The organism is Pseudobacter ginsenosidimutans, from assembly GCF_007970185.1.
GTDB classification, from domain to species: Bacteria; Bacteroidota; Bacteroidia; order Chitinophagales; family Chitinophagaceae; genus Pseudobacter; species Pseudobacter ginsenosidimutans.
On sequence record NZ_CP042431.1, the window covers coordinates 4,556,049 to 4,613,719 of the forward strand.

At 48.4% G+C, this 57,671-nt stretch carries 45 protein-coding genes (2 of these 45 cut by a window edge); 30 read left to right on the forward strand and 15 right to left on the reverse strand.

Annotated features, from left to right (window positions below):
• The 6 genes from FSB84_RS17960 to FSB84_RS17985 all read left to right on the forward strand — a co-directional run.
• Nucleotides 1-692, forward strand: partial view of a RagB/SusD family nutrient uptake outer membrane protein gene (locus tag FSB84_RS17960; RefSeq protein WP_130539294.1) — the 3' end only. 745 nt of this gene lie to the left of the window's left edge; only the last 692 of its 1,437 coding nucleotides appear in the window; the start codon falls outside the window, past its left edge; the stop codon is at nucleotides 690-692.
• A 34-nt stretch (nucleotides 693-726) separates the two neighbouring features.
• Nucleotides 727-1,467: a hypothetical protein gene (locus tag FSB84_RS17965; protein ID WP_130539295.1), complete on the forward strand. Its 741-nt coding sequence runs from the start codon at nucleotides 727-729 to the stop codon at nucleotides 1,465-1,467.
• A gap of 33 nt (nucleotides 1,468-1,500) precedes the next feature.
• Entirely contained in the window at nucleotides 1,501-2,424 is a 924-nt protein-coding gene (locus tag FSB84_RS17970) for an ABC transporter ATP-binding protein (RefSeq protein ID WP_225979815.1), read from the forward strand.
• Nucleotides 2,425-2,433: 9 nt separating this feature from the next.
• A complete protein-coding gene (locus tag FSB84_RS17975) occupies nucleotides 2,434-4,779 on the forward strand; it encodes a Gldg family protein (RefSeq protein WP_130539297.1) in 2,346 nt (781 codons plus the stop codon).
• Between the two features lie 7 nt (nucleotides 4,780-4,786).
• Nucleotides 4,787-6,085 (forward strand): MutS-related protein, encoded by a 1,299-nt coding sequence (locus tag FSB84_RS17980; RefSeq protein ID WP_130539298.1) that lies wholly within the window; start codon nucleotides 4,787-4,789, stop codon nucleotides 6,083-6,085.
• A gap of 110 nt (nucleotides 6,086-6,195) precedes the next feature.
• Nucleotides 6,196-7,512, forward strand: coding sequence for a MutS-related protein (locus FSB84_RS17985; protein WP_130539299.1), 1,317 nt, complete (start codon nucleotides 6,196-6,198; stop codon nucleotides 7,510-7,512).
• Nucleotides 7,513-7,672: 160 nt separating this feature from the next.
• Here FSB84_RS17985 and FSB84_RS17990 read toward each other — a convergent pair whose 3' ends face one another.
• The 3 genes from FSB84_RS17990 to sucC all read right to left on the reverse strand — a co-directional run bounded on the left by FSB84_RS17990 (nucleotide 7,673) and on the right by sucC (nucleotide 9,764).
• Nucleotides 7,673-8,062, reverse strand: coding sequence for a hypothetical protein (locus FSB84_RS17990; RefSeq protein WP_130539300.1), 390 nt, complete (start codon nucleotides 8,060-8,062; stop codon nucleotides 7,673-7,675).
• 16 nt (nucleotides 8,063-8,078) lie between these two features.
• Complete coding sequence (locus FSB84_RS17995) at nucleotides 8,079-8,468, reverse strand: hypothetical protein (protein WP_130539301.1); 390 nt, start codon at nucleotides 8,466-8,468, stop codon at nucleotides 8,079-8,081.
• Nucleotides 8,469-8,552: 84 nt separating this feature from the next.
• Complete coding sequence (gene sucC / locus FSB84_RS18000) at nucleotides 8,553-9,764, reverse strand: ADP-forming succinate--CoA ligase subunit beta (protein ID WP_130539302.1); 1,212 nt, start codon at nucleotides 9,762-9,764, stop codon at nucleotides 8,553-8,555.
• Nucleotides 9,765-9,840: 76 nt separating this feature from the next.
• Here sucC and FSB84_RS18005 point away from each other — a divergent pair, with 76 nt between their 5' ends.
• The 12 genes from FSB84_RS18005 (at nucleotide 9,841) to FSB84_RS18060 (ending at nucleotide 23,519) form a co-directional block, all read left to right on the forward strand.
• Nucleotides 9,841-10,662, forward strand: a complete 822-nt coding sequence (locus FSB84_RS18005) for a purine-nucleoside phosphorylase (RefSeq protein WP_130539303.1) — start codon at nucleotides 9,841-9,843, stop codon at nucleotides 10,660-10,662.
• Between the two features lie 121 nt (nucleotides 10,663-10,783).
• Nucleotides 10,784-12,799 carry a putative porin gene (locus FSB84_RS18010; protein WP_225979816.1) on the forward strand — a complete coding sequence of 672 codons (2,016 nt, stop codon included), beginning with the start codon at nucleotides 10,784-10,786 and terminating at the stop codon, nucleotides 12,797-12,799.
• A 73-nt stretch (nucleotides 12,800-12,872) separates the two neighbouring features.
• The gene (locus tag FSB84_RS18015) at nucleotides 12,873-13,259 is read left to right on the forward strand and encodes an HYC_CC_PP family protein (RefSeq protein ID WP_130539305.1); all 387 of its coding nucleotides are present in this window, start codon (nucleotides 12,873-12,875) and stop codon (nucleotides 13,257-13,259) included.
• A gap of 72 nt (nucleotides 13,260-13,331) precedes the next feature.
• Nucleotides 13,332-13,805: a heavy-metal-associated domain-containing protein gene (locus tag FSB84_RS30805; protein ID WP_192909877.1), complete on the forward strand. Its 474-nt coding sequence runs from the start codon at nucleotides 13,332-13,334 to the stop codon at nucleotides 13,803-13,805.
• Between the two features lie 32 nt (nucleotides 13,806-13,837).
• Nucleotides 13,838-14,383 carry a heavy-metal-associated domain-containing protein gene (locus FSB84_RS18025; RefSeq protein WP_130539306.1) on the forward strand — a complete coding sequence of 182 codons (546 nt, stop codon included), beginning with the start codon at nucleotides 13,838-13,840 and terminating at the stop codon, nucleotides 14,381-14,383.
• Nucleotides 14,384-14,392: 9 nt separating this feature from the next.
• Nucleotides 14,393-15,223 (forward strand): hypothetical protein, encoded by an 831-nt coding sequence (locus tag FSB84_RS18030; RefSeq protein ID WP_130539307.1) that lies wholly within the window; start codon nucleotides 14,393-14,395, stop codon nucleotides 15,221-15,223.
• An 84-nt stretch (nucleotides 15,224-15,307) separates the two neighbouring features.
• Entirely contained in the window at nucleotides 15,308-17,542 is a 2,235-nt protein-coding gene (locus tag FSB84_RS18035; protein ID WP_130539308.1) for a heavy metal translocating P-type ATPase, read from the forward strand.
• Nucleotides 17,543-17,554: 12 nt separating this feature from the next.
• Entirely contained in the window at nucleotides 17,555-18,124 is a 570-nt protein-coding gene (locus FSB84_RS18040; RefSeq protein WP_130539309.1) for a helix-turn-helix domain-containing protein, read from the forward strand.
• Between the two features lie 176 nt (nucleotides 18,125-18,300).
• Nucleotides 18,301-18,522, forward strand: coding sequence for a heavy-metal-associated domain-containing protein (locus tag FSB84_RS18045; protein ID WP_130539310.1), 222 nt, complete (start codon nucleotides 18,301-18,303; stop codon nucleotides 18,520-18,522).
• Between the two features lie 35 nt (nucleotides 18,523-18,557).
• Nucleotides 18,558-19,928, forward strand: coding sequence for a hypothetical protein (locus FSB84_RS18050; protein WP_130539311.1), 1,371 nt, complete (start codon nucleotides 18,558-18,560; stop codon nucleotides 19,926-19,928).
• 625 nt (nucleotides 19,929-20,553) lie between these two features.
• Nucleotides 20,554-22,863: a TonB-dependent receptor gene (locus FSB84_RS18055; RefSeq protein ID WP_130539312.1), complete on the forward strand. Its 2,310-nt coding sequence runs from the start codon at nucleotides 20,554-20,556 to the stop codon at nucleotides 22,861-22,863.
• A 62-nt stretch (nucleotides 22,864-22,925) separates the two neighbouring features.
• Complete coding sequence (locus tag FSB84_RS18060) at nucleotides 22,926-23,519, forward strand: hypothetical protein (protein ID WP_130539313.1); 594 nt, start codon at nucleotides 22,926-22,928, stop codon at nucleotides 23,517-23,519.
• A gap of 51 nt (nucleotides 23,520-23,570) precedes the next feature.
• On the opposite strand, the gene FSB84_RS18065 is transcribed toward FSB84_RS18060, so the two are convergent.
• From FSB84_RS18065 to FSB84_RS18075, 3 genes are all read right to left on the reverse strand, one after another.
• A complete protein-coding gene (locus tag FSB84_RS18065; protein ID WP_130539314.1) occupies nucleotides 23,571-24,764 on the reverse strand; it encodes a hypothetical protein in 1,194 nt (397 codons plus the stop codon).
• A 119-nt stretch (nucleotides 24,765-24,883) separates the two neighbouring features.
• Nucleotides 24,884-25,729 (reverse strand): type 1 glutamine amidotransferase, encoded by an 846-nt coding sequence (locus tag FSB84_RS18070; protein WP_130539315.1) that lies wholly within the window; start codon nucleotides 25,727-25,729, stop codon nucleotides 24,884-24,886.
• A 160-nt stretch (nucleotides 25,730-25,889) separates the two neighbouring features.
• Nucleotides 25,890-26,558, reverse strand: coding sequence for an SGNH/GDSL hydrolase family protein (locus tag FSB84_RS18075; RefSeq protein ID WP_130539316.1), 669 nt, complete (start codon nucleotides 26,556-26,558; stop codon nucleotides 25,890-25,892).
• A 169-nt stretch (nucleotides 26,559-26,727) separates the two neighbouring features.
• Here FSB84_RS18075 and FSB84_RS18080 point away from each other — a divergent pair, with 169 nt between their 5' ends.
• Nucleotides 26,728-28,014: an alkaline phosphatase family protein gene (locus FSB84_RS18080; RefSeq protein ID WP_130539317.1), complete on the forward strand. Its 1,287-nt coding sequence runs from the start codon at nucleotides 26,728-26,730 to the stop codon at nucleotides 28,012-28,014.
• 633 nt (nucleotides 28,015-28,647) lie between these two features.
• Here FSB84_RS18080 and FSB84_RS18085 read toward each other — a convergent pair.
• Nucleotides 28,648-30,276: an amidohydrolase gene (locus FSB84_RS18085; protein ID WP_130539318.1), complete on the reverse strand. Its 1,629-nt coding sequence runs from the start codon at nucleotides 30,274-30,276 to the stop codon at nucleotides 28,648-28,650.
• A 101-nt stretch (nucleotides 30,277-30,377) separates the two neighbouring features.
• On the opposite strand from FSB84_RS18085, the gene FSB84_RS18090 reads away from it, so the two are divergent.
• Nucleotides 30,378-31,403 (forward strand): proline iminopeptidase-family hydrolase, encoded by a 1,026-nt coding sequence (locus FSB84_RS18090; protein ID WP_130539319.1) that lies wholly within the window; start codon nucleotides 30,378-30,380, stop codon nucleotides 31,401-31,403.
• Here FSB84_RS18090 and FSB84_RS18095 read toward each other — a convergent pair.
• Together FSB84_RS18095 and FSB84_RS18100 are read right to left on the reverse strand one after the other, a co-directional pair.
• Complete coding sequence (locus FSB84_RS18095; RefSeq protein WP_130539320.1) at nucleotides 31,389-32,501, reverse strand: carboxylate-amine ligase; 1,113 nt, start codon at nucleotides 32,499-32,501, stop codon at nucleotides 31,389-31,391. The two genes, FSB84_RS18090 and FSB84_RS18095, sit on opposite strands and share 15 nt — an antisense overlap.
• A gap of 4 nt (nucleotides 32,502-32,505) precedes the next feature.
• On the reverse strand, nucleotides 32,506-33,462 hold the full coding sequence (locus tag FSB84_RS18100) for an ATP-grasp domain-containing protein (protein ID WP_130539321.1): 957 nt from the start codon (nucleotides 33,460-33,462) through the stop codon (nucleotides 32,506-32,508).
• A 97-nt stretch (nucleotides 33,463-33,559) separates the two neighbouring features.
• Between FSB84_RS18100 and FSB84_RS18105 the strand changes: the two genes are divergently transcribed.
• Entirely contained in the window at nucleotides 33,560-34,375 is an 816-nt protein-coding gene (locus FSB84_RS18105) for an alpha/beta hydrolase (RefSeq protein ID WP_130539322.1), read from the forward strand.
• Nucleotides 34,376-34,379: 4 nt separating this feature from the next.
• On the opposite strand, the gene FSB84_RS18110 is transcribed toward FSB84_RS18105, so the two are convergent.
• The 5 genes from FSB84_RS18110 to FSB84_RS18130 form a co-directional block, all read right to left on the reverse strand.
• The gene (locus FSB84_RS18110) at nucleotides 34,380-35,567 is read right to left on the reverse strand and encodes a hypothetical protein (protein ID WP_130539323.1); all 1,188 of its coding nucleotides are present in this window, start codon (nucleotides 35,565-35,567) and stop codon (nucleotides 34,380-34,382) included.
• A 156-nt stretch (nucleotides 35,568-35,723) separates the two neighbouring features.
• A complete protein-coding gene (locus FSB84_RS18115; protein WP_130539324.1) occupies nucleotides 35,724-38,900 on the reverse strand; it encodes an efflux RND transporter permease subunit in 3,177 nt (1,058 codons plus the stop codon).
• Between the two features lie 36 nt (nucleotides 38,901-38,936).
• Nucleotides 38,937-40,004, reverse strand: a complete 1,068-nt coding sequence (locus tag FSB84_RS18120) for an efflux RND transporter periplasmic adaptor subunit (protein ID WP_130539325.1) — start codon at nucleotides 40,002-40,004, stop codon at nucleotides 38,937-38,939.
• 6 nt (nucleotides 40,005-40,010) lie between these two features.
• Nucleotides 40,011-41,393: a TolC family protein gene (locus FSB84_RS18125; protein WP_207234182.1), complete on the reverse strand. Its 1,383-nt coding sequence runs from the start codon at nucleotides 41,391-41,393 to the stop codon at nucleotides 40,011-40,013.
• A gap of 60 nt (nucleotides 41,394-41,453) precedes the next feature.
• Nucleotides 41,454-42,095 (reverse strand): TetR/AcrR family transcriptional regulator, encoded by a 642-nt coding sequence (locus FSB84_RS18130; RefSeq protein WP_130539327.1) that lies wholly within the window; start codon nucleotides 42,093-42,095, stop codon nucleotides 41,454-41,456.
• A gap of 279 nt (nucleotides 42,096-42,374) precedes the next feature.
• Here FSB84_RS18130 and FSB84_RS18135 point away from each other — a divergent pair, with 279 nt between their 5' ends.
• From FSB84_RS18135 to FSB84_RS31130, 9 genes are all read left to right on the forward strand, one after another.
• A complete protein-coding gene (locus tag FSB84_RS18135; RefSeq protein ID WP_130539328.1) occupies nucleotides 42,375-42,980 on the forward strand; it encodes a TetR/AcrR family transcriptional regulator in 606 nt (201 codons plus the stop codon).
• Between the two features lie 145 nt (nucleotides 42,981-43,125).
• Nucleotides 43,126-43,701, forward strand: coding sequence for an RNA polymerase sigma-70 factor (locus tag FSB84_RS18140; protein WP_130539329.1), 576 nt, complete (start codon nucleotides 43,126-43,128; stop codon nucleotides 43,699-43,701).
• 90 nt (nucleotides 43,702-43,791) lie between these two features.
• Nucleotides 43,792-44,925 carry a FecR family protein gene (locus tag FSB84_RS18145; RefSeq protein ID WP_130539330.1) on the forward strand — a complete coding sequence of 378 codons (1,134 nt, stop codon included), beginning with the start codon at nucleotides 43,792-43,794 and terminating at the stop codon, nucleotides 44,923-44,925.
• 135 nt (nucleotides 44,926-45,060) lie between these two features.
• Nucleotides 45,061-48,438 (forward strand): SusC/RagA family TonB-linked outer membrane protein, encoded by a 3,378-nt coding sequence (locus tag FSB84_RS18150; RefSeq protein ID WP_158643989.1) that lies wholly within the window; start codon nucleotides 45,061-45,063, stop codon nucleotides 48,436-48,438.
• Between the two features lie 11 nt (nucleotides 48,439-48,449).
• The gene (locus FSB84_RS18155; protein WP_130539332.1) at nucleotides 48,450-49,937 is read left to right on the forward strand and encodes a RagB/SusD family nutrient uptake outer membrane protein; all 1,488 of its coding nucleotides are present in this window, start codon (nucleotides 48,450-48,452) and stop codon (nucleotides 49,935-49,937) included.
• 18 nt (nucleotides 49,938-49,955) lie between these two features.
• Complete coding sequence (locus FSB84_RS18160) at nucleotides 49,956-50,738, forward strand: DUF4397 domain-containing protein (protein WP_130539333.1); 783 nt, start codon at nucleotides 49,956-49,958, stop codon at nucleotides 50,736-50,738.
• A 27-nt stretch (nucleotides 50,739-50,765) separates the two neighbouring features.
• On the forward strand, nucleotides 50,766-51,692 hold the full coding sequence (locus tag FSB84_RS18165; protein ID WP_130539334.1) for an ABC transporter ATP-binding protein: 927 nt from the start codon (nucleotides 50,766-50,768) through the stop codon (nucleotides 51,690-51,692).
• A 103-nt stretch (nucleotides 51,693-51,795) separates the two neighbouring features.
• Nucleotides 51,796-54,114 carry a Gldg family protein gene (locus FSB84_RS18170; protein WP_158643990.1) on the forward strand — a complete coding sequence of 773 codons (2,319 nt, stop codon included), beginning with the start codon at nucleotides 51,796-51,798 and terminating at the stop codon, nucleotides 54,112-54,114.
• 6 nt (nucleotides 54,115-54,120) lie between these two features.
• The gene (locus FSB84_RS31130) at nucleotides 54,121-56,739 is read left to right on the forward strand and encodes a MutS-related protein (protein ID WP_225979817.1); all 2,619 of its coding nucleotides are present in this window, start codon (nucleotides 54,121-54,123) and stop codon (nucleotides 56,737-56,739) included.
• A gap of 57 nt (nucleotides 56,740-56,796) precedes the next feature.
• On the opposite strand, the gene FSB84_RS18180 is transcribed toward FSB84_RS31130, so the two are convergent.
• A protein-coding gene (locus FSB84_RS18180; protein WP_130539336.1) for a TonB-dependent receptor crosses the window boundary here: on the reverse strand, nucleotides 56,797-57,671 show its 3' portion. 2,431 nt of this gene lie beyond the right edge of the window; 875 of the gene's 3,306 nt are visible here — the last part of the coding sequence; the start codon falls outside the window, past its right edge — the gene reads right to left on this strand; the stop codon is at nucleotides 56,797-56,799.

Consider the following 57,671-nt stretch of genomic DNA (forward strand, 5'->3'; position numbering starts at 1 on the left):
TGGCAGCTGCCAGGGCTACAGATGTGATCAACCACACAACGTTGTATAACCTCGAACCGAATATAGAAGATGTGTTCCGCACCACCAGCAAGGAAGCCATCTTCCAGCTGATGCAAACGGAGAAGGACAATGTATTGAGGAATGCAACACCGTTCGGTTATTCCAGCAACAACTATCTGTTGCAACAGGGACTGCTGGATCTTTTTGAAACAGGCGATCTCCGCAAACAATTCTGGATAAGGAACAATAACCTTGTGAACAAGTACACCATCATCAACACCAATGCGGTGGTGGGCGCTCCTGCCAGGGAATACTATATGGCATTGCGCCTCGGTGAATTGTATCTCATCAGGGCTGAAGCCCGCGCCAATGGTGCTGCCGGCGGATTGACCGGTGCAATCGAAGATCTCAATGCTTTGCGCAGAAGGGCGGATATCGATGAGCTGGATGAAACACTCGGTGAAACCGATGTGAAAGCTGCTATCGAAAAAGAAAGACAAACAGAGCTTTTTGCAGAGTGGGGAAGCCGTTGGTTCGATCTCAAACGTACGGGTAAAGCGCTGGAGGTGTTGAATGCCATGCCGCTGAAACAACCCTGGGAAGGAGATCATCAGCTCCTGATGCCTCTTCCGCCGGATGAGATCTCCAGGAACAACAAGATCATCCAAAATCCCGGTTATACATCTCTGTAAGTAAAACAATCGATCATCATTGAACCCGTTTCATATGCATAAATTATTTTCAGGTATCCTGCTCATGCTGACGCTGACAGGATGCATCAAAGAGAATCCTTCCAGGCAGGCAGTTTCACTCACCGTTGTGAATGCAGTGGTGGGCAGCAATACACTTCGTCCCAATTTCACAGGAACAGGCACCATCAGGTATATTGATACATGGCCGATCAGTTATGGCATCTTTAATTTGAGTTCCAACCTGTATTCAAGAGAAGCAGGGATCACTACCCTGGGCTTGTTTCAGATGCCCGATACACTGGCAAAGGATCAGCCACTTTTCAACCTGCAGCTGAACCTGCCGGAAGCATCCATTCATTCGCTTTATCTCACCGGCACCGTTGCCGAACCGGATACCATGCTGATCAGGGATATAGTTCCCGGTTATGCTTCTTCCGATACCAGCATGGGCATTCGTTTCGTGAATCTCAGCAAGGGCAGCGATCCTGTTACTGTGAACCTGCTTGGGCAACCGGACGGATCAGAAGCCGGAGCGCTCGCTTATAAAAAATATACCGGCTTCAAAAAATACCGTGTGAGAAATGGTGTGGGCAAATACGTTTTCGAGTTCCGCAATACGGTAACCGGTAATGTGGATGCCACCTACACTGCCGACTTCATTGATGAGATCAATAACCGCTATGTATACAGGAATTTTACAATTGCCTTCATCGGTAAGCCAGGCGGAACAGGAGCTGAAGCATTTAAAACAATGCTGATCCAGCATGGAAACTAACAGGAATAATTAACCGCTTTTATAACGATTATTATGAGCATACTCAAAATTGAAAACCTCTCCCACAGGTATAGCACAGCCTGGGCGATCCGGGACATCAACCTGGAGATCAACCAGACGGGAGTGATCGGATTGCTTGGCTCCAATGGGGCCGGCAAGTCCACCACCATGAACATCGTTTGTGGTGTAGTGAACCAGACGGAAGGCACTGTAACCATCAACGGTTACGATACCAGGAAACAACCAGAGCTCTCCAAAATGGAGATCGGCTTCCTGCCGCAGACGCCGCCGGTGTATACAGACCTTACCGTGGATGAGTTCCTTACCTATGCAGCGGAGATCCGCCTCATTCCAAAGAACAAGATCAAAGCCGCCGTAGGGGAAGCGATGGAAAAATGCCAGATCTCGCATTTCAGTTCAAGGCTGATCAAGAATCTCTCCGGTGGTTATAAACAGCGTGTGGGCATTGCACAGGCGATCATCCACAAACCCAAACTGGTGATCATGGACGAACCTACCAACGGCCTCGATCCCAACCAGCTGATCGAAGCAAGAAAACTGATCCGGGAGATTGCGCAGGATAGAACAGTCCTGCTCTCTTCGCATATCATGAGCGAGATCCATATGCTTTGCCGGGAAGTGATCATGATCGAGAACGGCCGCATCATCTTCTCCGATTCCATGGATGCTTTCAACAACTATGTACAGCCTGCCAGCATCCTGCTGAAGATGGAGAATGCACCGGATCAGCAGGAGATCCTCCAGATCAAAGGCGCCACCAGGCTGGAATACATCTCAGAAAAGCAATACCGCCTCTTCTTTGACGGCGACCAGGAAATCACTGAAAGGCTCATCAAAGCCAGCGTGGCAAACGACTGGCGCCTCCGCGAGATCTCACTCGAAAAAGGACAGCTGGACGATGTGTTCAGGCAATTATCCTCCCAACCACACTCTTAATTTTTTCCGATGAAACTGATATTAAAAGTTGCGCGGACCGAGCTCCGCAATCTATTCTATTCCCCTGTCGCATGGTTTCTGACCATCGCGTTCATGGCGCAATGCGCACTTTTCTACACCATCATGGTGGAAAAGATGGCCCGCTTCCAGGAATTGTTCGTCAAGAATAATTCTGAATGGATCGGTTTCAATGATTCACTTACACAAACCATCTTCCTGGCCGATCAGGGCATTTTTGTGAATGTATTGCAGAACCTCTTTCTATTTGTTCCCTTGCTCACGATGGGACTGATCAGCAGGGAGATCAATAACGGCACCATCAAACTATTGTATTCTTCTCCATTGAAGATAAGGCATATCGTGTTGGGCAAATATCTCGCAACGATGGCTTACAATGTGTTACTGGTGGGCATTGTGGGTGTTTTTGTGATTCTGGGTATGACCAATATCGAGTATGTGGATTATGGAAGATTGCTCACCAGTCTGCTCGGATTCTTTATGCTGGTTTGTGCTTATACCGCTATCGGTATTTTCATGAGCAGTGTAACTACCTATCAGATCATTTCAGCGATCGCCACTTTCACTATTATCTTTTTCCTTTCTTACATTGGTGAGCTCTGGCAGAAGTATGATTATATCCGCGATATCACGCACTTCCTGTCCATGAAAGGAAGGGCCATCAAATTGTTGAGTGGTCTGATCAGAACAACGGATATCATTTATTTCGCAACCATCATCGTCATGTTCCTCGGCTTTACTCTGTTCCGACTGAAAGGGGCCAGGGAATTTGTTCCAACATACAAAAAGTCGATCCGCTATGTTTCGCTGATCGTTGTTTGTCTGGCAGTGGGCTATATCACATCAAGACCAGGACTGATCGGATATTGGGATACTACCAGGGATAATATCAATACCATCCATCCTAAAACCCAGGCCATCCTTGCCGGATTTGAAAAGAATGAACCGGTGGAGATCACACTGTATGCCAATATGCTTGGAAGGAATTGGATGCAGGGGGGAATGCCTGAAAGAAGAATGGATTATATGTGGAGGCTATGGGAGCCCTATCTCCGCTTCAAACCGGATCTGAAATTCAAGTTTGTTACTTACTATGATATTCCTGACAACGATTCAACTTTGTACAAGGCTTTTCCCGGGAAGACCAAAAAGCAGATTGCTGAAGAGATCGGTAAAGGGATCGGTGGAGATGTAAGTAAGTGTATGCCTCCTGAAGAAGTGCGTAAAATGATTGACCTCACACCGGAAGGCATGCAGCTGGTGTTGCAGGCGAAGTACAAAGGCAGGGCCACTTTTATTCGTACGTATGTGGACGGTGTTACATGGCCTAATGAAACGAATGTGAGTGCTGCCTTTCTCCGTTTGCAGCAGGATACCATGCCGAAAGTATTGTTCACCAGCGGAAACCTGGAACGCAGTATTTTCAAATCCGGCGAAAGAGAATATGCGGGTGGAGTAACCGATATCTCCAAGCGTGCGAGCCTGGTCAATATTGGATTTGACAATGATACCATCAATCTCGATCAGCAGGATATTCCAAAAGGTATTTCATCATTGGTGATTGCTGATCCTAAAACGGCCTTGAGCCCGGTGAAGCAGGACAAGATCCGTAAATACATTGCCGGGGGCGGGAATGTTTTCATTTTGACTGAACCCGGAAAAACTGACCTGGTAAATCCGCTGCTCGCAGAAACCGGTACTGAATTCATGCCGGGAACGATAGTGGAGATCAGTAAGAATGAAGCACCCAATATGGCGCTGCCCTTTGTGACGAAGGATATTGAAAAGATGGCGCCTGACGCAATACAGAAGCTCCGCCTGAAGATCAAGAATGAAAGAAAAACACCCAAAAGAAGACATGTGAAAATGCTTGGTACCACTGCCATCAGGCAATTACCTGGAAGTTCTTTCAGTAAGTATAGTTTCCTGCAGACGAATTCGCAAAACGATATCTGGATTAAGATGGGCCATTTGGTAGCGGATTCTACTGCTCCCGTCTTCTCTCCGCAGGAAGGCGATTTCAGGGATAGTTCATTTTCGCTGATGGGTGGCATTTACAGGAATATCAATGGGAAAGAGCAACGCATCATGTTATCCGGTGATGCTGACTTCTTCAGCAACAGGAGAAGCAATGGAGATGATATGTTGTTGTTCGGTTTCAGCTGGCTGGATAATAACCGCTTTCCCAATTTCGCTGTGCGCCCCAGTCCGATGGACCTGAACATCAAGATCAGTTCTGAAACAGCCAATATGCAGGTTTGGGTATTCCTGTACATCCTTCCGGCAATAGTGTTGCTGCTCGGTATCGTATTACTCGTTCGCCGCAAACGCAAATAATATGCAGATGATCTTACAAACAGACGATCAAACGATAGATGACCTGCGCCTGTTCAGCAAGCGCGATACACCCGGCATCTTCGATATCTATAATACAACGCATACACGTGGCGCAGAAGAGCTGCTCCGCGAAATGTTCCGATCTCCTCTCTCCAACAGGGAGGAGATCAACCGCCGCAGCGCCATCATCGGGCATTTCTGTAAAACAGGAATGAAGTTCCCCTTTGAATCAGCGCTTTTCGATATGGCGGAGAAATACCTTACAGACAGCGCTGATGCCGGAAAAGGCAGCACGCAAAGCATGCTCAGCGAAAAGGAGATCCTGAATGGTGTAACCTCACTGATCAGCCTCATCCAGCAGACGAAACAATTCCTGCATTCGGAAGATGTCCGAAACCTGCAAGCGTTTGCACCTGAGCGTGAGGCCATCGGAAAACTGCTGGATGATCCTGCGCTGGAACCTGTGCTCAGCGAAAAGTCGCAGGGAAAGATCTCCTACGCAGCGGTCACCGCCTTCGATGTATTGCTGCGCGTACGCGAGAGAAGCAAGATCGAAAAGCTGCTGTCGCAGATCTACCTGCTGGATGTATACATCTCTGTAGCGATGGTGGCTGCTAAAAGGAATTTTGTCTTTCCTGTTGCGCTGGATAATAAAAAAGGGGAATTGAAAATTGATGGTTTGTATCATCCCGAGCTGAAGAATCCCATACCCAACGATATAGTCATGGATCAGAGCAGGACACTTGTATTTCTTACCGGCGCCAATATGGCCGGTAAGAGTACATTCCTGCGATCACTGGCTACCGCCGTGTACATTGCCCATATGGGATTCCCTGTGGCTGCAAAACGGATGGAATTCTCGGTTATGGATGGCATTTATACTACCATCAATCTGCCGGATAACCTGGGGATCGGCGCCAGCCATTTCTATGCGGAAGTTTTACGCGTAAAGAAAGTGGCAACAGCCCTGAGCCAGGGGAAATCACTCTTCATCATTTTCGATGAGCTCTTCCGCGGCACCAATGTGAAAGATGCGCATGAAGCCTCTGTTGCCATTGCGCTGGCCTTTGCCGGCAGGATGAACAGCCGTTTCATCATTTCATCACATATTGTGGAGGCTGCCGGTAAGCTGGCAACCAAACCGAATATCGATTTCCTCTTCCTGCCTACGCGTATGAACGGGCATGTTCCCGAATATACCTACACGTTGGAGCATGGAGTTACCAACGACAGGCACGGGATGATCATCATCCGGAATGAGGGTATCCTTGAAACTTTGAAGAACGGCCGCAAGCGCGCTGTGTAAAGACATGGTGAGCAGTTGGTGCGTGCACCCATGCATGTAAAGTTGGTTGCACAGATGGTTACCCGTAGCACGCACCGCTGATTCACAGCACATTCTAAAATAAAACAACAATGAGTTTCAGAATAGACAGGCAGACACTGGATGAATTGAACCTGCTGGGCAAGTTCCGTCAGGGTTCTGTGTACCATTTGTTCAACCAGGTGAAAACGAGGGGAGGAGAGCAGTTGCTGGACATGATGTTCCGCGATCCGCTCACTGATGCTGCCAGTATCAACACCCGCAGCAGCATCTTCCGTTACTTCCAGGAGCAGCAGTTATCCTTTCCCTTCGATGTGCAGCAGGTGACGCTTATGCGTGAATACCTGGATGCAGGCTCCGGAGGCAGCGCCCCGATGGTGCTGGCTGGTATGGTAGTGAAGAAAGTATTGTCTGGCCTTACACGTGATGAGCGATACAAGAAAAATATCCAGGGGCTGCAGGCTACCATCGTTACCCTTAAAAAAACTGCCGGCATCATTGCGCTCCTGGAGCACAAGAGCGGCCCTTTTGCCGCCAGGATACTGGCAGTAAAAAAGATACTGGAACAGCCCAATATGGCCCGGCTAACGGAGATGGATATCTACCAGGCACTCCCTGTTCAAACACTAGCCTTTTACGAGCACCTGCTGAAAAGCAGGCTGACTGTAGAAATGGAAGCGGTATTGCAGTTCATCTATGAACTGGACGTATACATTGCCGTTAGTTCTGTTGCCGCCAGGAAAAAATTCTCCTATGCAGTAGCGCTGTCGCCGGAGAAGAACCTGCTGTCGGTTCAGGACCTGCGCCATCCCTGCATCGATAACGCCATTGGCAATGACCTGCTGATGCAGGAGAACAGCAATGTGATCTTCCTGACCGGGGCCAATATGGCGGGTAAATCCACCCTGATGAAATCCATCGGTATTGGTATGTATCTTGCCCATATGGGTTTCCCCGTGGCCGCGCAAAAAATGGAATTCTCTGTTCGTGAAGGATTGTATTCAAGTATCAATGTGGCCGATAATATCGGTCTTGGTTACAGTCACTTCTATGCAGAAGTGGTGCGTGTAAAGCAAGCTGCCGATGCGGCAGCCAGCGGCCATCGCCTTTTACTGATGTTTGATGAGCTGTTCAAAGGCACCAATGTAAAGGACGCCTATGATGGTACACTTTCGGTTACAGAAGCATTTGCTGAGTACCAGGATTGTCTGTTTATCGTATCTACGCATATCATCGAAGTGGGAGAGGCGCTGAAAGGTACGCCCAATATGCAGTTTCGCTTTCTGCCTACTATTATGGAGGGATCGAGGCCGCGCTATACGTATAAAGTGGAGCAGGGGATTACAGAAGACAGGCAGGGAATGCTTATTATTATGAATGAAGGTATCCTGGATTTGATCAATTCATAAAACATAGATATCACTTATCTTTTAAAAGAAATATCATCTAAGTGATATCTAAGGGATATGTAAGTAATATCTAAGCAATATCCTCTGATATCAAGGCACTTGTTAAGAACCCGCCCGCGTCAATGGAAGCGGGCGGGTTCTTAACAACACGCAGCATTTATTATTCGAAGATAACAGTCCAGTTATTCTGATGGAGATAATCCAGTGTGAGTATATAATGTTTCAGGACTTTGTTCTTTATCTCAATGGAATCGCAACTGATGTAACCTTCGCGGTGGAATTTTTCAGGTGATACAATATAAACTTCAACCGGAAGATTATCTTCCCAGCAATTATCTTCTTGTTTTTCATAATCCTCACGGGGTTTGAATTCATAAAAGCTAATCCCGCATTTGCCATCCCCTCCGGTTTTGTACAGTTCGCCAAGCAATAACGTGAAATCAGTTCTATTCTTGAATATGATCTTTTTGTGGCAGTTGGGCCCTTCTTTCTGGTAGCATTTCATGCTCAGAAGGGGGAGTAATATGCAGATTAGTATTGTCTTTTTCATAAGCAGGGTTGATGGGTTACTTGTAGCGCAATTTGAAATCGACGGCCCTCAGTTCATTTTCCGAGAGGTTGTAATGTTTGAGGAGGGGATATTTTTGAAGTACAGAATCGCAGTGTACCATATTGTGGTTGATGAACAATGCGGGATCGGCCACGAATATTTCCAGCACTTTTGTATTATCGTCTATTTCCTCTTTGCAGATAGGGGGATTTGTTCTGTATTCTTCCTGTGGCGCAATCTTCCAGCCATCCAGGTAGCATCGTCCGTTCTTCGTGTATTTGTAGGCGTAAATGACGGTGTCCGCAGATTCATTGATGAAGGTTACATCCGAGTAAACACAAGGTTGATAGTCCTTACAGGTACCGGCCATCAGTGGCAGCAGGAATAAGATCATGAGTTTCCTCATTGCAGGGTTTGATGACTGACCATAAAAAAACAGGCGCCGTTGCAGGCGCCTGTTTTTTTATACTGATTTTGATATTGATCATGATTAAGCTACGGCTTTGTTCACCAGTGCAGCTGCTTCACTCAGGAGGATGGCAGACTGAACTTTCAGGCCGCTTTCTTCGATGAGTTTCTTGGCTTCTTCTGCATTGGTTCCCTGAAGACGTACAATGATGGGCACTTCGATATTGCCGATGGATTTGTACGCGTCGATCACACCCTGTGCAACCCTGTCGCAACGCACGATACCACCAAAGATATTGATGAGGATCGCTTTTACTTTGGGGTCTTTCAGGATGATGCGGAAGCCGGCTTCTACTGTGGTAGCGTTGGCAGTACCGCCTACGTCCAGGAAGTTGGCAGGCTCGCCACCGCTGAGTTTGATCATGTCCATAGTGGCCATGGCCAGACCAGCGCCGTTCACCATGCAACCTACGTTACCGTCCAGCTTCACGAAGTTCAGGTTGTATTTACCTGCTTCCACTTCTGTGGGATCTTCTTCGCTGATATCGCGGAGTGCTTCCAGGTCTGGGTGACGCATCAGGGAGTTGTCGTCCAGGTTCATCTTACAGTCAACTGCGATGATCTTCTCGTCTGATGTTTTGAACAGCGGGTTGATCTCGAGCATGCTGCAATCCAGTCCAACATATGCATTGTAAAGATTGGTCACAAATTTCACGCAGTTCTTGAAGGCTTCGCCTTTCAGTCCCAGGTTGAATGCGATCTTACGCGCCTGGAAGGGGAGAAGGCCGCCACTGGCATGTACCCACTCTTTGAAGATCTTGTCTGGCGTGTTATGGGCCACTTCCTCAATGTCCATACCACCTTCAGTGCTGTACATGATCACATTCTGACCTCTTCCGCGGTCGAGCAGGATAGAGAGGTAGAATTCTTTTACGGGATTAGGTCCGGGATAATATACATCTTGCGCCACCAGTACCTTGTTCACCAGTTTGCCGGCGGGTCCGGTCTGGATGGTTACCAGTGTGCCGCCCAGGATATTGCTGGCGATCTGTTTGATCTCCTCAGCGCTCTTACCCACGGCTACACCGCGTTGTTCGCTGCCCTGGATCTTACCTTTTCCGCGGCCCCCGGCGTGGATCTGTGCTTTCACCACGGCGAAGTTATTGCCGAATTGTACTTTCAGATTTTTGTAGGCTTCTTCTGCTGCATCTGCCCTGTCTACCGGAATTCCTTCCTGAACAGGCACATTGTATTTTTTCAGTAATTCTTTCGCCTGGTACTCATGGAGATTCATGCGGGGAAATTTTTGGCGAAAATAGGAAAAACGAACAATAGTTGCGAGAGGAATAGTGAGCTATATTTGCGCATCTATGAGTAACATCATCCGGCAACTGGAAGAAACAACCGCATTTCTGCGTGGTGTGTACCCTCATGTTCCTGCCATCGGTATCATACTGGGCAGCGGTTTGGGCAATTTTGCCGCCCATATCCGGTCCGAACTGGAGATACCCTACGAAGCCATCCCGAATTTTCCTGTTTCAACTGTGGAAGGCCATCGCGGACGTCTCATTTTCGGAACCGTGGCCGGCAAAAAGGTAGTGGCCATGGCTGGCCGTTTCCATTTTTATGAAGGATATTCCGCAGAACAGGTGGTATTCCCGGTGAGGCTGATGAAATTCCTTGGGGTGGAAACCCTGCTCGTTTCCAATGCAGCCGGTGGTGTGAACCCGGGATTTGCAGTGGGCGACCTGATGGCGATCACTGACCATATTAGCTTCGCTGTGGTGAATCCGCTGCTGGGAAAGAACGAAAGCCAGCTGGGACCACGTTTTCCTGATATGAGCGAGCCATACAATAAGGAACTCATCAAATCCATGAAAGAAATAGCTGCCGGAAGCGGCATCAAACTGCAACAGGGTGTTTACTTCGGTGTGACCGGACCAACATTCGAGACCCGCGCAGAATACCTCATGATCAACCGCCTCGGCGGCGATGCAGTAGGCATGAGCACCGTGCAGGAAGTAATTACGGCTAACCATATGGGTATGAAAGTGGCTGCCGTGAGTGTGATCACAGACCTGGGTATTAGAGAAGAAGATAATGTGATTACCCACGAAGAAGTATTACAGGCAGCGGCCGAAGCAGAACCGAAACTGACAACACTCTTTACAAAGCTGATCGAAAAACTGTAGAGCAACCGGCAACAGCGCCATGAAGCGCAAACTTTCTGTTAATTGGCAAAGAATGAAGCGAAGGTTCAATAGCATCATAATATTAATCACTAATTTTCCGGCCGTTAATCCGGCAATTATTTTGACAAAGAGATATTTATTCATAGCAACAATTTTATTGTTGACAGGTATCATGAATAATGCCACTGCACAGGATCCTTTCCGCAGGCTGCAGGGCATGCGTGGCATTGGTGGCGGCGGTGGAACAGCTGATTCACTGGCGCACCGTACAGGTTTGGAAGATTCCATCACTATCCGTTACCGTTATCTCGACTCCAGCAGGCTGCGCAGCTTCGATTCTTCTCTGACTGATTTCGGCGGAAGGTTTCCCCAGCCCTGGAACTATATCAACCTCGGCAACCTCGGAACAGCTGCCAGGAACCTGATCTATTCACCCATCATGAAACCCGGTCTTGATCCAGGTTTCCATAATCTCGATCTCTACCTCTGGAATGTGGAGGAAACAAAATTCTATACCACCACCAGGCCCTTTTCCGAAGTTGCTTATGTACTTGGTAGCAGGGCAGAGCAATACATCAATCTTACACATACGCAGAACCTTCGCCCCAACTGGAATGCGGGCTTTCAATACAGACTGATCAATTCACCCGGTACATTTCAGAACCAGAGCACCAACCATAACAATTACAGGTTCCATAGCTGGTACCAAAGCAAGAACAAACGCTACCAGAATTTTGTGGTGGTAGTGGGGAATAAATTGCAGGCAGGAGAGAACGGTGGTATCAATACGAAGATGCTCGATACTGCCACCTACAATGAAAGATCCTCCATTCCCACTTTCCTCGGCGTAGACCAGCCGGGCAGCAGGAACTTCTTTACTTCGTCTATACAAACAGGTTCTTTTTATACCACCGGCGCTTACATGATGCGGCAGCAGTATGACCTGGGACAAAAAGATTCCATCGTAACAGACTCCAACGTCATACAGTTGTTCTATCCCAGGCTGCGACTGGAACATAGCATCAGCTACAATACATACAAGTACCGCTTCAGGGATGCGGATGGCGACAGTGCTTACTACAAGAGCAATTACGATATCAATTTCGGAGGCAGCAGGGGACCCTTCTTCGCACAGGATTTCTGGAAAGTGCTCAGCAATGATTTCTCGCTGTACCAGTTCCCCGATGCAAAGAACCCGCAACAATTCATCAAGGTAGGCGCAACTTATCAAAACCTCGAATTCAGTTCGCAATACAGGGATTTTCAAAAAGCAAGGATCAAGGACAATAATATCTTCCTGCACGGAGAATACCGTAATAAAACGCGCAATCAGAAATGGGATATCGAAGCCTTCGGGAATCTTTATGTGAATGGAATGAACTCCGGCGATTATACCGCTTACCTGAGCCTGCAACGTTTGCTCAGCAAGAAGATCGGTTATCTGCAGGTCGGATTCCAGAACACCAACCGGACGCCTTCCTTTGTATTCGATCCCTACAGCGGATTCTGGTTTGATCCGGCACAAACACTCAGCAAGGAAAACATCACAAACATATTCGCGGCTGTGGATGTTCCCAGTCTCAAAATGAAATTGAGCGGAAACTATTACCTGATCTCCAACCTGGCTTATTTCAGAAGCTTGCATGTGGCAGACCAGGAAAGTAATCCATTCAATATTTTGCAGGTAACGGCGCAGAAGCAATTCAGTCTGGGCAAACGATGGAACTGGAGAACCTGGGCCGTGTTCCAGCAGCGTGCAGGCGATGGTCCTGTTAACATGCCACTCTTCACTACCCGCAACCAGATCGGATACGATGGCAATCTTGGATTCAAGAATCTCGAAATGAGTGTTGGCCTCGAAGTCCGCTATTTCACTCCATATTATGCAGATCAATATTCTCCCATCAAAGGGCAGTATACTTTCCAGGATAGTGCAAAAGTGAAACTCGAAATGCCGGACATCGGCGCTTACCTGCATTTCCGGATCAAGACCTTCACCGCTTATGTGCGCGTGGAAAACCTCAATGCCCTCGATCCTTCCACCGGAAGTTTTACCAATAACAATGTTCCAACCCTCAATTATCCTTATCCCGGCATGCAATTCAGGGTGGGGATCTTCTGGGCATTTGTGAACTAAACAAGCTGTTAAAAATCAGTCATTTGAATTTGGGGCTTTCAGAATAGGAAAATACCTCCTATTTTTGTTTGGAATGAAAAAGGCATTTGTAGCCATATTAGCCATTCTGTATATCACCCTCACCTCCGGTGTGATCGTGAACGTGCATTACTGCATGGGGCATATCGCCAGTGTGGAATACGGCTATGATGATCACGATGTCTGTGGCAAATGCGGCATGACCGGTGAAAAAGAAGGTTGTTGTCATACCGAATACAACCTGGTGAAAGTGGACGATGAGCACCAGTCCATTCCCGCAGATCTCCCTTCATTCCAGATGCCGGTGAGCATCATTCCCGATGAGATCGTATGGATCGATCCCGCTCCGGCAAAACCTGTTACCACTGCATTTACTTACGAGGATCCCCCGGATCAGTATTCCAATTCGCATTATCTCCATCATTGTGTTTTCCTGATCTGATAGAAGGCTGTAATTCGGACATATCTATTCTTTGTTTGAAAACAACTTTTATCATTTTCTATTTTAATTTTTATGAAAGCACAATCTATCTTTCTGTCAGTTTTTATTTTGTTCGCAGCCTTCACCGTTAACGCGCAATCCGGTCTGAAAAAAGATACCATCAAAGTTTGGGGCAATTGCGGTATGTGTAAAAAAGTGATCGAGAAATCCGCTCTCACTGCCGGCGCCAAAACTGCCGACTGGAATACCGATACCAAAGTGCTCACTGTAGCATACAATGCAAAATCCACCAACGGTAAAAAGATCCAGCAATCCATTGCCGCTTCAGGATACGATACACAGGATCTCACTGCCAGCAATGAAGCATACGATAAACTTCATGGCTGCTGCAAATACGACCGCAAGGAAACTGCTAACGTAAAGGAAGAAGCGAAAAGCTGCTGCGAAGGAAGTGATAAGGCTTGTTGCAAGGACGGCGACAAAAAAGACGCCACCTGCACCAAAGAAGGCCATAAGACCGGTGAAGCTCCCAAAAAGCATCACTAGTCCATTCTTATCATTTTACTAAAACAGCATTTATGAAAAAGATATTTGTCCTGGCAGTGGCCACACTGCTCGGTTTTGCCGGTATGGCTCAGTTTAAGAGTGCATCCCTTCAGGCAGCAGGACTTACCTGCGCCATGTGTACCAAGGCCATCAACACTTCACTGGAACAACTTCCCTTTGTGAAAGATGTGGATGTAGACATCAAAACATCCAGCTTCATCATCAATTTCAAAGAAGGAAGCAATGCAGATTTCGACCAACTGAAAAATGCCGTGGAAGACGCAGGCTTCTCTGTAGCCAAACTCTCCGCCACCGGCAATTTCAACAATGTAAAAGTGGAAAACGATACGCATGTTCAGATCGGTGGCAAGAACTATCATTTCCTCAATATCAAACCCCAGACCCTGGATGGTGAAAAAACCATTGTGCTGGCAGACAAAGATTTCATGGGCTCCAAAGAATTCAAGAAGATCAGCGCTGCCACTAAAATGAGTTGTGTTCAAACCGGAAAAGCTGCTGCCTGCTGCACCAAAGACGGCATCAGCGCCAATAGCCGGATCTATCATGTAACCATCTAAGACTGACGAATGAAGCAATTTTTTATAGGGGCATTACTGCTCATGACGGGTTATGTACTTACCGCGCAGGAGCTATATGTTTTCTCAGAACCTGCCTCCAATGTGCCGGCAAAGTCGGTGAGCGTGAAGTATTCCGGGAAGTTCCTGAAGTCTTCGCATAATGATCGCATTGAGCAAAGGCATATGCCGGAAGTAATGCTGGGGCTGAGCAAGGAATGGATGCTGCGCGCTTCCACCACCATGTCTGATATGTATTCCAGCAATCTACGCTGGGAAAGTGCAAAACTGTACACCAAGTATCGCTTCCTCTCCAACGATGATGTGCACAGGCATTTCCGCATGGCGGCTTTTGCCGAAGCATCCTACAGCCGTAACGAGATGATGTACGATGAGCTCAGTCTTGAAGGGGACCAGAGCGGCATCCAGGGCGGTGTGATCCTCACACAGCTCTGGGACAAACTGGCCGTTTCAACCACCCTGGGTTACCTGCAGGTGATACAAAGCCAGCCGCCACTGCATCATGTGGGTATGGAAAAATTCCCGGAACAGGCATTCAATTATTCATTGTCTGCCGGCTACCTGTTATTGCCCCGGCATTATACGAGTTATAAGCAGACTAACGTGAACCTATACGCGGAATTGCTGGGACAGCAGACCCTTGACAATAAGAAATTCTACGTGGATTTCGCTCCGGCCATTCAGTTCATCTTCAACAGTACTGCCAAGCTGAATGCAGGATACCGCATCCAGCTGAACAGCGATATGAACCGGATGGCGCAGAACCGGTTGCAGCTAAGCTTTGAGTATGTGTTCCTTAATGCGCTGAAAAAGAAACGTTAGTACACAATTCTATAAACTGTTCCTGTAATTGTGTAACAGGCCTGGTAGCGGTGCGTGATAACTTTGTAACATCAATTTATTATCATGGAAACCGCTACCAAGTCCCTTATCAGCAAAACGATCCCTGTAACCGGCATGAGCTGTGCCGCCTGCGCTGTGAGCGTAGAATCGATGCTCGCCGCTACGGAAGGCATCCGGGAAGCAGGAGTGAATTTTGCCACACAATCAGTGCGTGTGTTGTTCGATCCTTCAAAAACGAATACCAGCGCCATGCAACAGGTGATCCGTAGTATCGGATACGACCTGATCATTGACGAAGAAAATGCCACGGAGAAACAGGCCGAACTCCAGGCATCGGCATATAAGCAGTTGCAAAGGAAAACCATCGCGGCTGCTTTACTTACCTTACCCGTGGCCGTTATAGGTATGTTCTTCATGGATATGCAATACGGCAACTATATCATGTGGGCATTGACCACACCGGTATTGTTCGTTTTCGGTAGTTCTTTTTATATCAATGCGTGGAAGCAGGCACGTATGGGCAAAGCGAATATGGATACCCTGGTGGCGCTGAGTACCGGTATCGCTTACCTGTTCAGTGTTTTCAATACGCTGAACCCGGGTTTCTGGCATAGCAGAGGTTTGCATCCGCACGTGTACTTCGAAGCTGCCGCTGTGGTGATCGTATTCATCATGGTGGGCAAACTGCTGGAACAAAGAGCCAAGAGCAATACCAGCGCCGCCATCAAGAAACTGATCGGATTGCAACCCAAAACTGTCTGGGTGATCAAAGACGGTGAACCAGTTGAACTGCTGGCAGCACAGGTGCAGCCCGGTGATATCATCCTGGTCCGTTCAGGAGAGAAGATCCCTGTGGACGGTGTAGTGGAAGAAGGAGAATCCTATGTAGATGAATCCATGATCTCCGGTGAGCCCGTTGCCGTACACAAGACCAAAGGCGTTCCCGTTTTTGCAGGCACCATCAATCAGAAGGGAAGCTTCCGTTTCCGCGCCGATAAGGTAGGCAGTGAAACCATGCTGGCCAATATCATCCGGATGGTGCAGGAAGCACAGGGCTCCAAAGCGCCTGTACAAAAACTGGTGGATAAGATCGCTGGTATCTTTGTGCCGGTGGTGATCGGGATCGCTATCCTGGCCTTCCTGGTCTGGGTGCTGGCTGGTGGTAACAATGCCGTTACCCATGGATTACTGGCGATGGTGACCGTACTGGTGATCGCTTGTCCCTGTGCGTTAGGACTGGCTACACCAACCGCCATTATGGTGGGAGTGGGCAAGGGAGCCGAACAGGGTATCCTGATCCGCGATGCGGAAAGCCTGGAGCTGGGCCATAAAGTGAATGCCATCGTGCTGGATAAGACCGGCACCATCACAGCCGGTAAACCTGTGGTGACCGATACCTTGTGGAAAGCATCGGCCAGGCATCTGCAGTCAGAACTGGAAGGCATTCTGCTGGCCGCAGAACAACAATCCGAACATCCGCTCGCAACGGCTGTTGTACAATATCTGAAGGAACGCAATGCCGTTCCCGTTAAACTGAGCTCTTTCGAAAGCATTACGGGTAAGGGGATCAGCGTAAAGGCTGGTAATATCGGCTACAAGGCAGGAAGCTATAAAATGGCATTGGAAGATAAGATGAATATCCCCGCCGATCTGCAGGAGGCTGCCGGCAAATGGGCCGCTGCCGCCAAAACAGTGATCTGTTTTGCGCAGGACAATGAAGTGCTGGCAGTGATCGCCATTGCAGATGAAGTGAAGCCCGGCTCGGCCAAAGCTGTAGAAGCTTTGAAGAAGATGGGAATCGATGTGTACATGTTCACCGGCGATAACCAGCAGACAGCTGCCGCCGTAGCCGCACAGGTGGGCATTCAGCACTTCAAAGCCGAAGCATTGCCTGCTGATAAAGCTGCATTCGTGAAATCATTGCAGGACCAGGGCAGGATCGTAGCGATGGTAGGAGATGGGATCAACGATTCACAGGCCCTGGCGCAGGCAGATATTAGCATCGCCATGGGAAAAGGATCAGATATAGCCATCGATACCGCCGGTATGAGCCTGATCTCTTCAGACCTGCAACAGATCCCAAAAGCGCTGGCGCTGAGCAGGAGCACGGTGAGGGCTATACGACAAAACCTGTTCTGGGCCTTTATATACAACCTGATCGGTATTCCGCTTGCCGCAGGCGTACTGTATCCGGTGAATGGTTTCCTGCTCAACCCGATGATTGCAGGAGCCGCTATGGCGCTGAGTTCTGTGAGTGTGATCGGGAACAGTCTCAGACTTAAATGGAAGAAATTCTAAAATGATTGAACTATGTTGCTGCACATCAAGAATATGGTTTGTAACCGCTGCAAATGGGTGGTGAAAAATGAACTGGAAAAACTGGGCCATAATGTTATGGTGATGAGACTGGGCGAAGTGGAGCTTCAGAATGAAGCCACACCGGAGCAGATGGATGATATCGAAAAGAAACTGGAAGAATTCGGATTTGAGCTGATCGGAGACCGGTCATCACAGCTCATCGAGATCATGAAGACCACACTTATCGGCCTGGTGCAGGAACCCGATAAACTGGAGAAGATCAATCTGTCGGATTATTTATCGTCCACCCTGCACCGCGATTATTCCTCGTTGAGTAAACTCTTCTCCGAAGTGGAAGGCATCACCATCGAACAATTTTTCATCCTGCAAAAGATCGAGCGGGCAAAGGAATTGCTGGTGTATGATGAAATGAGCCTTACGCAGATCGCGTATGACCTGGGCTACAGCAGTGTGGCGCATTTGAGCAGCCAGTTCAAAAAAGTGACCGGACTAACCCCCAGTCATTTCAAGCAATTGCGCGGAGAGAAACGGAAACCACTGGATGGTGTGAACGAAGAGTAATTCAGGATCGTATATTATTGACCCCGCCTCATAGTGATGCGCATCATGCGCATCACTATGAGGCGGCTTGTTTATAAGCTTGTTTAAACTATCTTTTTAAATATAAAACACATCCCTAATTCTGCAAATGATCCCTTGTTGACCGCAGTAGCTTTGTATCATTAAATCATTTTTGTATGACACATCAGTATAACGTTACAGGAGTTACTTGCGGAGGCTGCATCACCAATGTTAAACGCGCCATCGAATCCGTTCCCGGCATCATCAGCGCAGACGTAAAAAAAGAAGCGCCCCAGGCCGTGGTGACTATGGACAAACATGTAGATACAACCGCATTACAGGAAGCGCTGAAACAGTATGGCAATTACCAGATCTCTGAATTCAGCGAACCTCATTAAGTATTACTATCAGGACTAACCGAAAAGGACCGAATATGAAAAAGATCTTACCGATAGCATTGTTCAGCCTGTTGGTGATGAACGCCACCGCACAGCATGAGCACCACAAAATGGAAACGAAACGCGATACCGTTCCGGCAAAAAAATCACCGGACAAAATGGATGATATGCACCATGATCATGCGAAGATGCAGGAGGGTGGGCCCATTATGTCGCACGCTTTCAGCAGGAACCTGCAAATGAACCGCAATGGCTCAGGTACTGCCTGGCTTCCCGATGAAGCGCCGATGTATGGTTACATGCTGCATTCAAAGAAATGGATGTATATGATCCATGGCAACCTCTTCCTGCGTTACAATAACCAGGATATCGCCAGGTCCGGAAATCGCGGTGCGCACAAGTTCGATGCTCCCAACTGGGTGATGGGCATGGGGCAAACGGCTGTCGGTAAAAAAGGATTGTTCCGCTTCAGCGCCATGATCTCTTTGGACAGACCCATCATGGGCGGCAATGGCTACCCATTGCTGTTTCAGTCCGGCGAAACCTGGAAAGGAAAACCACTGGTAGACCGCCAGCACCCGCATGACCTCTTTGCAGAATTATCCGTTGGCTACTCTCACGCCATCAATAAAGATCTCGACGTATTCGGTTATTTCGGTTATCCGGGAGAACCCGCACTGGGTGGGACTGCTTTCATGCACCGTCCATCCAGTCTGTATAATCCCGATGCTCCACTCGGCCACCACTGGCAGGATGCCACACATATCACTTTCGGCGTAGCCACCTTCGGCGTCCGATACAGGAATTTCAAGATCGAAGGCTCCAGCTTCACAGGCCGGGAACCAGATGAAGACAGGTATAATTTCGATAAGATGAGATTCGATTCATGGGCCGTACGACTCAGTTATAATCCCACCAAAGAGCTCAGCCTGCAGGTATCGCAGGGATTCGTGAAAAGTCCTGAACCACTGCATCCTGCAGAAGACATTAAAAGAACCACAGCCAGCATCATTCATGCTAAAAGATTCGGGAACAATGCCATGCTGAACTCGGCTATAGTTTGGGGTTATAATCGTGTAGATAAGAATCACCAGGAACATTCCTTCCTCGCAGAATCCGCTCTCAGCTGGAAGAAAAATGCGATCTACGGCAAATATGAATTTGTAGAAAAATCAACAGAAGAACTGGCGCTGGATGAACATACTTTCGGTCATGATGGTAAATTCCCGGTGAGCGCAATAACATTGGGACTGAACAGGAAGATCTTCTCGATCGGTAAAACTGATTTTTCAGCAGGAACGCAGGCAACTTTGTATATGCCGGAGAAACCGCTGGAAGGGTTGTATGGAAGTAATCCCTGGGCTTATCAGGTATTCATTAGGGTTAGTCCGGGGTTGATGAGGTAGGTTGGCCTTGCCCGGAGTGCCTGGCCTTACTCGGGGTGCGCAATACTGGCTGTGAAACGAACCGGCACGGGAGAATATGGATGGGCCTTGACATAATGAGATGGGGCGGTGGAACAAGGTTGAGCTCCTTCGCTTACGTTTGCAAGGCCAGTATTGCATCACCCCTCGCCGGCTGATGGTCCGCGGGTGCAACAGTTTTGTTCTATGTGCATCATTGGAAATATAAACAGGCCACTTCAATATGGTAAGGATAAAGGCCCCAATTGTTGTAATTTTTTGTTTTTCTGAATTTTGTTAGTCCATTTTTGTTTGTTAGTCTGATACTTTGAAACCAGCCGGAGGGCTGGTTTTTTGCATATTTGATGGTTTGGTGTTTTTTAAGCTTTGGTATGTTCTTCGTTCTTGATTCATTGTTGTTGGCTCCTGATTCCTGATTCCTGATTCCTGATTTTCGTTTTTGATTTCTCAATTTTCGATGCTTGATTTCAGGAAGCTGTATTCAAGATCAGTGCTTTATGTGAGGCTTAAAAATATTTTTCGACTTCTGAAGAATAAGGTTATATTTGGCTAAATCATAATTTAGACAAGTCTAAAAATAAATTTAAACTCATCAAGATAGAACCACATGAAACAGTTGACCAGTTTGCTGCTTTTGCTAATAGTTAGTGTACAGTCGATGGCCCAGTTCAGCAGCATTTCAGGAACGGTAAGGGATAAAGCTACCGGTGAGGCTTTGCCCGGAACGGTGATTGCCTGCAATGGCAAAAAAACACTGGCAGGGAATGATGGCAGGTTTTTGATTAACCTTTCGGCGGCGGCTGCAAACCCGGCAATTATCGTGTCCAGGATCGGGTATAGAACGGATACTATTGAGTATACAGGAACACATCTTTCTGTTTTACTGGAAGCGTCATCACAGGTGCTCACGGATGTAGTGGTCACGGGAACGATGAAAGCTGTACAGAAAACTGCCAGCCCGGTTCCGGTGGAAGTATATACGCCGCAATTCTTCAGGAGAAATCCGACGCCCACTATTTTCGATGCACTGCAACAGGTGAACGGCGTTAGGCCGCAACTCAATTGCAATGTGTGCAATACAGGTGATATTCATATCAACGGCCTGGAAGGTCCGTATACAATGGTGTTGATAGATGGAATGCCCATCGTGAGCAGTCTTGGTTCAGTATACGGACTTAGCGGGATACCAAATTCACTGGTGGAAAGGATAGAAGTGGTGAAAGGTCCTGCTTCATCACTGTATGGCTCAGAAGCCATCGGAGGGCTTATCAACGTGATCACCAAGAACCCGGTGAAAGCACCGCTTGTTTCCGTTGACCTTATGGCAACTTCCTGGAAAGAATACAATGTAGACCTGGGCGTGAAATACAAGGCCACCAATAAGATAACGGGATTGCTGGGGGCGAATTATTTCAATTTCAACAACAGGGTAGACAGGAACGATGATAACTTTACCGATGTAACACTTCAGAACAGGATCTCGGTTTTCAATAAATTCAGCTTTGAAAGGAAGAATAACAGACAAGCGAATCTGGCTGCGCGGTATGTGTATGAAGACAGATGGGGCGGGGATATGCGGTGGAACAAAAGTTTCAGAGGCGGAGATAGTCTGTATGGTGAAAGTATTTACACTTCGCGTGTTGAGCTGATCGGTAACTACCAATTACCAGTAAGCGAAAAGCTGATGTTCTCCTGGTCGTACAATTCGCATGTGCAAAGATCTGCGTATGGCAATACCATTTTCAACGCCAGGCAGCAGGTTGCTTTTGGCCAGCTGACCTGGGATAAAACACTGGGCAATCATGATCTGCTGGTAGGTTCAGTATTCAGGTATACAGATTACGACGATAATACCACGGCCACTCTCGATACTTTCACCATGAAGAATAAGCCGGACCGTACGCCACTACCTGGCATATTCGTGCAGGATGAACTGAGCATCGGTAGTAATCACAAATTGCTGGCCGGTATCAGATGGGACCATCACCCGGTGCATGGCAATATCTTCACGCCGCGTATCGCCTGGAAATGGAGCGCATCTTCCAATGATGTGATCAGGCTCAATGCAGGAACTGGTTTCAGGGTAGTGAACCTGTTCACTGAGGACCATGCCGCTCTCACAGGTGCCAGGGCAGTGGAGATCGAAGATGAGCTTGAGCCAGAACGCAGCTACAATGTGAACCTCAATTACGTGAAGCGTATCTATACACGGTCTTTCTGGCTGACGCTCGATGCCTCCACCTGGTACACTCATTTCACCAATCGCATCATCCCGGATTATGAAACCAATACCGATAAGATCATCTATGGTAACCTGGATGGATATTCTGTATCGAAAGGCGTAAGCGTGAATGCAGAGGCGGGTTTTACAAATGGACTGAAAGCAAACCTGGGCATCACTGTGATGGATGTGACCATTACTGAGAATGATGATATGGGTGCCAAGGAAACAAAGCGACAACTGCTGACAGAGAAGTGGACCGGCAACTGGTCGTTAAGCTATGCATTCAGGAAGGGCGGCTGGAGCATGGATTATACTGGCAATATCTATGGGCCGATGTTATTGCCCCTGCTTGGTGATCTGGATCCGCGTAAGCCGAAATCACCCGCATGGAGCATTCAGAATATCCAGGTTACGAAAAAACTGAAACATGGCATCGAGGTATATGGTGGTGTAAAGAACCTGCTCAACTGGACGCCGGCGAAAGGCAACCCTTTTTTGATTGCGCGAGCTCATGATCCGTTTGATAAGAAAGTTGTGCGCGATGATAATACCGGTGTTATCATCAATCCCGGAAATAACGGCGATCCCAATCCGTATTTACTCACTTTCGATCCCAATTACGTATATGCACCAAACCAGGGTATCCGTGGCTTCGTAGGAATACGATGGGTTATTACTAACGGTGACAAATAATCGTGAATAACTTGTGAATAAATTGGAGAGATGCCGTATACTTGTACGGTAAATCTAACCCAATGAAAAAAATCTCTACCCTGATGGTAGCCGTTATGGCTATCGTGACCGCACATGCGCAATTGAGTCTCTTCAAGAAGGATCCCGCCAATCCCGGTTTCGGAAAGGCGGTTGAACAGATCCTGGGCGACTTCCCTTACAATTACAAACACCTCACCGGCGACCTGGTACTGCAGGAAGGAGAGCTCTCGCAATTCGCTTCCACCGTGAATTTGCCGGGAGCACAGAGCTGTGTGATAGCACACTATCATTCAGGTCTGGACACCACGGCCTCTTACCAGGGATTCATGTACAAGGCAGAGGAATTTGAAGATGCCGCGAAGGAATACCGCCGGCTGTTCACCCAACTGAAAGGTTGTAAGCTGAGAATGGTGGATGGTTCTGTTTATTTTCTCGATGGCGATTATGAAGCCCCCGCAGAAGAAAAGGATTTCAGCATCAGCATGCTCAAGATCCAGACTGCTGATGATCGTTACAAACTTTTCAAAGTGGAACTGGAAATGCTTTACAGGATCGATCACTTTGTGGTGAATATCAATTTCATCACCCGTAAAAAAGATGAAGACGAGCGTCCCGACTGGTGGACAGGAAAATAATGTGAATTTGCACTATTAAATGCAGGCCGCCTGTTTTTACAGGTGGTTTTTTTATTGTTCGATGAAACTAACGGTGCCGCCTACCCATTCTTTGTCCTTGTTGTAGCGGACGCCGATCATCTTGCCTTTACTGAGGCGTGCAAGATTGATAGCAGGCCTGGGCCTGTCACAGCCATCTTTCCAGAGATACATGATCCGTATCTCCACTTTGGCGGGAATATCGGGAGTATCCACAATGTCAGCATACTGTACTTTCTTTTGCAGTATCCAGTTCTCCGGATCTTTGACTGCATCGATATCTTCCTGCGTTACATCTATCACCACGCCCTGGCCGGCGAAGGAGAACAGGGGTTTCAATACATAGTCACCGAGGTTCCCGGGTAATTGTTTCAATTCATTCAGGAAGAAGCTTTCCGGAACATAGGGATGTTGTATGAAGGGCAGGGTGAATTTGCTGATCCTGTAGAACCAGTTGGGATGGGTGATCCATTCCACATCGAGGTCCTGCGTGATGTCCAGGAATGAACCGAGGTTTTCCTTCCGGGCATTCAGATCATCGAATATCACGCGGTTGTATACGCGCAGCACGCGTGTTTTGACACCGTCCTTCATGTAATACAGTGAGCGGCCTTCCCGGATCAGTTTGGTGATGCAAACCGGTTCGATGCCGAGATAATCCTTCGTGCAATAAAAATCGATCCTTGTTTTCTGTTCATCGGGTTTGATCTCCAGCAGGATCACATTCTCCGGGGGCGTATCGCCGAGTATCACCTGTTTCAATTCATCTATATAGGATGCTTTCGTATGTCCATTGAGGAAAGGGCTGTAGTTGGCTGGTATGTCGAAATTATTCCTGAATTTTTCGGACATGTACACCTGGAAACCGTAGAGGGAGGGGAAGCCCTGAAGTTCGATGAGCTGTGGCTCTGGTTGACCGCTGGCATCCAGGCAGACGCCGAAATCGAAAGCGATCATATGGGGGTGATCACTTTCACGCGGCACCCGCTCCGTATCGGGAATGGCGCGTTCCGTAAGCTCTTTGAAGGATGGCTCTGTGATCAGGTCAACGATGCGCTCGCAGGCATCGATCATTTTGGCAGCGAAATCCTTACTTATGAATACAGGTGTTTCTGCCACGCGGAACTCGATAGCGCCGGGGTAGCCGCTATCCATTTCCTTGAGGAATTGTTGGTAACGCTCGGAGGTAAACGCACTGTTATAGGACTTTCGGAGACTGGGGACCATGATCTGGAATTTGAAGGGAAGTTACGGAATCGGTGGGAGAGTGCATACAGGCTGGTGTTCGTGGGAGGCGAACAATATATGTCGCTCGCCTTTGAGGCGCCGGACTGGCGGTTTTCTGATTAAGCAGGAATACCCACGAGCTCTTCTGTAGCCAGTCTTAAAAAATTAGGGAGTACATGCGCATAAGTGTACCTGATCTTGTCGGGATCATTGAGTTGCTCGATCATGGAGCTCCATTTGGCTTCGCCATGATTGCTGATCACGGTTCGTTTCTTGTCTTCCCGCAACAGGTACATCGTCATTCCGGCGGCATCGGCTTCCGGGTGGAACTGTGTACCCACCATGTATTCATTGAAGCGCAGGGCCATGATGGCGCGTTCCAGCGGAACATGGGGCCTTTCTTTTTCGATGGCAAGGATGGCGCCGCCGAGCTGGCGGATGCGCTGGTGATCAGGCTGGATCACCTGGAAATCACGACTGTCCACTGCATAAAAAGGATCCTGCAGATCCGCGAAGAGCGGCTCTGTATGTCCTTTATCCAGCATATGTACGGGAAATACGCCGAAGGCGGTGCTTTTTCTTCTTTTTACTTCTGCCACTTTGAAATAGCGGCAGGCCAGCTGGAAAGAATGGCAAATGAAGAGTACATGTTTTTTCACCGGATGGCCGGGATGTTGATTGTACTCCTGTACGGTATTGATCCAGTTGAAATATTTGTTTTCCCATTCACTGCCTTCGCTGTCAACAGGTGAACCGGGGCCGCCACTGGAAATATAGAGGTCGTAACTGAGATCGGGAAGTTGCTGCAGCTTGCGCACTTCAAATTCGTCCCATACCATCTCCAGCTGATGTGCGATGCCGTACTGCTGCAGGATCTCGCGGATACAACGCATACCCTCGTTAGCCTGACCTTCATAAAGATCGAGGATGGCTATGCGGATTTGTTTGTGATCGCTCCTGTACATGGCTGCAAACTTACATTTTTTTGGTGGTCGTATGAACCCGCTATGGGCACCGGGAATAACCGGAACAGCCAGCGCGGGCGATGCAGGTGTTTATCAATAACAAAGCAGGTCCGGGATTGTTGTTGGAACGTTCCCGGCCTGCCTGTTAAGTAATTGGGAATTATTTAATTAAGTGCTTATACATTTCTTCCGCCACCAGTTTGTTACCGGCGTCGTTGAGATGGACCCTGTCAGTGGTGAGAATACCTTTTTCCTGGTTGTCTTTATTATTAACGAGATTATAATCCAGGAATGCTTTTCTCAGATCGATGAGCTCGCAGTTATTGCCTGCTGCGATATTACGGATGATGGTTGCATATTTATTGAGGTCCCCATCCAGTTCATTACTGTAATCTGTTTTCTCGCCGATTGCAGCTGGCGTGCAGAGCAGCACTTTGATATTTTTCGCTTTCAGTTTTTTGATGATGGCATTGTAGAAGCGTTCGAATTTGTCGGCATCCGTTCCGGTACCGGAGCTGCGTTTGTGCCATACGTCATTCACGCCCACCCAGATCACAACGATGGAGGGATCTTTGGCCAGTACATCGTCTTCGAGGCGAAGGTAGAGATCGTATACTTTATTGCCGCCAATGCCGGCGCCGATGAGATCGTATTTATTCTCCAGGCCTTTCGCTTTCACCATATCCTTCAGCACAGTGATATAGCCTTTGGGATTCACGCCTGCCTGGGTAATACTATCGCCAAAGAAGACGATCTTCTCTGGTTTCTGAAAAGTGGTAAAGGATGCCAAAATGATCAGTAAGCTTAGTGAAGAAAGCAATTTTTTCATACGCGGGTTAATATGTATTGATCAAATCTAATGGTTTTTCCAGTTTTGCGAAAACTCAGTTTCGGTAGCCTCCAGCGCCAGGCCGGATATTAATTTTCCGTTTTCGCAGCCACTAAATTCCCGGTGCATGCAAATATTTTGAATATTTGACAATCGAAATGCCGGAAACATGGGAAAATTCTCTAAAGTAATTTGCTGGTCCATCTTGCTGCTGTTTGCAGGAAGCCCTCTCCTGGCGCAGCAGAGACCCAAACAGAATACAGAACAGCAAACGGTGCCCGGCCGCCAGAACAGTCCTGCCCAATACAACAAGCCCTATGTGATCCTGATATCGGCTGATGGTTTCCGTTACAACTACATGCAAAAGTTCAATGCGGTGAACCTGCAAAGGCTGAGCAGTGGCGGTGTTCGCGCCAAATCCATGATCCCGGCCTTTCCATCGCTCACTTTTCCCAATCATTATACCCTGGCAACGGGTATGTATCCTGCGCATCATGGACTGGTGGACAATACCTTCTTCGATCCTTCTCTTCGTCGCCGCTATTCCATCGGCAATATCAAAGAAGTAACAGACAGCATCTGGTATGGCGGTGAGCCACTCTGGGTGCTGGCCGAAAAACAGCAGCTGCTTTCAGCGAGTTTCTACTGGGTAGGTTCCGAAGCGCCGGTACAGGGTATCCGTCCCAGTTACTGGTATCATTACGGAATGGAGATCGCGATGCCTGAGCGCCTCGCTGCTGTCAGGGACTGGTTGTTGCTGCCCGACGAAAAACGCCCTCACCTGATCACTTTCTATTTTCCCGAAGTGGACCACGAAGCGCATGAGCATGGTCCTGATGCGCCGGAGACCGCTGCCGCCGTTCAGCTCATCGATCAAACGATCGGTCAGCTGCAGGCTATCATCGATTCCTCAAAACTTCCCGTGAATGTGATCTTCGTTTCCGATCACGGCATGAGCACTGTAGATACCGTTAACACCCTGCAGCCGCCTGCTGCGGATACCTCCAAATTCTGGATCACAGTCGGCGACATGACCATCCATCTCTATTCCAAAAGCAAGAACCCCCAGGAAATCCAATCTCAGTACGAACAACTGAAAGCGGCTGCGAACGGCTATGATGTCTATCTCACTTCTTCCACACCGCGCCGTTGGAAATACAATTCCCAAAACGACCGCTATGGCCGCATCGGTGATATCCTGATCGTTCCGCGCTATCCCAGGATCTTCTCCTGGGGCAATCGCCGGCCGATTCCCGGCCGTCACGGTTATGATCCCTACCGTCATAAGGAAATGCATGCCAGTTTCTACGCCTGGGGTCCGCAGATCCGGTCAGGCAGGACCATCAGCACCTTCCAAAACGTTCATGTATATGCGCTGATAACAAATCTCCTTGGCCTTAAAATCACAACGCCAACAGATAGCCGAAATGCCCTTTCACGCAAAGTTCTCCAGTAAGCCCTGGGGCGCACCGGGATATGGTCTTTTGAGGCGCAACGGGAGATGGTCTTTTGCAGCTGTAAAATATACCGCCGCGGGAGAATATTATTTGAGCTTTGGTGGGGGAGGAAAGGGCTGTGATATTACTATTGGTCTTCTTCGCTTATATTTTGAAGGCCTCAAAAGACCATCTCCCGTTGCGCATGTCCCGGCATGTGCAGCACTTCAGGACTGATTATTCAATAACCTTTACGCTTCAATGATTTTGCCTTGTATGGTTGATGAAAGGCTAACAGCCGGCCGTGAAGATTTGAAATCCGCCTCTTCTGATGAAGATATTTGGAATGAATATTTGAATATCAGAGACCCCTGGCCTGAGTTTCCTAATCAATGATGCACCCGTTACCCCCATCCCTTCCCCCTTTGCAGAGAATGTGCGGAGCCTTATCAGGGAGAAACAGGTGATGCACTCACAACGACACTGGCGGTGAGGGTGTATGAAAAATCGGCCTCGAAATATAAGCGAAGCAGTTCATGAGTATTTCCTCCGCCCCATCTTCCCCCACCAAAGTTCAAATAATATTCTCCCGCGGCGGTTCATTTCGCCAGCCGTATTTTTCATACCCCGAATCCGCCCCCAAAAATTCAAGCTTATCTTTCAAACACTTTTTCTCCATTCACATAAGTCTTCTGCACATTCACCTGCAACAACTCACCCTCTGCCGCTTTCATTATATCAGCATTCAGCAGCACAAAATCTGCAACCTTCCCCTTCTCCAGACTGCCTTTTTCCTTTTCTTCAAAATTTGATTTAGCGGCCCAGATGGTCATGCCGCGGAGTGCAGCTTCTCTGCTGAGTGCATTTTCAATCTGGTAGCCATTGGCGGGCCAGCCTTTGGCATCTTTGCGGATGACGGCGGCAAAGAAGGTTTTGAAAGGGGAGATGTCTTCAACGGGGAAGTCGGTGCCGAGGGGGATCCAGCCGTTTTGTTTCAGGAGGTCGTTGAAGGCGTAGGCGCCGCGGACGCGGTCGGGGCCGAGGCGTTGTTCTGCCCAGTACATATCGCTGGTAGCGTGTGTGGGTTGTACGGAGGGGATGATGCTGTATTGGCCGAAGAGAGCGAAATCTGCCTTGTTCACTACCTGGGCGTGTTCGATGCGCCAGCGGCGATCGTTGGGACCTTTGAGGTATTTCGCATAGGTGTTGAGGATAGTTCGGTTGCCGGAGTCGCCGATGGCGTGGGTGCACATCTGGAAATTTTTGTTGTAGAGGATATTGGCAACGGAGTCGAAATGCTCGGGGGCGCTGAGGAGGAATCCGCTCCAGTTGGGTTTGTCGGAGTAGGGTTTGAGCAGGCAGGCGCCGCGGGATCCGAGAGCGCCGTCGGCATACACTTTGAAGCCGTTGATATGGAGGCGATCGGTTTTGACGGAGCCTTTGGCGAAGAGGTAATCGAAATTGGCCTTGCCATCGCTGAGCATAACGTAGAGGCGCATTTTGAGCTCACCGCTTTTGTGAAGACGGTCCATCATTTCGGCTACCTGGTAGGGCAGGCCGCAATCGTCGATGGTGGTGAGGCCCATGGCGAAGCAACGCTGCTGTGCATCGAGCAGGCCCTGTTTTATTTGTTGGGCTGAAGGATCCGGAATGATGCGGCTTACGAGATCGATGGCATTATCTACCAGTATGCCCGTGAGCTTGCCGTTGCGGGCTTCCACAGTTCCGCCGGTGATGATGATGCCGGGTTTGAGATTGGCCATCTGCAGGGCTTTGTTGTTGGCGATGGCAGCATGACCATCGATCCTGGAAAGCAATACAGGACGGTCCGGGAATAAAGTGTTGAGTGCTTCATTGTCGGGGAATTCTTTCTCTTCCCAGTCGTTCTGGTCCCAGCCGCGGCCGATCAGCCAGCCATCGGGATGTGATTGGGAGAAGGAGCGAAGTGTATCGGTGATGGCCTGCCAGCTATCCGTTCCCGTTAGATCGGCGGTTTGGAGGCCGAGGCCGTAACTATAGAAATGCGCATGTGCATCGATGAAGCCCGGGTAGATGAATTGTCCTTTTGCATCCAGCGTTTCATTCGCTTCATATTTTTTCAGGAGGGCTTCATTGGAGCCTGTTTCCAGTATTTTACCGTCTTTGATGGCCATGGCTTCGGCAGTGCTGAAACTGCTGTCTACGGTGTAAATGATGGCATGATGCACCAGCAGGTCGATCTTTTCTTTGGAAGCGCTGCAGGTGACCAGCAGGAGGAGTGGCAAGGCGTAGATGATTCTCATAATTGTCCGTTTGAAATGAATGCGTACCGGAAAGTAAGGATTTTTTGATTAGGCAGTATGCGGTGCGCCGCCGATTGAGTAAATTGGGTAAAACAACCTTTATGAGAAAACTGCTTGCTGTTCTGCTGCTCGGCCTGGCCTGTACCGGCTTTACTGCCTGCATGAACGATCATACGGCTACCCCGCCGTGCAGCTACTTCAATACAGGCGATACAGGCGTGCTTACAGCGGGGATCCGCATGATCCCGGTGCAAACGCCAAAGGGAACTTTCAAGGTTTGGACCAAACGCTTCGGTAATAATCCGGCCATCAAAGTATTGCTGCTGCATGGCGGGCCGGCCATGACGCATGAGTACATGGAAGCGTTTGAAAGTTTCTTCCCCAAAGAGAATATCGAATTCTATGAATACGATCAGCTGGGTTCTTATTATTCCGATCAGCCAACGGACAGCAGCCTCTGGACCATCGACCGTTTTGTTGATGAAGTGGAGCAGGTACGGAGCGCTTTGAAACTGGACAGTTCCAATTTCTTCCTGCTCGGCAATTCCTGGGGTGGTCTCCTGGCCATGGAATATGCATTGAAATACCAGCAGCACCTGAAAGGGCTGATCATCTGCAATATGATGGCCAGTTGTGCTGATTACGATGAATACTCAAAAGAAGTGCTGGCGCAGCAATTGCCCCGGCCTGTTTATGACACCATCCTGCAACTGGAAAAAGCGAATGATTATGGCAATCCCACTTACTCAAGATTGCTGATGCAATATTTCTATCCTGAACATATCTGCCGGCTGAAAGAATGGCCCGATCCGGTGAACCGCTCATTGAAGCATGTTAACGCTGCTGTATATACGCTGATGCAGGGGCCTTCCGAGTTCGGTATTTCGGGCCGCCTGGCAAACTGGGACAGGAAGAAAGACCTGCCCCTGATCACAGTACCCACACTCACTGTAGGCGCTACGCATGATACGATGGACCCGGAGCATATGCGCTGGATGAGTACGCAGGTGAAACGCGGGCAATACCTGCATTGCCCCAATGGCAGTCATCTCAGCATGTGGGATGATCAGCAGGTGTTCATGAATGGCGTGATAAGATTCATCAAAGAAACATCAGGTGTCCGCTAAGAACTGCGAGTGGATATAATCCACTACACTCACCAGGTTCTTCGATTGTTCATATACGGCGAGCTGACGATCAGCTCCGGTACCGTGTTCCATGATCTTGCTCACGTAATTCACCGCATGGCGGCTGCCGAGCGGATCAACCACATCATCGATGAAGTCCAGCAGTTCATTGATCAGCACACGCGTGTTCACTTCTTCTTCTTTTCCGAAGTCGATCAGGCGTCCATCCAGTCCATAGCGGCTGGCGCGCCATTTGTTTTCGTTGATGAGAGAGCGGCTGTATTGAATGAAATTGAGGTTCTGTGTTCTGAGTTTGTAGATCTTGGCGCAGACTCCCTGGAATAAAGCGGCGATGGCGATGGTATCGGAAACGGTCATGGGCACATCGCAGATGCGGAATTCCACGGTATTGAAGAAAGGATGCACGCGGAGGTCCCACCAGATCTTCTTGGCATTATCGATACAATTGGTCTTTACCAGCAGCTTGATATAATTATCGTAATCCTCGATGGTGTCAAAGGTTTCGGGGATACCTGTACGTGGGAATTTGTCGAATACCCTGGTGCGGAAACTCTTGTAACCTGTTTGCCTTCCTTCCCAGAAAGGTGAGTTCACGCTGAGTGCATAAATATGCGGCAGGAAATAGCGGGTGGAATTGGCGATATGATTGGCCATTTCGCGGCTCTCCATGCCAACATGCACATGCAGCCCGAATATGAGGTTGCTGCGTGCAGCTTCCTGTAGTTCATTCACAAGCTCACTGTAACGGACATGATCTGTGATGAGCTGGCTTTCCCAATGACTGAAGGGATGCGTTCCTGCGGCGCCGATATGATAACCGAGGTCACCGGCAATACCGGCAATGGTGTTACGCAATTGGGCTACATCTTTATAGGCTTCATCCACGTTGGCGCAGATATCGGTCCCTACTTCTACTACGGCCTGGTGCATCTCGGCTTTCACCTTGTCTTTGATCACCTTCTGACCTTCTGTTACGATCTTCTGCTCATGGCTCTTCAATTCGCGCGTAACAGGGTCGATGACCATGTACTCTTCTTCGATGCCAAGGGTAAACTGGTTGTATGAAATATTTGACATGTGGCTAATGTGATAATAACTGTTTCGTTACACTTCTTTTCAGGTATTCCCCCCAGGTGAGATTGTCCCTGTGTGGCTGATGTGCCAATGCTCTTTCGATGGCATAGGTGGCGGCTGTTTCCACTACCCAGTTGAAATTTTCTTCTCCTACACTCGGAAGGTCTGCGTCCGGTGCGGGATTGCAGAAGTCGATCGCATAGGGGATACCGTCTCTCACAGCCAGTTCAACGGTATTGAAATCATATCCGAGGAATTGATTGAGGCGAAGCACGATGTCTTCCATCAGTTGTAAACGTTCTGCTGAAGGAGTAAAGTTATGAGTATATCTTAAATGATGCGGATTTCTTGGTTCATATCCCATGATGCGAACATATTTTCCTCCGATGCAATAACAACGGTAATACTCTTCGAAAATTATCTCTTCCTGCAACAGCATCACCAGTTGCCCGGTTTCTTTGTGCTTCTGGAAGAAATCATCCATGTCGTGCAATTTGTATACGTTCTTCCAGCCGCCGCCTGCAAAGGGTTTCATGTAAGCGGGAAAGCCCACATAATCAAAGATGCCTTTCCAGTCCATCGGGTAGACGAGGTTGCTGAAACTTTCATTGCTGGTATCCGGAGGCAGCTCATGGGAGGGGAGGATCACTGTTTTGGGAACAGGCACTCCGATTTTCACTGCAAGACAATTATTGAAGAATTTTTCATCGGCGCTCCACCAGAAAGGATTGTTGATTACGGCTGTGCCGCAGATGGCGGCATTCTTGAGAAAGGCGCGGTAGAAAGGAACATCCTGCGAGATACGGTCCACAATCACCGTGTATTCATCGGCGGCACCCTGAACCACTTTATCTATCAGCACTGGTTCGGCCATGATACCATCCACCTGCCGTTTGTTCACCTCCTCGATAAAAGCCATGGGGAATGATCTTTCTTTACCGAAAAGTATCCCGATCTTTTTCATAAGCGCTGGGTTTAAAAAATGAAAAGGGCAGAGTGGTAACCAAATTTATCGGAACCGGGGCATAAAAACAAATCGGAATGCCTATTTTTGACGCGTTATGGATACAGCTATCAGTACCGGGGTGATGGTAGAAACGGTTACATTACCATCAGATGTCCTGGAAAGAACGGTTAAGGTCAATTGCTACATTCCCCCTGTTCCCGCAGCACAAGCATCAGTGCCAGTGCTGTTCCTGAATGACGGGCAGGATATGGAGGCTATCGGTCTGGAAAAGATCCTTCATGAACTTTTTTCCGGCAACCAGGTAAGGCCCATCATGGTAGTAGCCATCCACTGTGGCGAAGACCGTATCAACGAATACGGCATGATCCATTCAGTCGACTTCAAGGGACGCGGCGCCAAAGCCGCTTTGTACCAGCAATTCATTCTCGAAGAATTACTCCCATATTGTTGCTACCGCTACCCGATGATGGTGCGCGGAGAAAAATCCTTTGCAGGTTTCTCCCTCGGCGGACTCAGTGCACTGGACCTCGTGTGGAACAATCCACGCGTGTTCAGCACAGCCGGCGTTTTCTCCGGATCACTCTGGTGGAGAAGCAAAGACAAAACAGAAAAAGATTATAATCAATACCGCGACCGCCTCATGCATCGCCAGATCCGTGAAGGCGTATATCATCCCGGACAACGTTTCTTCTTCGAAGTAGGAGAGCAGGATGAAAAGGAAGACAGGAACAAGAATGGCGTGATCGATACCATCGATGATACTATCGACTGCATGCGCGAATTGTATTACAAAGGATACCTGGAAGGAAAGGATCTGAAATACCTTCAGTTGCCTGATGGCAGGCACGATGTGGAAACCTGGGCCAAGGCAATGCCTGTGTTCCTCAAATGGGCATGGCCGGCGTATTGATGATTTACTGAACAAGCTGCTGCCATTGCAGCTTCTTACCATCTTCATTTTGTATCTGAATGGTGTATTGTCCGGCTTTCAGCGACAATGCGCGTTGCTCCTTTCTGTTCCGCATCAGGATGATGTCAACCGGCACTGCCGTATCGATATCTTCTCCTGCAGGCCAGGCAAAAACCAATACAGGATAACCGATAGTAAGTTTTTTGGCTGGAGGGTGAAATGCAATCCTGCCGGGCATCAGGTTGAATAACCAGGATGGTCTGTCGTGGAGATAAGAGGTTTGCGGATGGAACAGCCTGATATCGTACAAATGATCTCCTGTAATGCCATTGTAGGTTTCCCCTTTTTCATTCACAAGCACAGCAGGCCAGGCAGCCTGTATATGACGATAATCCGCTGCTTCGAAGAAGGGCGCTGAATGTTCCGTCAGCGCATCCTGGTTGATGGTGAGCGGATCTGTTCCTGTGATCTTTTTCAAATGCCCGGCCATGGCCATCCGTTGCTGCTGGTCCTCTTTTTCCTCAACATGACCATAACCACAATGGATAAGGTATTTGCCTGGATGTTTTTCCATGAAGGCTGCGATATTCTTTGCCTGCCCCAATTCCCTGTCGTATTCCTCATCGGTGTACTCGTAATCAAAAATGATAAAGCCCAGCTGTAATGCTTCGCGAATGAGATTGCCGAACTGCGGCTCCTGCGTATAATAACCAGTGGAGCCCACCGGATAACCGCGGCGGTTCAGGGCAGTATCCAATCCGAAGAGGGCTTCCAGTCCAAGATAACGATAGCCTTTTTCATACAGGCCGCGCAGCAGGCTGGTGGTGAAAATCCTGTGCAGGGGCTGGTAATGGGCTTCATTGATGATGATGATATTTTCGTTGGCCGCACGTTCAATGATATACTGCTTTGCCTCAACCGGTTTGTATTGCGCCAGTTTTGATTGTTGATCCAGCCACAAACCCCTTGGCATCTTCATCGCTTTGAACTGGGAATCCGCCAGCGATAGACTCTCTTCGTATTCACCAATGAAAGAGAATTCCCAGGATGCTGTCTGCTCTTTCCAGGAGTTAGAATCCAGTTGGAGATTTTCTATGATCCTTTTGGGAAAAGAATACCCGGCCGAGGTTTGTGCATGCAGCACAGGGGCGGGGATACAGAAGAGTATCAGTAAAAAACAGTTCAGTTTCATGGCGGCTTGATTGAATGCGTCAACAAATAAAGCCTTTTCTGTCAATAAAACAAAGGCCGCCACCTCCCCAGGTGACGGCCTTTTCTTATAACCCCAAACAACAACCGATATTTTGCCATGCCGGTTGTGTACAGCCTTGCTGAAACAATTCCTTTCTTACACTACATGCACAGGGGTGAAACCATCTTCGGTTTCGGTGGGCACATAGTCTTCAGTCATTAATTCTTCTATCGATTTTTGTTGTTTCCTTTTCTTTCTTCTCCTGTTTCCCCAATGGTCGAAGATGGCGTAGATCACAGGTACAATGATCAGTGTCAGGAAGAGCGAGCTGATCAAACCGCCGATGATCACCCATGCCAGACCATTCTTCCATTCGGCGCCGGGGCCGGAAGCGATCGCAATCGGCAACATACCGAATACCATCGCGATGGTGGTCATCAGGATCGGGCGCAACCTTGCATGGTTGGCCTGGATCAATGCATTGAAGGTATCTTCACCGGCCTGTTTCCTGTGGTTGGCGAAGTCCACGATCATGATCGCGTTCTTACACACCAGACCGATCAGCATGATCACACCCAGGATGGTGAAGATGTTAAGTGAGTTATTGGTCAATCCCAGTGCCAGCAGGGCTCCGATAAAGGAGAGCGGCACAGAGAACAATACCACGAATGGCGTTACAAAACTATCGTACAAGGTTACCATCACCAGGTAAACCAGCAGGATAGCGGCCAGTAGCGCTACACCGAGCGTACCGAAACCTTCACTCTGGTTTTCCATATCGCCACCCCAGATCCAGTTCACACCAGTTGGCTTGCGGATCTGCTCGAAGGCTTTCTGCCATTCAGATGCGATGGTTCCGCTCGGGCGGCCCACGGTCTGACCCTGAACTGTAACCGAAGGGCTCTTGTCGCGGCGCTCCAGCTGACTGGGGCCTGATGATTCCGTGATGGTGGCGAACTGCGATAGCTTGATCGATTGTCCTTTATCGTTAGTGAACTCCAGGTTGCGCACATCATCGATGCTGCTGCGGTTGAAAGCTCCGTAACGGATATTGATATCGTACTCGTATTCACCGGCGCGGTATTTACCATCGGTATTACCGTTGAAGGCTGTTTGCATGGTAAGACCTACGGTTTGTAAGGTCAGTCCTAGACTGGCCATCTTATCGCGGTCCACCTGCACATTGATCTCGGGGTTTCCGGATTCAACGGTAAGCTTGATCTCGGTAGCTCCCCTGATCTTTTTCAGTTCGGCCATGGCCGCGTTGGCGAATACCATTGCACTGTCAAGATCAGAGCCGGTCACTACCAGCGCAAGTGGCGCCTGGTCTGCTGTTCCCAGCATACCGATCGGTGTGGTCTTGATCTTTGCGCCTACCAGTACCTGCTGCAATTCCCTTTTCACTTTGGCGGCATATACATAAGAGTCGTCTGTCCTGAGTTGTTTGGGAACGAGCTTTACCAGCACTTCCGATTTATAGGGTGTGGATTGAGATGCACCCAATCCTTCGCTGGTCTGCCCAACGGTAGTGATGAGGTCTACCACTTCCATTTTATTGCGCAGGAATTTTTCAGCTTTCTGCGTCATCTGGTTGGTCTGCTCGATGGCGGCATCCTTCGGCATTTCGATCTGCACTAAAAATTCACCACGATCACTCTTCGCAAAGAACTCACCACCGATGAAGCCACCGCCAACCATGTAAAGCGATCCCACAAAGAGCACCAGTACCAGGGCCAGCGTAACACGTTTGTGGTGCAGGCTCCATTTGAGGATATTGGTGATCCAGTGTGTGAAAGAGGTCAATCCTTTTTCAAAACGAAGGATGATCTTTCCGAAAATATTCTTGCCTGTAATATGTTCCAGTTTACCGAACCTCGAGCTCAGCCAGGGTACAATGGTGAACGAAGAGAGGAGCGATAACATGGTGGAGATGATCACCACCACACAGAACTGTTTGATGATATTGGAAACAAGACCTGTGCTCAATGCGATCGGCAGGAACACTACTACAATCACAAGTGTGATGGCAGTTACGGTAAAGCCGATCTCTTTCGTGCCTTCATAAGCGGCACGCACACGGTTCTTGCCCATCTCCATGTGCCGGTAGATATTTTCCAGTACCACGATGGCGTCATCCACCAGGATACCAACCACGAGAGAAAGGCCCAGCAGGCTCATCAGGTTGAGTGTGTATCCGAACAGCGCCATACCAATGAAAGTAGCAATGAGTGATGCAGGGATACTCACCATCACAATGATCGCGTTCCTCAGACTGTGCAGGAAGAACAGCATCACGAATGCCACCAGCAGTACCGCGATCAGCAGGTCATGCACCACCGAGTCAGCTGCTTCGAGTGTGAACACGGAGCTGTCGTTCGCGATGGCCAGTTTCAGACCCACTGCCGCATAATCCTTCTCCAGTTGTGCGATCTGTTTTTGTACGCCTTCAGATACCGCCACCGCGTTGGCATCGGACTGTTTGATGATCTGGATGGCGATAGAGTTCTCCTGGTTCACGCGGCTGATCTTTTCCACTTCCTTTTGCGAATCCTGTACATCCGCCACATCTCCCAGTCTTACCTGGATGCCATTATTGGAAGTGAGCACCAGGTTGCGTAATTCTTCGATGGTCTTGTATTTTCCTGATAATCTTACCAGGATACTTTGCTCCCGCGTTTGTACATTACCGGTAGGGAAGTCGAGGTTGGAGCCGAGGATCATCTGTTGCGCCTGTGGCACGGAAATGCCATAACCTTTCAGTTTGTCCGCATCCAGGCTCACCTGGATCTCTCTTTCCTGTCCACCGATCAGGTTTACCTGCGCAACACCTTCCAGCCTCGACAAAACAGGACTTACCCTTTTATCGATGAGATCGAAGAACTCTTTCTCGTCCATATTGGCCGAAGAGGAAAGTGTTACAACAGGAAGATCATCGAGCGAAAATTTATTCAGAGAAGGAGGATCGATATCATCCGGAAGGTCTTTCAGGATGGCGTTGATCTTCCTTTGTGCGTCGTTGAGTGCATAATCCGCGTCTGCTGTTGATTGCAGCTGGATAGTAACAAGCGATACGCTTTCGAGCGATTTTGATTCCAGTTTCTTGATATTCTCCAGCGATGCTACCGCATCTTCCACTTTTTTGGTTACCGTATTCTCAACCTCACCAGGCGAAGCGCCGGGGTAGGTGGTAACGATGGTGATCGCTTTGGTATCGAACTTCGGGATCAGTTCGTAACCAAGCAAGGAATAGCTGAACAACCCACCCAGCGTGAGTATCGTGAACAACACGATCACGAGGGATGGACGTTTGATTGATATTTCTGCCAGTTTCATGTAATAATGATTAAGTCTGCAACAATGGGTACCGGTCTATTTGATCACACTGACCTTAGTGCCATCTGCCAGATTGATCTGGCCGCTGGTGATCACCTGGTCACCTTCCTGTAATCCGTCGAGCACTTCCACCTGGTTGCCGAATACACGGCCCGCTGTTACTTTTTTCAATTTGGCTGTGCCATTTTCTGCAATGAAGATCTCACCGCTGCTCACGCTGCCCACGAATGCTGTGCGTGGTACGATGATGGTGGCAGCCTGGTCAGGGAAATCAAATACGGCTGTGCCGTACATACCTGCTTTCAATTGCTGGCCGGGATTGTTGGCGATGGTGATCTCAACCGGGAAGTTGAGACTGGCATCTGCCTTTGGAGCAATGAAAGTGATATTGCCTTTGAACGCTGTTCCGGGGAATACACTGGCTTTCACATTCACTTCCCTGCCTGTTTTCAGATTGGCTACCTGTGCTTCGTTAACTGTCACCATCAGTTTGAGCGTGCTTACATTAACGATATCGAAGAGCTTGGTTCCGGCAGCCACTACTGAACCGGGCTCGATATATTTTGCATTCACGATCCCATTGATACTGGCGCGGATGCTGGCATCACCGAGGTTGATCCTGCTGGCGTCCAGCTTTGCCCTGGCATTGCTGAGTTGCAGCTTGGCCTGGTCCAGTTGCTGTTGTGTTACACCACCTGTTTTGAAGGCATTGCTGTACCGGTCAAAATCGGTTACTGCTGTCTGATATGCTGCTTCTGCGCTGGACAGGTCTACATTGAGCTGATCAACACGGATGGTGGCCAGCACCTGTCCTTTGGAAACATGGCTTCCTTCTTTCACAAGTACATTCACAACACGACCTGCTTTTTCAGCAGAGAAGCTGAGCTCCTGAGAAGGCGCGAAATTGCCGTTTGCGATCACGTCCAGTTCGGGAGCAGATTTAACAACGGGGCTCACGCGTATTGCTACAGTAGCATTCGTTTGCGCCACCACGGCAGTTTTCTCTTCCGATTTCTGTTTGTTCTTCTTCAGTACACTTGCGATCAGAAAGAGGGAACCGCCGATCAGCACTACCGCCAGGAGTATGCGAGTTATCTTTTTCATATTCTGTTAGTTTAAGAGTGATTTTAAATTTCCCTGCGATTTGATCAGTTGTATTTCCGCGAGGCGGTAGTCCAGCAGGGCGGATGAATAATTATTTTGAGCTGTAGTAAGACTGTTCTCCGCATCCAGTAAGTCTGTAAGCGGCGCCAGTCCCTGGTTATAGTTGTTGCGTGTATTATCGTATACTTCCCGGGCGAGCTCCACATTCTCTTTCTGATTGTTCAGTGTGATGATGCTGTTGGAGATCTGCGTCCTCGCATTTTCGAATGCGAGGTTCAGGCTGAGCTCGGTGTTCTTCAGGTCTTCCTGTACTTTCCGGATATCAACGTCCGCCTGTCTTACGCGTGAACGTGTTGCGAAGCCGTTGAAGATGGGGATCTTCAGGTTGAGACCGATTGATGCATAATCGAACCAGTTCACGGCAGGCTTGCCGGTACCGATCGGGAATTTATTACCCAGTCCCTGGTAACCGTAGTTGCCATTGAGGCTGAGGGTGGGATAGTACTCCGCTTTCACAGCGTCTTTCTGAAAGTTGAGCAGCACTTCCTGCTTTTTGAGCAGTTGATAATCCGTGAGCTTCGTCACATCCGGATTTGATGCAGCCAACTGGAACGAAGGTTCGATATTATCGAATGCGGCGGCAGGAATATCAATTGGCGTGGCGATATTCATACCCATATAAAACTTCAATGTGTTCTCCTGGATCTGAACGGCGTTCAGGATCTGCTGGCGTTGCGCCTGCAGGTTGGAGATGTTCACACGGGTTCTGTCCAGATCGATCTTCTTGGCCAGTCCATTTTTATATTGACCTTCTATCACTTCCTTCACACGCGTGGTAGTAGCGATATTACTGTCTATCACCACCAGTTTCTGGCGTTGAACCAGTACCTGGTAGTAATTGCTGGCCACCTGTTCGATGGTTTGTTCATCGGTGAGCGTGCTGAGGATCTTGTAATACTCCTGTGTGGTCTTTGCTGCTTTCAGCCCGGTGAATACGCTCTGGTCGAAAAGATTTTGTTGTAAAGAGATGGCAGCGCTGCTGCTCCATTTCTGTCCGAATGGGATCAGCAGTGTAGTGCCCGGTTGTCCTGCCAGTTCGCCGGGAACAGCGCTCAGCTGAAGAATGGGATTGTAGGAAAGGCTGCCTGATCCGGTAACGGTGGGAAGCGCGCGGCTTCTCACTTCTGCGATCTGGTGCCCGCTGTTCTCTTCATCGAGCTTTGCTTTCTTTACATTGGATTTGTGCTCCAAAGCAAACTCCAGTGCGTTCTTCAGGGTAAAGGGAGAGGGGAGCTGCGACTGCGTTTGAGCCTGCAGAACAGGTGCAAGACCTGTCAGCAATAGCAACACAAAGGCTGCTCTCCGGAAATGAATCATTTTCGGTTTCATGTTCATGATTGTTGTATGAAATAATTCCTGCCTTATGGCATCAAGCAAGCAATCGGGATATTATTGGTGAGTATGTAACTGCGTTTGTTCGTGTGTGTTATTCGTGAAAGAGCTCAGCTCTTCTTCCAGTGAAGGAATAGCAGCAGGTGTTACCACTCCGTAGAGGAAGAGGTAGAGGGCCTGGCGGAAAACTTCGTCCTTTGAATAATCGTTGGTAAGCCTGGAGGCGAATTCAAAATCCGTAGCGAGGTGCTGCTGCCAAATGGCGATCACCAGTTGCGGATGCAGGTTGCCACGGAAGATGCCTTCCTGGATGCCGGTTTCCAATGTTCTGATGATACGTGAGCCGATGGTGTTCTCCATGCTCTTGTTCAGCTCTACCCATTGAACAGGGTAATGCCTGCGCAGGTCTGTAAAGAATACTGGGTTTATCTTCTTGCAATAGTTGAGGACTGTACCGATATAGCCGAGCAGTTTCCTGAGACTATCAACCGGCTTTTCATCCACAGTCACCATCGCTGCTTCATAATCTGATGAGAGTCTGTTCGCCACTTTTTCCACCAGTTCCTGACGGGATACGAAATAGCGGTACAGCGTTTTCTTCGACATGCCCAACCGTGATGCGATGTCGTCCATGGTGAAGGATTGCACTCCCTGAGTGGTGAACCATTGGTAGGCAGTATCCAGAATTAATTGTTCCATGAATATTCGACTATTTTGGTTTAAAAGTCAAAAGTAATATCTTCGTTCGACTATTTTACTCAAATGGTCAAAAAGTTTGTTAGGGAAATGTGAAAAGGCGTAAAACTTACCATGAGCCTGGATGGGCGGCACCCTGGGTGGTATGCGTACATGTTTGATATACAATAAATAATGAGCGATACACGACAGAAACATAGAATATCTTCTACGTTTCCCCGTGCCGGCGTTCGGGCCTGTTGGGATTTCGGTATTTTTGTAATAATTCTAATCTGACTAAAAATGTCGAATAGTCAAGTTGTAAAAGACCCGGTCCGGGAAGAGATCTTAAGGAAGGCAGCTGAGCTGCTGGGCCGTTTTGGTTTCAAGAAGACCACGATGGAGGATATTGCCCGTGCGATCGGAAAATCAAAGAGCGCACTTTATTATTATTATAAGACCAAGGAGGAGATCTTCGAAGCAGTAGTGGCGGAGGATATGGATGAATCCCGTTGTATGACGGAGGAAAAGATGAACTCCGTGGAATCCGCTCCTGAAAAATTCAGGCTGATGTTCACTACCATCTTTGGATCTATCAGGGAGAAGATCGATAAGTTCTCTGTATTCCGTGCGGATGTGATGGAGAACCCTGCGCTGATGGAGAATATCGGCAAGGAACGCGATGTATACATGGAGAACCTGTTGCGCAACCTGGTGCTGTATGGGATCGAAAGGGGAGAGATCCGGAAGATGACAGACGAAGAGATCAGCGTCTGGACCAAAGTAACGAACATGACTATGCGCGCGATAGGCCAGCGGCTTTTCCTGGAGGATAATTTTGCCTATGTGGAGAAGCATCTTGATTTTCTGGCAGCGACGATGCTGAATGGAATTGTGGTGAAGAAATAATCAACTTATTAAATTGTTTTCAGTTTGAACAAGGGGCCTTATAAAGGTCCCTTGTTGTTTTATTCCCAAAAAATTCTACTTTTAGTTCACCATCAGCCAACCTTTCCTTCTTCCATCCTATTACTTCCTTAACTGCTATTGAGTAATGTCAATGGATCTGCCATACCCGGATGCCAGGTTGCTGGAAATGCTAGTAGAGGGCGACAGGCTTGCATTTGAGACCATCTACCGTAAGTACTGGTTCCCACTTTTTAACTCTGTTTTCAAACGTATTAAAGACAAACAAAAGGCGGAAGACCTGGTGCAGGAAGTATTCTTCAAACTGTGGAGGAACAAAGAAAAACTGTCTGTCGACAATCTTGAAGCCTATCTCAGAACGGCTGCCCGGTATGAAGCCATCAATTATTTATCGCGGACAAAGATCAGCTACCAGTTCTTCGAACCATTTCATGAGATCTTGCAGGACAGGGACCAGCCAGACCTTCAGTTATTTTCCAAAGACCTGCTGGACCTGATCCATTCCTTTGCAAAAACACTCCCGGAAAAACGCAGGCAGATCTTCCTGCTGCATATCCAATCCAGATTATCCACCAAAGAGATCGCCGAGAAGCTGGGCATTTCACAAAAGACCGTTCAAAACCAGTTGGGAACTGCATTGAACGAGCTGAAGCCCCGCATCCTTCAATTTGTTGCTGCGCTGATCACCACGCATTATTCCTGACCTGGAAAATATTTTTTAAATCTTTTGGGAGTTCCTTCCCTGTTTTGTGGCTATATAAAAGAAGCCTGCGCAGGCAAATAAAATCATGGCATGAAGAAATTACAGCGCTTATTGACACGCTATACGAAAGGTACCGCTTCTCCGGAAGAGAAGGAGTTTGTGGAGCAATATTATTCGCTTTTCGAGCAGGAGGCGGACCTGGGTATGAGTGAAGGTGAGCGCAAACAGTTGGTGGATGCCAACTGGGAAAAAATGGAAAACGGGATGAATGAGCCGCAAAGCGGAAAGCTGATCTACATGCTGGCTACCCGCAAGCGCTGGATCGCTGCAGCAGTGATATTCCTGATAGCAGGCGCGGGCTGGTTCTGGTATGCGGGAACAGGCACGAACACAGATAACCCTGTACAGACTGCTACTGCAGAGGATATTGCACCCGGAAGGAATGGCGCCATCCTTACTCTTGATAATGGCAAAGAGATATTGCTCGACAGTTCCGGTAGCGGTGTGATTGCCACTCAACATGGCTCGAAAGTAATATTGAATGATAACGGCGTGGTATATGCGCCAGAAGAAAAACCAGCTTCAGCAATTGTGTACAATACACTGTCCACGCCCAGAGGCAGGCAATTCCATATCGATTTGCCGGATGGCACGTCAGTATGGTTGAACGCAGCCAGCTCCATCAGGTTCCCGGCCAGTTTTACAGGTAATGAAAGAAAGGTTACCATTACCGGAGAGGCATATTTTGAAGTGGCTGCCAACAAATCGATGCCCTTTGTAGTGGATGTGAATGGAAAGGCAATGATACAGGTGCTCGGTACGGTATTCAATGTAAATGCTTACGAAGATGGCAAGGGTATTTACACCAGTCTGCTGCAGGGCAGCATCCGGATGAACCATCAGAAGGAATCGTTTACGCTGCTTCCAGGCCAGCAAACGATGATCAGCAGCAAGGGCATGGAACTTGTTCCCCATGCAGACACAGACATGGCTGTGGCCTGGAAAAATGGAAAATTCCAGTTCAGTTTTACCCCGATAGACGAAATACTCAGTCAATTCGCCCGGTGGTATGATGTGGATGTGATCTATGAACGCGGTGTTCCTGATCTTGCCTTCACGGGTATGCTCAGACGGGATTACACGCTGAAACAGGCACTGAGCATTCTTGAGACCATGGGCGTACACTTCAGAACAGAAGGAAGGAAGTTGATAGTGCTACCATAACCTTATCCCGGCTGCTCAAAAAATAATTCCAAATCATTGTAAGATCGATGTGCTGTCTGGCAGTTACGGCCAATGCTGACAAGCAGGTGGCGGAGCTATGCTCACGCTCCGACAGTCATCCAACCAAAACAACTTATGAACAGAATCTTACTACGCAAAAGCCTCAGGACTGTAGACCCGCCAGGGATACAAGTTTTTACAAAGCTCACCAAATGGGGGATCGTCAGTTTCCTGTTATTGCTGGTACAGTTCGCCCATGCGCAAACCATCAGCCTGCAGGCAAAGAATATCACACTTCAGAAAGTATTCAATGAGATCAGGAAACAAACCGGCTATGATGTGTTCTACAATTCCCGTCAGATCGATTCAAGCATCAAAGTAACGGTGAATGCGAAGGCGCAACCTCTTGATGCTTTCATGCAGCAGGTGCTGCAGGGGCATCCGTTCTCGCATTCCATCATCGGTTCCACTATCCTGGTGCGCAGAGAGGATAAGCCGAAACCCGCATCCCTATTGACGGATCCTACTCAAACCGGCGTGCAGGGAGTAGTGCTTGATGAAAAAACGAGAACGCCGCTGCTGGGTGTTACCGTGATGCTGGGGCGCACCAGGAAGGGTACACAGACGGATGCCATGGGGAAATTCCATATCAGGGAAGTTCAGGACGATGACAGTATTGTTTTTTCCATGGTAGGATATACTTCCATCGTTCGCAGATTTCAGCCGGAAGTCCGGAACATGATGGTATTACTCCGGCCGGCGGTGAGCGATCTCGATGCGGCAGTAGTACAGGCCTATGGTGTTACCAGTAAAAGATTGTCTACCGGCAATATCTCCCGTGTGAGTGGTGAAGAGTTGCGCAGGCAACCTGCCATCAATCCGCTTGCTGCCTTGCAGGGAAAGGTGCCGGGCATGACCGCCGTGATCACTAACGGTCATCCTTCAGCGCCTGTTAAGCTCGAGATCCGCGGCAGAAGTTCTCTGAACAGTGAATTCTCGGGTGAGCCCCTGTATATTGTTGATGGTGTGATCAGAACAATACTTGATGGAGCCGGCAGCACGCAGTATGATGTTGGAACCTCTCCGGGATTTGTTCAGGCAGGAGGTTCATTCACTGGCGGGCAAAGTATCTTCTTTGGAATGAATGCTGAGGATATTGAAAGTATCGAAGTATTGAAAGACGGCGATGCCACTGCTATTTATGGATCGAGGGGCGCCAATGGTGTAGTGATCATTACTACCAGGAAGGCACAACCGGGAAAGACAACTTTTACCGTCCAGCTGAACCAGGAGTTCACAGATATAGCGCGCTATCCGAAAATGATCGACAGGGAAACCTATTTCAATCTCAGGAGGGAAGCACTCCGTAACGACGGCATCGGGCCAACTGAGCAGAATGCACCCGATCTTGTACTCTGGGATACTACCAGGTATATCGACTGGAACAGGGAAATCTATCAGACCGGCGCCAATACCAGAGTGATGGCTGCTGCGTCTGGTGGTGACAACAGGAATTCCTTCCGCTTATCATCCTCTTATAATACACTGAGAACAATCAATAAGGGGCCAGACAAGAATGGAGTGCTGAATATTAATTTTTCCTACAATCATAAAAGCTCAGATGGCAAGCTGGATATGGGTTTGACCACTGGTTATATTTATACTTTTACGGAAGCGGCAAGAATGCCTGTTGCAGAGCTTGCTCCCAATGCACCTGCTATTCTCGACAGCAATGGAAAGCCCAACTATGCTCCATTCCATGGCCTGGGCAGTATTGCCAGGTATGAGTTCGCATCACTTTTTCAACCTGGCATTACAAAAGTGAATTCTTTTACTTCTTCCTTCAATGCAGGATATGCCATTGCTAAAGGTTTATCATTAAGGGTGACTGCCGGTTACAGCAGTATGTCGTCTATTAATGATATACTCATTCCACTGGCTTCACTCAGTCCGCTGGAGACCGGACTTACCGGTTCAGTGTTGATGGGAAGATCCACTTCATCTAACTGGAATGCAGATCCAACGATCAATTACGGCACCAACCTGGGAAGAGGTCAATTGGATGTAATGGTAGGAACAAGTATCCAGCAAAGAAAGACCATCTACATGAGTCTCTATGGAGCCGGATATACCAATGATAACCTGCTCGGCAGTATTGCTGACGCAGCAGTGAAAGATATCGTGGAAGGAACAAACCTCTACCGGTACAACGCAGTGTTTGGCCGGATCAATTTCAGGTGGGACAGAAAATATATCCTGAATCTCAATGGCAGGCGCGATGGTTCATCGCGGTTCGGGCCTGGAAAGCAATTTGGGAATTTCGGCTCAATTGGCTTTGCCTGGGTTCTGTCTGAAGAAGAATGGTGGAAGAAAAATATTCCCTCCTTTCTCAATTTCTTCAAACTGCGAGGCAGTTACGGACTCTCAGGAAACGATAATGTCAGTGAATACCAGTACCTGTCGCAATGGGGAACACAGCTTGGAAGCAGCAGTTCATCCAAGTTGTATGATTACAACGGTGAGCGGCCTTATGCCCCGATGCATGCGGTCAACCAGTTGTTTCAATGGGAAACGGTTACGAAACAGGAGCTGGGAACGGAGCTTGAATTGTTTAACAAGCTGATGCTGTCTGTTTCCTGGTACCGCCAGGTATGTGACAATCAACTGACCAGTCAGCCGGTGGGCTCATATACGGGTTTCAGTTTCGTGGTAACCAATTCTCCCGCAAAGGTTGAAAACAGAGGTGTTGAGATACAATTGGGAGGCGACATCATCAAACGAAAAAATTTCACCTGGAGAGGAGACTTCAATATTGCATTCAACAGGAACAGGTTGCTGGCTTATCCAAACCTCGACAAATCACGGCATGCCAGTCGTTACAGGATCGGTGAATCCCTGAACGTGAATTTCCTGTACCACTACATGGGTGTGGATCCTCTTACAGGGGAATACAGATTTGAAGATTACAACAAAGATGGCTCCCTGAGCAACGGTAATGGCAGACCTGGTGGATTGGGTAACGACCGTTATGTAGTCTTTGATAAAACGCCCAAATTCAACGGGGGATTCAGCAGTTCAGTTGCCTGGAAAAATCTTTCTTTTTCCCTGGGTTTCGCCTTCGCGAAAATGTTGATGGTTGATCCTTTGCTGTCCGTCAACCCCGGCGCTTTCGGAGAGGTGTATATTCCTGACCAGCTGCTCAGGAACTACTGGAAGAAACCGGGTGATATAGCAGCTTATGGAAAAGCATCAACACAAAGTATCGGAATTATCAGCAACTCGGATGCAGGCATCATCGATGGCTCCTCCCTGCAACTCAATAATATTTCCGTTGCCTGGGGATTGCCTCAGAAATTACTGAAACAAGCAGGGTTTCAAAGTGCCAGCGTATCGGTCAATGCCAACAATATCTACACCTTCTCCAGGTACAAAGGATTGGGTGGTTATGGATTGGCTACCGTATCCCAACCGGTACAAAGGACATTTGCTTTGGTTCTTCAGTTCAACTTCTAAACCCAACGGATATGCGAAAGAAATTAATAAACGAAAAGATTTACTTGTTGATCCTGCTGTTGCCGCTATCGGTAGCCTGCAAAAAACTGGTGACGATACCCCCGCCAAAGCACAGTATTTCCACTGAACAGATGTTTGAAACAGATAACCAGGCGGAAGGTGCTTTGGCTGGCATCTACTCCGTGATGATCAACGGTGCCAGTACTACACAAACGCAAAGCGCTGCGTTGAATAGCTGGTCTGCCGGCCTCGTAAGCCTGCTGGGCAGCCTGTCTGGTGGTGATTATTATAACGCAAACCTGAGCGGCGACCTTGACTTTTATGAACATGCCACCAACAATCTCAAAATACAGGGAAGGGCCCGCAGCGATGCCATGTGGACTACCGCTTACAGCAGTATCTATGGAGCTAACTCGATTGTGGAAGGCGTAGCTGCTTCCACCTCTTCCAAACTCAGCGCCAAAGCCAGGAAAGAACTGACTGCCGAAGCAAAACTGGTAAGGGCGATGGCCTATTTCTATCTCGTGAATTTTTATGGGGATGTACCCCTGGTATTGACGGTGAATTTCCACGAGACCATTGCCATGGAAAAAACACCGGCTGCAAAAGTGTACGATCAGGTGATCAGCGATCTGAAAGATGCCTGGCAAAACCTGCGCGATGATTTTTCAACCGGCAAGGGAGAACGCGTAAGACCGAACAAGTGGGCTGCTGCTGCATTGCTGTCCAGGGTTTATCTCTACACGAAGAATTACACCGGCGCCTATGAAATGGCCAGTGAAGTGATCCGCCAGCAACAAATATTCGAGCTGGAAACAGATCTGAACAAAAGTTTTCTGGCAACCAGCAAAGAAGCCATCTGGCAACTGAAACAAACCACCCAGAATACCAGGATGGGGAATGCCACTCCTTATGGAATGCAAACAGTGACATCTTCTGTGAGGATCGCCAATTTCAGACTCACCGATCAGTTGCTGAATACATTCGAAGCCGGAGATAAGCGACGGGATAACTGGGTAGCACAAACGAATAACTCGGAGGCAGGCCAGGCGCCTGTCATTTCCTGGTTCCCCGCTAAATACAAACTGGGCAATCACAATTTTACCAGTACCAGTCCCAAAGAATATTTTATGGTGCTCCGCCTCGCTGAATTGTTCCTGGTGCGCGCAGAAGCGCAGGCCCATGGCGCAGGAGATGGTTTGAGCGCAGCTATCGATGATCTCAATGTGATCCGCCACAGGGCAGGGCTGGAGGATCTGCCGGAATCCTTATCCAACGATGAATTGTTCCTCGCCATCGAAAAGGAAAGACAACTGGAGCTCTTTGCCGAATGGGGCCACCGTTGGTTCGATCTCAAACGTACCGGGCGCGCCACTGTGGTATTACCGGAGATTCCCATGAAAGCGCCCTGGAGAGGCGATTTCCAGTTGCTTTATCCCATCCCTGATAAGGAAATTCAGGAAAATGGAATGCTGATTCAAAACCCGGGTTATTTCTGATCACCAAAATCAAATTGCATGTTCACAATTTCAAACAAGCCCAATATCGCTTCCTGGTTAACAGCACCAATGATAGCCTGCGTCTTGTTGCTGGCTGGTTGCGCCAAAGAACGTATGCCCAAAGCCACAGGTACGCTCGATATTATTCATACGATGGTAGATGCAGGAAAGATAAGACCGAGTTTCAGGGATGGAAGTCCCGCGTTGTTCCGGTATACTTTCGATATCAACTATAATCTTTTTAATACGAACAATAACAGGTTCGGATACTATGAAGGCGATACCCGTCTCAGGCTTTACGTGATGCCGGATACTACTGAAAAAGACCCGCCTCTCCTGGATCTTCGTCTGCACCTTCCCGAAGGGTCCATACAAACCCTGGTACTCACAGGTCATAAAGACCAGCCTGATACCATGTTGATCCGGGACAATATCCCCTGGTTCAATCCGAATGACAGTGTAATGGCCTTCAGGTTCATCAATTGTTCGCCTGGCAGCAATCCGGTGAATATACGGATCAAAGACGGTGACATCATTACGGAGTTCAGCCAGTTGAGCTACAAACAACGCTCCAATTTCAAAACCTTTCCTGTGTTATACAATACCAGGGACTATGTATTCGAAGCCTGGGACGCCACTACCAATGTATTGCTTGCCACCTACAAAACGAATGGCATGGACAACGGCAATCAGGAGGCCTTTCGCTACAGGAGTTATACGATGTACCTGGGCGGTGTGGCAGGAGCAACAGGCGTGAATGCGCCGAAGCTGTTTGTGCAATTTCATTATCAGGGCCAGTAACCTTATACTATTTCAACTCAAAAAATTATGAGTACAATCTTAAGAACAGAAAATCTTTCCCACCGTTACGGCAGTTCCTGGGCCATCCGGGACATCAACCTGGAGATTGGGCAACACGGGGTGATCGGCTTGCTGGGCTCCAACGGGGCAGGAAAATCAACCACGATGAATATCATCTGTGGTGTGCTGAATCAAACGCAGGGGAATGTATATATCGATGGGACCAATATCCGGAAAGAGCCTGAAAAAGCAAAAATGAGCATCGGCTTCCTGCCACAGAATCCTCCGGTGTATACAGACCTTACCGTGGATGAATACCTGCATTATGCAGCTGAATTGAGAATGGTGCCTGACAGGCAGATCAAAAAAGCAGTGGAAGAAGCCAAGGAGAAATGTGGTATCGCTCATTTCAGTTCAAGGCTGGTAGGCAATCTTTCCGGCGGCTACCGCCAGCGGGTAGGTATTGCACAGGCCATCATCCACAAGCCAAGACTGGTGGTGATGGACGAACCTACCAACGGGCTGGATCCCAACCAACTCATAGAAGCGCGTAAGCTTATCCGTGATATCGCTACTGATCATACCGTATTATTATCTTCCCATATCCTTTCCGAGATCCACCTGTTGTGTAAAGAGGTGATCATGATCGAAGGCGGCAGGATCATCTTCTCAGACAGCATGGACGCTTTCAACAACTATGCACAACCGAACAGTCTCCTGGTGAAAATGGAAAACCCTCCGCCATTGCAGGCCTTGCACCAGATCAGCGGCGTTACCAAAACCGAGCAGGTTTCTGAAAAGCAGGTCAGGATCTTCTTTACAGGCGATCAATCCATCTCGGAAAGACTGATCGCGGCCAGTGTTCAGCACGAATGGCGTATCCGCGAGATCAGTCTCGATAAAAGCCTGCTGGATGATATCTTCAAGCAACTGTCCTCCCAATCCCTCCAATAAAGTATAGCCATGAAACAAAGCATAATAGATATCTCACTCAAGGTGATGCATATGCGGAGTTCCCATCGGCCTGGAAAAAACAAATAAAAAATTACGGATGAAAATGATATTCAAAATCGCGCGGACCGAACTGCGCAACCTCTTCTATTCCCCTGTGGCCTGGTTCCTGAGCCTGATATTTCTAATCATGTGCGCGGTTTTATTCACAGGAGTGCTGGAACCGTTGGCCAAAGCGCAGGACATGGCCTTGAAGAATATGCCGAAATTCAAGGATTTCGGTGGATCGCTGACCAGTACCATCTTCATAAAAGGAGGATTGTTCGACACTGTGCTCAATAATCTTTATCTCTTCATTCCCTTGCTGACAATGGGCGTCATCAGCAGGGAAATGAATAATGGCACTGTGAAGCTTTTATACTCATCGCCGGTGAAGGTGCGGCAGATCGTGCTGGGAAAATACCTGGCCATCATGCTCTATAATGTACTGCTGCTGCTATTGCTGGGCATTTTCATCGTGTCCGGGCTTTTCAATATCAAGTCGCCGGACTATGGTCTGCTGCTGGCTGGCTGCCTGGGTTTTTACCTGGTGATCTGTGCTTTCACTGCCTTCGGCATGTTCATGTCCAGCCTCTCGAACTACCAGGTAGTATCTGCACTCGCCACCTTCATGGTGATCTTTGTGCTGTCGAAGATTGGTGGGCTATGGCAGAAATATGATTTCGTGAGAGACCTCACATATTTCCTGAGCCTCGAAGGAAGGGCAGGAACTTTTTTGGATGGATTGATCACCACAAGGGATGTATCCTATTTCATCCTGATCGTAGGGATGTTCATCGCATTCACGATCCTCAAACTGAAATTTTCCAGGATGTTATTGCCCTGGTATAAAAAAGCAGCTGCCTATACCGCCGTTTTCATGATTGTGCTTGCGCTGGGTTACCTCACATCCAGGCCGGGATATGTTGGTTATTGGGACACTACTGCGCGGAAGCTGAACACTATTCATCCCAGGACACAGCAGGTGATGGCCAGCCTTGGCGATGAACCGGTGGAAGTGACTTTGTACACCAATCTGATTGGCGGTGGAGCCGGGAGAGCGTTGCCCGAGAACAGGCAGGAATACGTGTGGAAAGTATGGGACCCTTATGTTCGATTCAAGCCGGATATCAATCTGAAATACGTTTTGTATTATGATCAGAAGGATGGTGACAGCACTCAGTATAAAAGATATCCGGGCAAGAGTTTGAAAGAGATAGCGGAGCAGGCAAGTGAATTATCCGGGTATCCGATGAACAAGTTCATGCCTCCTTCAGCCATCCGCAAAATGATGGATTTACAACCGGAGGACCTTCGCGCAGTGATGCAACTGAAATACAAAGGAAGAACTGTTTTCCTCAGAACCTATGATGATCCCATATTCTGGCCGAATGAAGAGCATTTTGCCGCTGCCTTCAAATGGCTTGCGGAAGGTAAGGGGCCGAAGATCTATTTCACTTCCGCAGACCTGGAAAGAAGCATATATAAAAAAGGAGAGCGTGAATATTATCATCTCACCCTCGGTAAGCTAAGCAGAAATGCCCTGATCAATCATGGTTACATGATAGATACACTCTCCCTTGATGAGCAGGAAGTGCCTGCCGATGCAGATGCCCTGGTAGTAGCCGATCCGAAAACTGAATTGAGCGCCCTCAGCCAATCGAGGATCAGCCATTACCTGCAACGTGGCGGAAATATGGTCTTTGCAGGTGAGCCCGGTAAACAGGAAATGCTGAATCCTGTTTTGAAACCGCTCGGTGTTCAACTGGGAAAAGGAACTGTAGTGGAGATCACGAAAGATGAAATGCCGCATATGGTAGTGCCCTATATCACCTGGCCGGCCACTGACCTGGCGGATGATGGAAGATTGCTGGCACAGAAAGTAAAGCTGGCCAGGCAACTGGATACACTGAGGGCATTGCATCCGGGAGTGGTGAACCTGGAAATTGCTGACAGCGGTTTTTCTGTGAAGCACCTGTTGGTGACCAAAGACAGGAATGCCTGGGTGAAAGCAGGAAAACTGGTAACAGATTCCGCTACGCCGGTATTTTCTGCACAGGAAGGCGATTATACAATCGATTCCGTTTCAACACTCATCTCACTGAACCGGAAACTGGGAACAAAAGATCAGCGGATCATCATAGCAGGCGATGCTGATTTTCTCAGCAGGATCAGAGGCCAGAACGGTTTTCTCTGGAATGCTTTCAATGGCTGGATGAACCATAACAGTTTCCCCATTTATGTACCGCGCAAAGAACCGCTGGACGTGCTGCTCACCATCGGACCCAAGCCCGCCAAACTGATGCAGGTGATCTATGTGTGGATACTGCCCGGACTATTGCTGCTGACCGGAATCATTTTGCTGGTGAGGCGTAAAAGAAAATAAACGATCATGTACTTATTGACTGATGAACAAACCATCGAAGACCTGCGGATCTTCGGAAAACGTGATGCAGGCGGGATCTTCGATATATACAACAATACGCATACGCGCGGCGCGGAAAATATTTTGCAGGAAATGTTCCGTCAACCTTTGAACAACAGGGAGGCGATCAATACCAGGAGCAATATCATTGCACAGTTTGCGAAACATCAACTGGCATTTCCCTTTGAAGCATCTTCCTTCGATATGGCTGAAAAATACCTGCGGGCAGAAGAGCAATCTGCCAATGGTAACCGCGCTTCCAGCCTGAGTGAAAAGGAAACAGGCAACGGTGTGCAGGCCGTGATCACATTGCTGCAAACCCTGCAGGAGCTGATGAAAAGTCATGCTATTGCTGAAACCATGGCCTATGCTTCCGAGCGCAATGCCATTTGTTTATTACTGGATGATCCTGTATTGGAACCTGTGCTGAAGCAAAAAGGAAAACTTTCTTATTCAGCTATCACTGCCTATGATCTCCTGTTCAGAACAAGGGAAAAACAAAGGATCCTGAAACTGCTTGGTCATATCTATTTTCTCGATGTATACATTTCTGTTGCAAGTTTAGCCCTGAAACGCAATTTCATATTTCCTGCAGCTATAGGAGAGGAGGATGCCCTCTCCCTGCAGGGAGTGTATCATCCTTCATTGAAAGAACCCATTCCGAATGATATTGTGATGGATGCATCACAGAACATGGTGTTCCTCACCGGGGCCAATATGGCGGGTAAGTCTACTTTCCTGCGATCATTGAGCACTGCGCTTTATATCGCGCATATGGGCTTCCCGGTAGCCGCTGCAAAAATGGAATTCCCTGTGATGGATGGCATCTTCACCACCATCAATCTGCCTGACAACCTGGGCATCGGCGCCAGTCATTTCTATGCCGAAGTGTTACGGGTAAAACAGGTTACCAATGCACTCGCTGCCGGTAAAAGATTGTATGTGGTATTTGATGAACTGTTCCGCGGCACCAACGTGAAAGATGCGCATGAAGCCACAGTGGCCATTGCTGCTGCATTTGCTGCGAAGAAAGACAGTTACTTCGTGATCTCATCACATATCGTGGAAGCTGGGGAGGAACTGGGCCGCGAGCCGGGTATCGTTTTCTATTATCTGCCCACCATTATGAAAGGTCATGAACCCACCTATACTTACAGGTTACAGGAAGGCATCACGGAAGACAGACATGGCATGCTGATCATCCGGAATGAAGGTATCCTTGAAAAACTGGAAAAGGGTACAAAACGTGCAGGCTCGGCCGTTATCAATGGCTCCTTCCATGCAGACCGGCAAACGGTGGATGAACTCAATCTGCTGGGCAAATTCAGGCATGGCTCCGTGTATCATTTATTCGGACAGGTGAAGACGAGAGGCGCTGAACAATTACTGGATGAGATGTTCCGTCATCCGCTTACCGATCCAACAGCCATCAATAACCGTAGCGCCATCTTCAAATTTTTCCAGGAAGCGGGTTTGCAATTTCCCTTCGATGTACAGCAGCTGACCCTCATGCGTGAATTCCTTGACACGGGCAGCGGCCAGTCGGCAGGGACGGTATTGCTGAATACGATGCTGCGGAAAATGTTGGCAGGGCTGACAAGGGATGAACGATACAAAAAGTCTGTGCAGGGGCTGCAGGCCACCATCGTTACCCTGAATAAATGTTTTCAGTTCCTGCCATCACTCAATAAGATCCAAGGGGGATTTGCTGCACGCGTGCAGTCCATCTCTGATCTGTTGCACCACCCTCAATTGGAAAAATTACGCAATACAGATATTTATGCAGCCCTGTCTGTCCGCAGCCTGGCGCATTTCGATCATTTGCTGAAACGCAGTTTTGCTACCGAAATGGAAGATGTACTCCGCTTCATTCATGAACTTGACCTGTTCATCAGCGTTAGTGATATGGCGCGTACAAGAGGCTTCACTTATGCTAAAGCCTTACCGGCGAACCAGAATTGTTTTCGTGTAAAGAATCTGTCGCATCCCTGCCTCCCCAACGCTATTGGTAATGATATCGTGCTGGAGGAGAACAGCAATGTGCTTTTTCTAACCGGGGCCAATATGGCGGGGAAATCCACGCTGATGAAGAGTATCGGTATTGGCCTTTACCTGGGGCATATGGGCTTTCCTGTTTCGGTCACCGATATGGAGTTCTCTGTGCGTGAAGGACTGTATTCTTCCATCAATGTGGCTGACAATATCGGACTGGGCTATAGTCATTTCTATGCCGAAGTGGTAAGGGTAAAACAGGCAGCCGATGCGGCCAGCAGTGGCAAGCGGTTATTCATGATGTTCGATGAGTTGTTCAAAGGAACGAATGTGAAAGATGCATTCGATGGCACTCTATCGGTTACACAGGCATTTGCTGGTTATCCTGATTGTTTGTTCATCGTTTCAACACATATCATTGAAGTGGGCGAGCTATTGAAGAACAGGAAAAATGTACGATTCTCCTTTATGCCAACTGTGATGGACGGCCATCGTCCCCGGTATACCTACAGGATGCAGCAGGGCATCACGGAAGACCGGCAGGGCATGATGATCATCCGGAACGAAGGACTACTGGAACAATTGCATGCATAAAGTAAAAGAGGCTTATACGAGCCTCTTTTACTTTATGCATCTGCGATGATTAAACGCTTAGTTGTTGAAGATATACCTCAGACCTAACTGTATGCCCCAGGTGCTGTTGGTGGTGTAAGCCGCCTGGTAAGCCTGCTTGGGCGCATTGGGATCGAAAGTGAATTTTGGATTGTTGGGATTGAAAGATTCATTGCCTGAATTGTTAGATTCTGCTGAACTTGTTTTAGGCGTTGGCTTGCCTACGATACCCGCATCCTGGAAGGTTCCGAATGTGTATTGGTAGCGATAGCCCCAGTTGCTGTTGAGCAGGTTCAGCAGGTTGAGTACATCCACGCTCACCTGGATGGTATGTTTCTTTGTACCGGTACGGAACACGAAATCCTGCATCACTCGAAGATCGAGCGTATGCTGCCAGGGCAGGAGCGCACCGTATTTCTCCATCATCTGGCCTTTATGTTTACGCAGGTACTTGTCGTTTTCGATGAAGGCGAAGAAGGCATCGCTCTGTTGCTTTGCTGTGAAAGTTCCCGCCCTTGTGATGAAGCCTTCCACAAACTGGATCTCGGATGGATCCCTTGGGATGTACAGCATATCATTGGTCTGGTCATCCCCATTGATATCAGCACCATACCTGAAAGTATATCTTTCCTGCGGCTGTGCAGAGTAGAATACCCCAAAGGTAGTGGCCATCGTTTTGTTCCTGTATTCAAGACGGTAAGAACCATGTGCTACGATCCTGTGCGGCACTGCAAAGTTGCTGGCGCCCAGCTCAGGTACGTTGGGGTTGATGGAGATATTGTTGGTTGTCCATCCGCTGCCAGACTGGTCTGAGCTGCCGATAGCTGCTTCCTGGGCCAGTGTGTAAGTGTAAGCCAGTCCGCCTTCCCAGTTCTGTGAAAAGGATTTTTGAACGGCGGCAGTCAATGCAAGGC

Excerpts from the sequence above, each read along its gene's own strand:
- FSB84_RS17965 (WP_130539295.1), top strand. The coding sequence starts at position 727 with ATGCATAAATTATTTTCAGGTATCCTGCTCATGCTGACGCTGACAGGA.
- FSB84_RS17970 (WP_225979815.1), top strand. The coding sequence starts at position 1,501 with ATGAGCATACTCAAAATTGAAAACCTCTCCCACAGGTATAGCACAGCC.
- FSB84_RS17975 (WP_130539297.1), top strand. The coding sequence starts at position 2,434 with ATGAAACTGATATTAAAAGTTGCGCGGACCGAGCTCCGCAATCTATTC.
- FSB84_RS17980 (WP_130539298.1), top strand. The coding sequence starts at position 4,787 with ATGATCTTACAAACAGACGATCAAACGATAGATGACCTGCGCCTGTTC.
- FSB84_RS17985 (WP_130539299.1), top strand. The coding sequence starts at position 6,196 with ATGAGTTTCAGAATAGACAGGCAGACACTGGATGAATTGAACCTGCTG.
- FSB84_RS17990 (WP_130539300.1), bottom strand. The coding sequence starts at position 8,062 with ATGAAAAAGACAATACTAATCTGCATATTACTCCCCCTTCTGAGCATG.
- FSB84_RS17995 (WP_130539301.1), bottom strand. The coding sequence starts at position 8,468 with ATGAGGAAACTCATGATCTTATTCCTGCTGCCACTGATGGCCGGTACC.
- sucC (WP_130539302.1), bottom strand. The coding sequence starts at position 9,764 with ATGAATCTCCATGAGTACCAGGCGAAAGAATTACTGAAAAAATACAAT.
- FSB84_RS18005 (WP_130539303.1), top strand. The coding sequence starts at position 9,841 with ATGAGTAACATCATCCGGCAACTGGAAGAAACAACCGCATTTCTGCGT.
- FSB84_RS18015 (WP_130539305.1), top strand. The coding sequence starts at position 12,873 with ATGAAAAAGGCATTTGTAGCCATATTAGCCATTCTGTATATCACCCTC.
- FSB84_RS30805 (WP_192909877.1), top strand. The coding sequence starts at position 13,332 with ATGAAAGCACAATCTATCTTTCTGTCAGTTTTTATTTTGTTCGCAGCC.
- FSB84_RS18025 (WP_130539306.1), top strand. The coding sequence starts at position 13,838 with ATGAAAAAGATATTTGTCCTGGCAGTGGCCACACTGCTCGGTTTTGCC.
- FSB84_RS18030 (WP_130539307.1), top strand. The coding sequence starts at position 14,393 with ATGAAGCAATTTTTTATAGGGGCATTACTGCTCATGACGGGTTATGTA.
- FSB84_RS18035 (WP_130539308.1), top strand. The coding sequence starts at position 15,308 with ATGGAAACCGCTACCAAGTCCCTTATCAGCAAAACGATCCCTGTAACC.
- FSB84_RS18040 (WP_130539309.1), top strand. The coding sequence starts at position 17,555 with ATGTTGCTGCACATCAAGAATATGGTTTGTAACCGCTGCAAATGGGTG.
- FSB84_RS18045 (WP_130539310.1), top strand. The coding sequence starts at position 18,301 with ATGACACATCAGTATAACGTTACAGGAGTTACTTGCGGAGGCTGCATC.
- FSB84_RS18050 (WP_130539311.1), top strand. The coding sequence starts at position 18,558 with ATGAAAAAGATCTTACCGATAGCATTGTTCAGCCTGTTGGTGATGAAC.
- FSB84_RS18055 (WP_130539312.1), top strand. The coding sequence starts at position 20,554 with ATGAAACAGTTGACCAGTTTGCTGCTTTTGCTAATAGTTAGTGTACAG.
- FSB84_RS18060 (WP_130539313.1), top strand. The coding sequence starts at position 22,926 with ATGAAAAAAATCTCTACCCTGATGGTAGCCGTTATGGCTATCGTGACC.
- FSB84_RS18065 (WP_130539314.1), bottom strand. The coding sequence starts at position 24,764 with ATGGTCCCCAGTCTCCGAAAGTCCTATAACAGTGCGTTTACCTCCGAG.
- FSB84_RS18070 (WP_130539315.1), bottom strand. The coding sequence starts at position 25,729 with ATGTACAGGAGCGATCACAAACAAATCCGCATAGCCATCCTCGATCTT.
- FSB84_RS18075 (WP_130539316.1), bottom strand. The coding sequence starts at position 26,558 with ATGAAAAAATTGCTTTCTTCACTAAGCTTACTGATCATTTTGGCATCC.
- FSB84_RS18080 (WP_130539317.1), top strand. The coding sequence starts at position 26,728 with ATGGGAAAATTCTCTAAAGTAATTTGCTGGTCCATCTTGCTGCTGTTT.
- FSB84_RS18085 (WP_130539318.1), bottom strand. The coding sequence starts at position 30,276 with ATGAGAATCATCTACGCCTTGCCACTCCTCCTGCTGGTCACCTGCAGC.
- FSB84_RS18090 (WP_130539319.1), top strand. The coding sequence starts at position 30,378 with ATGAGAAAACTGCTTGCTGTTCTGCTGCTCGGCCTGGCCTGTACCGGC.
- FSB84_RS18095 (WP_130539320.1), bottom strand. The coding sequence starts at position 32,501 with ATGTCAAATATTTCATACAACCAGTTTACCCTTGGCATCGAAGAAGAG.
- FSB84_RS18100 (WP_130539321.1), bottom strand. The coding sequence starts at position 33,462 with ATGAAAAAGATCGGGATACTTTTCGGTAAAGAAAGATCATTCCCCATG.
- FSB84_RS18105 (WP_130539322.1), top strand. The coding sequence starts at position 33,560 with ATGGATACAGCTATCAGTACCGGGGTGATGGTAGAAACGGTTACATTA.
- FSB84_RS18110 (WP_130539323.1), bottom strand. The coding sequence starts at position 35,567 with ATGAAACTGAACTGTTTTTTACTGATACTCTTCTGTATCCCCGCCCCT.
- FSB84_RS18115 (WP_130539324.1), bottom strand. The coding sequence starts at position 38,900 with ATGAAACTGGCAGAAATATCAATCAAACGTCCATCCCTCGTGATCGTG.
- FSB84_RS18120 (WP_130539325.1), bottom strand. The coding sequence starts at position 40,004 with ATGAAAAAGATAACTCGCATACTCCTGGCGGTAGTGCTGATCGGCGGT.
- FSB84_RS18125 (WP_207234182.1), bottom strand. The coding sequence starts at position 41,393 with ATGAAACCGAAAATGATTCATTTCCGGAGAGCAGCCTTTGTGTTGCTA.
- FSB84_RS18130 (WP_130539327.1), bottom strand. The coding sequence starts at position 42,095 with ATGGAACAATTAATTCTGGATACTGCCTACCAATGGTTCACCACTCAG.
- FSB84_RS18135 (WP_130539328.1), top strand. The coding sequence starts at position 42,375 with ATGTCGAATAGTCAAGTTGTAAAAGACCCGGTCCGGGAAGAGATCTTA.
- FSB84_RS18140 (WP_130539329.1), top strand. The coding sequence starts at position 43,126 with ATGTCAATGGATCTGCCATACCCGGATGCCAGGTTGCTGGAAATGCTA.
- FSB84_RS18145 (WP_130539330.1), top strand. The coding sequence starts at position 43,792 with ATGAAGAAATTACAGCGCTTATTGACACGCTATACGAAAGGTACCGCT.
- FSB84_RS18150 (WP_158643989.1), top strand. The coding sequence starts at position 45,061 with ATGAACAGAATCTTACTACGCAAAAGCCTCAGGACTGTAGACCCGCCA.
- FSB84_RS18155 (WP_130539332.1), top strand. The coding sequence starts at position 48,450 with ATGCGAAAGAAATTAATAAACGAAAAGATTTACTTGTTGATCCTGCTG.
- FSB84_RS18160 (WP_130539333.1), top strand. The coding sequence starts at position 49,956 with ATGTTCACAATTTCAAACAAGCCCAATATCGCTTCCTGGTTAACAGCA.
- FSB84_RS18165 (WP_130539334.1), top strand. The coding sequence starts at position 50,766 with ATGAGTACAATCTTAAGAACAGAAAATCTTTCCCACCGTTACGGCAGT.
- FSB84_RS18170 (WP_158643990.1), top strand. The coding sequence starts at position 51,796 with ATGATATTCAAAATCGCGCGGACCGAACTGCGCAACCTCTTCTATTCC.
- FSB84_RS31130 (WP_225979817.1), top strand. The coding sequence starts at position 54,121 with ATGTACTTATTGACTGATGAACAAACCATCGAAGACCTGCGGATCTTC.